Raw genomic sequence first — 57,671 nt, forward strand, 5'->3', positions numbered from 1 at the left:
GTCCTGGACGCGGCAGCCACGCTGGCAGGCCCATCACGTCCATCAGCGACAGCTTGGCTGTTTTCGCGATATAGGCATCGAGTGCCTGATGCACCGCGTTGCGGTCGAACATCCCACCCCCCAGAAAGGTGGTGTTCGAGATCACCTCAAAGGTCGCGGCGACCGTCTCTTGGAACAAGTCCACGGGCGCATGCGCGGCTGCGAGACGGCGGCAGGAGGCCTCGGCGGCGGCAGTCATCACCGGGCCAAGTGCCTCGACATGGCGCTGCGCAAAGGCCGGCGCGGCGGCACGACGCTGCCAGCGCCAGTGCGCACCTTCAGCCAGGAGCAGGCTGTCGCCGATGGCCGGACTCAGGATCAGCTTGGTGTTGACGGATTTCGGGTAATCCTCGACCCGCTCCTTGAGGATGTGCCGCAGGGCGGCCGGGTCCATGACCATGTGCCAGCGTAGTCCGGAGGTGCCGGAGATGATCGGCTCTCGGGTGGCGATTGCCGGGATCACTTCCAGCACATTGCGCCGCACGGTCATGGCAGTGCCCCACAGGCCCAAGGACTTTGGGGCCAGCGGCACCTTCACGGGATCGGACTGCGGCCGGTCAATCATGATGGCGCTCCTTGGCGGAGGCACTTATGGAGAGGTGGAGGTGATAGAGTGTCGGGTCAAGCGTAACGCACGGATGGCGATGGAGCGGAGTGGCGAATGTCACCCTAGGGCCGGCCGACGGCCACTCTCACCATCCGACGGCATAATACATCTAGAAGTTGAAGCGATTGAACCTTAAGAGTTGCTTAAAATCTTCTGGACCGCTGACCCATCCAGAGATCGGTATTCGAAGAGATAAGTGCGCGCCAATGGACCAGTATGACGAGCTACGCCTTCTGCGGGGAGCATGCGCAGCCAGTCAGACAGGGGCTTGGCATTATCGTGTTGGCGAGGATGTCGTCGAATGGACCCCTCTCCTTTATGATCTGTTCGCCGTTGCCCAGCGAGCAGAGCTGACACTGGAGTTTGCCCTTTCTTTCTATCTCGGCGAGAGCAGGCAAAAGGTCGTGGAGGCCGTCAAAAGCTGCCTGAGCGAAGGCAAGCCATGGAAGCTCGACGTGCAGTGCCAATCGACAGAGGGGCGCGTCTTCTGGGCTCGGACGATCGGAGAGGCCATTCACGAGAACGGCCGCATTGTTGCCCTGCAAGGCGCGTTTCAAGACATCACGCGGGAACGTGCGGCCATTGATGAGCGGGTGCGTGCACAGGCGGAACTGTCCTTTGTCCTGCGCACGATGTCTGACGGCTTTTTTCTGCTGGACACCAACTGGCGCTTTACCTTTGTGAACGCAGCCGCCGAAGAAATGCTCCGCCGTGATCCAACAGAACTCGTCGGCGAAAACATCTGGGAGGAATTCCCGCAAGCACGCAGCACGATCTTCGAGCACACCTATAAAGCTGTCAGGGAAACAGGAATTTCCCAGTCCTTCCAAGCCTACTTCGCGCCCTTGGAAGCATGGTTCGACGTGACTGTGCACCCTGCTCAGACCGGTATTGCCGTGCACTTCCGCAACGTGACGCGTGAGGTAGGCGAACAGCGTGATCTTCGCCTGTTTCGAGCCGCCATTGACGCCATGACCTCCGGTGCAATCATGCTCGAAAGGAGCCCTTGCGACATCAACTCCTGGCCCATCGTGTATGCGAATGCGGCTGCTTGCCAACTTTGGAGTTCGGAGGAGAGAGTTCTGAAAGGAAGGACCCTCAGCGACTTGTTTGCTCAAGCAGTGTGCTCGCCTGATCTGGAGCAGATCGGGGAGTCTCTTGTCACTTCTGAGTTGTGCAAGTTCGAGGCGCAACGCCCTTCACCAGGACGCCAGAAGATCTTGGACTGCGTGGCAGTGCCTTTAGCGGGTCAGGGCACCGAATATGGCCATGCGGTGGTTCTCATGGACGACGTTACGGAGCAAAGGCGCGCATACGAAGAGCGTCACCGCAGTGAACGGCTGGCACTCGTAGGTCAGATGGCAGGAGGCGTGAGCCACGACTTCAACAATCTTCTCGCCGTTATCCTGGGCAATGTAGAGCTTCTGGAGCTTACGACTGATGCCAGCGAGGCCAGGATCTTGATCTCGGAGGCACGCGACGCGGTCATGCGGGGCAAATCCCTGAACGACAGCCTGCTTGCCTTCGCAGGAAAGTCGAAACTGACGCCGCAGACAGCCGACCTGGGAGCGTTCTTGCAGTCAGTGGCACCATTTGTCCGCCGTGCCATCCCGTCTCGCATCAAGCTCGAACTGGATGTGGAGGCAGAGCTGCCACCGGTTCTGATAGACACTGCCATGGCAGAAAGCTGTCTTCTGAATGTTGCCATCAACGCGCGCGAATCCATCAACGATACGGGCACGATCCGCATCACGCTGGATGCGGTGGAATGTCCGCATCAAAACGGGGAGAAACCTCAAACCTGGGTCCGGCTCTCGGTGCAGGATACAGGCTGCGGCATCCCGCAGCAGGTGCAGGAGCAGGTATTCGAGCCTTTCTTCACGACCCGTTCGGTGGGTCAGGGTTCAGGGCTGGGCCTCTCGCGTGTACGTGGCTACCTTGAGCAGATTGGTGGTTTCGTGACTCTCTCAAGCGCGGTGGAACAAGGCACCACAGTCGACATGTATTTCCCTGTCGCGCCGGTTGACACGCGGGTGGCAGAACCCACTAATCAGGCGCTCGCAGCCTTTCCTGAAAAGAGATTGAAGGCTCTTGTCGTCGATGACACGCTGGCTGTGGCACGGGTCGTCGCACGAATGCTGACCTCCTTGGGATGCGATACTCTGATCGCGTCCAACGGCAAGGAAGCCCGTGAGATCATCGACCGCGAAAGTGGCTTGGACTTGTTAGTCAGCGACGTAGTCATGCCCGGGGAGTCCGGACTTGATCTTGCCCGAACAATATCCCGCACATACCCGTGCATTCGCATTGCCCTTATGTCCGGCTACACTCAGGATGAGATCCGGACGGAAGGAGGCTCGGAGGCAATTGCCTTTCTGGCCAAGCCCGTCAGTCGGGTACAGCTGCAGGCATTTCTGGAGTCGGCTCGAAAATCCGCCTGAGACGAGAATGGCAAGTGGATTGTACGGAAAACTCTGTCAGATCCCGGCAGGGCACAAATCGTTAACTTCCTAAAATTATTGAAAAATTCAGTTAATGGCATCCGTCAGTCTCGGGATCATCCGGCCCTATGGAAGAGCCTTCCCTACGAGACTGCACAGCCAGTTCTGTTGCTCAGATGGCACGATACTGATTATAGGCCGACTTCGTAGTACCAAATGGAACTTGCGTAAAAACGTAAGTAACGTTCACCTCTAATACGACTATCTGTTGCGCAAAATATCTAGTTTCAAAATTTTGGTATACCGGGCTATTTCAGAAAGCTCATAACTTCATGAACGACCACAACCTGTTCACGAACCCCGGTGACTTCAACGCGCTCCTTGTGTCTGTGTCGGTTGTTATCGCCATAGCCGGCGCTCATGCTGCTCTCGATCTCGCGGCTAGGGCGCACAGAGAACCACAGGATCGGCTTTTTTGGCTCAGTGCGGCCGCGCTCGCGTTTGGGGCGGGGGTATGGAGCATGCACTTTGTAGGCATGCTCGCCTATCGTGCTCCAGTACCAATGGCCTACGATGTAACACTTACCGGGATTTCGCTTGTCGCGGTCTTGGCTGCCTCCTGGTGCGGGTTCAATTTGGCAGCACGCCGCAACACCCGATGGTGGACGATCCCGGCGGCGGGAGTTGTCACGGGTGCTGGCGTTTGTGCCATGCATTATATCGGCATGGCTGGGATGCAGATACCGGCAGATCTGTCCTACGATCCGAGCCTCTTCGCCATCTCAATCCTCTACGCACTGGCTGCCTCGACGCTCGCGCTTTGGCTGGCCTTCCGACAATTAAGCATGATGCAAGGCGTGATCGGCGCGATTATTCTGGGTGCCGGCGTTTCAGGGCTACACTATATCGGCATGGCCGCTGTTCATATCGGCGCAATGCATGAGGTGCCGGCTAGGGCGGTCTCCCCTGTGGCAAGGCCATGGATCGCGGTATCGGCAACCCTGGGCGCATTCGGCATCTTTCTTTGGATCATTGTGGGTTCGCTGCTGGAGCGATGGCGGGCTCTGCAGGCTGTTGCTAAAGAGCAGGCGCGGTATCAATCGATCGTCGATACTGCAGTAGACCCGATCATCGTGACCGATCAGGCTGGAGGCATCGTTTCCTTCAACGCTGCGGCGGAACGCGTCTTTGGCTACACGCTGAGCGAAGCGATCGGTGCAAACGTCGGCATGTTGATGCCTGATGTGCATGGGGATGTTTCTGACGGTGACGTGGAGCGCGCGCCCCGCGCCGGCGAGCGCCGCGTCATGGGAAACGGAGGCGAAGTCGAAGCGCGTCGAAAGGACGGCACGACCTTTCCCGTCGAACTGGCCGTCGCAGAATGGGGGGCAGGTAATCAGCGGTACTACACCGGAATTCTTCGCGACCGTACCGAGCAGCAGCAAGCCGAACATGCGCTTTTCCAAAGCGAACAACGCCTTTCCATGGCCATTGAGGCGACTGGGGGCGGTGTATTCGAATATCATCTTCCTCTCACAGAGGACGTGTATGTGGGGCCCCGTGCCTGCGAGATCCTTGGATATTCTGAACTTCCATTTGAACCTCACGACTTTGAGCTCTGGTTCAGCGCGCAGCTCCATCCAGAGGATCTGGCGGGATGGCAGCAATCCTATGAAGCCTTCCTGAGCGGACGCCAAACGCGTCACGAGCTAGACATGCGCCTGAAACACCGCAATGGACACTGGGTCTGGGTCCGCGTCATGGCTCAGGCCGTAGGACACGACACGTCTGGCGCGATCTGCCATGTTTCCGGGATGATCTTCGACATCACCTCCCGAAAGGAAGCACAGCAGGCAGTGCAGCATCTGGCTTTTCACGATCCGTTGACGGAGCTGCCCAACCGAACGCTCTTCAACACCCGTCTTTCCGAGGCGTTGGTGCACGCCCAGAAAGCCGGTGCGGGTGTTGCTGTTCTTATAATTGACCTGGATCATTTCAAGTATGTGAATGACACATTGGGACACACGGGCGGAGACGATCTCCTCAAAATCGTGAGCAGGCGCATCTCAGGTGCGATACGAGAATATGACACTGCCGCTCGGCTTGGTGGGGATGAGTTTGCAGTCATTCTCTCGGATGTTCGCTCACGCGATGGCATTGATGCATGTGTTCGCCGGCTTCGCACTGCGCTTGCCCATCCGACGCGCATTGAGGATCATCCTATCTCGATCACTGCAAGCTTTGGAATTGCTTGTTTCCCAGACGATGCTGATGACAGCGACGATCTTTTGCGGCGTGCTGACTTGGCGCTGTACAAAGCCAAGGAGCAGCCTTCCGACAACAATGTGTGCTTCTTCGAAGAAAAGCTTGCCCTTGTCGCGGCGCGACGTGCCCGGGTCGAGAGAGATCTTCGCCGGGCGATCGAGCAGCAAGAGTTTCGATTGTATTATCAGCCTCAGGTCGAGCTTAAGACTGGAAGGATCCGGGCTGTAGAGGCGCTCGTCCGCTGGGAGCACCCCACAAAGGGTCTGATGCTCCCAGGGGAGTTCATCGCCATCGCAGAAGGTTCAGGCATCATCCGGTCAATCGGTGCATGGGTCCTGCAAGAAGCTTGCCGCCAACAAGCACAATGGGAAGCTCAAGGTCATCCCACGAAGATCGCCGTGAATGTCTCGCCAGCGGAGGTCAACGTTGGTGATTTTACGGGCGTCCTCGATGCAGCGCTGCGAAGCCGTTCAGGAACCGAGAATTCACTTGAGCTTGAAATTACGGAAGGACTTTTGATGGATATCGACTCACCGTCTGTCCAGCAGTTCCTGAACGCAGTCGCGTCCCGCAACATCGACCTTGCCCTTGATGACTTTGGAAAGGGTTTTTCCTCCCTGAGCTACCTGGCGCGCCTGCCGATCTCAAAGGTCAAGATCGACAGATCATTTGTGTCTCGGATAGGCCACAACAATGATAATGCCTTAATCGAGGCCATCATCAATCTAGGCCATCGTCTGGGAAAGCGTGTCGTCGCTGAAGGCGTGGAAACGGAAGCGCAGCACAGATACCTCGAAGAGATCGGATGTGATGATGGTCAGGGATATCTGTATTGCCAGCCGGTGGACGAGACGACCATGACGTCGCTTCTCGCCCAAGGCACTTTGCTGCGCCAGGAACAAAGCACTTCTATAAGTGCTATGTGATCTGGCTTGATCAAGCCAATTTCTTCCAATCACCAGTAAATACTATTTTTTAATGGACGCATTAGCATTTTTGCGGATAGTACAATCATAACGTGTGTTTATGCATTCATCGAGTTCCAAGATTGTTATTCGTGGCCCTGACAAATCGAAAGAGGACCCGGCTATGCGCATTCTATTGGTTGAGGACGATCCGAGCACGGCACGTGCGATTGAGCTGATGCTGACCGCTGCCAGCTACAACGTCTTTCGAACGGACATGGGCGAGGAGGGGATCGACCTTGCCAAGCTGTATGACTATGACCTGATCTTGCTGGATCTTGACCTACCCGATATGCACGGGATGGAGGTTCTGCGCCATCTGCGGCTGGCGCGCGTCGACACGCCGATCCTGATCCTGACCGGGTCCGACGATACCGAAAGCAAGCTGCGCGGCTTCGGCTTCGGCGCCGACGATTACATGACCAAGCCCTTTAACCGCGAGGAATTGCAGGCCCGTATCCAGGCAATCATCCGCCGGTCTAAGGGCCATAGCCAGGCCTTGATCCGGATCGGAGATATAGTCGTCAATCTGGACACGCATTCTGTCGAGGTAAAAGGCAAGCCGATCCACCTAACAGGCAAAGAATACCAGATCCTTGAGCTGCTCAGCCTGCGCAAGGGCACGACGCTGACCAAGGAAATGTTCCTGAACCACATTTACGGCGGCATGGACGAACCCGAACTGAAGATCATCGACGTCTTCATTTGCAAGTTGCGCAAGAAACTGTCCGAGGCGCTCGGAGGAGATAACGTGATAGAAACGGTGTGGGGCAGGGGCTACGTCCTGCGCGAGCCTAGCCTCTCCGAGCACTTGTCTGCGCAGCCTCTCAGGCGCAAGCTGGGAAACCGACAAGGCTGACCCAGAGCTGCCTGCTCACGCCGCGAACCATGTTACTGCAGCCTTGCGACTCCGTTGGCGGCCTCGGATCAGGGTCTTGATGCCGAGTGTCCTGCAAAACGTGGCGCGCTGGCACAAAAGAAACGGGATGCAGGCGCACCAGACATCCGCCACAAGAGCAACGCCTCTGCTGGGAAATCTGCCCCGATTACCGGCTCTGTTGCACAAATCTCGTGAGGGATTCATGGTGTGAATCCAGCGTGGTAGCTGGGTTGCATGAGCAGACCCACACCCCCCGCCTACAAGACCAGGAACTGGCCAGCCTACAATGAAGCGCTGAAGCGCCGCGGCTCGCTTACGATCTGGTTCGATCCCACCATGACTTGGCATGCCGCGCACAAAGGAGTCTCTTCGACGCACTCGACATCAAAAAGCCCGCCTGAACCCTCGTGTTGTGGCAAATCCGCTAATCCGGGGTAGCAATATCAGGGGCTTAAGATTTTAACTGTCGAAGATGGGAGGCTTGGGATTCTGGCGAGATATAATCTGCGGTTGTTGATTAAGATGGGCAATCTTCTTGCAGATGTTTTTTGTCTGCCCAGTCTATTGGATTATGTCTGGATGATTCCCGAATCACGGCCAGTTTCAGACGAAAGTCGCCATTGCCACGGACCGAGGTCCGTATCGGCCTGAACTGTCGTTGGCGTACCCTGTGCGGATCGTCGGCTATCCCGGGACGGAAGCACGGCGACGTTCTTAAAATTTGCAGCAGGGGCTTGCACAGCCGCGGAAATGCCGTGGCCCGGTGCCGGGTTATGGCGCGTGGCGAAACCCTGACCAGTCCAGGGAGAGGACAAATGGCAACGAGTTTCCATGTTAACCAGCACGACCTCGAATTCATTCTGAAGCAGATCGAGGTGGCCGAACTTCACGCCGGGGGGGAATGACGACCGTTCAGGCCATCCAGGCGGTTTACGGGGTCAGTGCCGCCGATGCCGCGCTGATGCCGGCGGGCCTGCGGACCGTGGACGGCAGCGACAACAGCCTGTTGCCGGGAACCGAAACCAACGGGTCCACCAGCACCCCCTTTCCGCGCCTTGTGGACCCGATCTATTCGAACGAGAACGACGAGGGGCCGGGCGGTTTCCACGGTGTGACGAACACCAATTACGGCAATCCCGGCGATGTCGTGGACAGCGACCCCCGGACGATTTCCAACCTGATCGTGGACCAGACGCCCGCGAACCCGGCGGCGATCTATGCCGCGCTGAAGGCCATCGGGGTCACGGGAACCGCCGCCACTACGGCCGTCAATGCCATCACCCAGGCCTATCAGGGGACGCTGAACGCGAACGGCGCCAATGCTGCCGTGACGGCCAAGCAGGCTGTCGTGACCGCCGAGACCGTCCAGCACGCGGCGGCGGTGGACGCGGATGGGGCTGCGGACATCAAGCTGGGCCATTTCACGGCCGCCGAGCCTTTGGCGCAGGACGCGGCAGTCGCCGCCGATGCGGCGGCGCAGGCGCTTGCCGATCTGATCGACGAACTTCAGTCCCCGAGCGGAAACGGAGCCGCGCTGTACGCTGCGGCGGTGGATGCCGCTGTTGCCGCGCAGTCCGCGGCCAGCAACGTCCTGGGCGCTTTGGCCGGCGACACCACGTCCGCCGCGCAGGCGACCTTCGATGCAGCCGCGGCCCTGGTGGCCGCACTTGACGCATTGGACAGTGACTCGGTAATCGACGCGAACGACCTTGTCGCCGCGGAGGAGGCGGCCACTGCCTATGCGCCGACCGCCGGCGGCTCTGGCACGGCGGCAAGCAGCGCGGCCGCGATCGCCGTGGCGCAGGACGCGGCCCAGGCCGATGCCGCCGTGACGCAGGCTGCACTGGACACCGCAACGTCTGAACTGAATGTGGCCCAGTCGGCGCTTGACGCCGCCATTGCCGCGGCCAATACCGCAGGCACCCCCGCCCAAGCCGCGGCGGCGCTGCAAGCCGCACTTCAACAGTACGACCTTTCGGACGGGGCCAACGGCGGCTTGGTGATCAACCATGTGTCGCCCGATGTCGGGCTGACCGCGCCCTTCAACAGCTTCATGACCATCTTCGGGCAGTTCTTCGACCACGGCTTGGATTTGGTCAACAAGGGCGGCAATGGCACCGTCTATATCCCGCTTGCAGCCGACGACCCGCTGATCGCCGGGGCCGACAAGGTGTTCGGCACTGCCGATGATCTGCCTGCGCAGCTGCGCTTCATGGCGCTGACCCGCGCCACGCCGACGGTAGACGCCAATGGCGTCGAGCAGCACGTGAACGCCACCACGTCATTCGTGGACCAGAACCAGACCTATACCTCGCACGCCTCGCATCAGGTGTTCCTGCGCGAACAGGTGCGGATGGTGGTTGACGGCAAGATGCAGGCGGTTTCGACCGGACGCCTGCTCGACGGGTCGCCCGCGACCGGTTCGCTGGAAGGCGCGGTTGGCAACTGGGCCGATGTCAAGGCGCAGGCGCTGTCGGTGCTGGGGATCCGGCTGCAGGACAGCGATGTGGGCCGGGTGCCGCTGCTGGCGACAGATGCCTATGGCAACCTGAAGCTTGGACCAAACGGCTATGCCCAGATGGTCATGGCGGCGGATGCAGACCACGATGCGCCCTGGCTGAAGGAAGGCGAAGCTGCGGGCATCACCACGGCAGGCAGCATTGCGTCGGGCGTGGCCTTCCTGGCCGACATCGCCCACCACGCTGCCCCCGGCACTTATGACCTGAACCACGACGGCATCGCCGACGGGGTGATGACGCCGGACACCAATCCAGGCACCGGCGACGATGGCGACCCGACGACCTATGACGATGAGATGCTTAACCTGCACATCGCGTCGGGCGACGGGCGGGGCAATGAAAACATTGCCCTTCAGTCGATCCATTCGATCTTCCATTCCGAACACAACCGCGTGTTCGAGGAGAACAAGCACACCATCCTGGAATCAGGCGACCTGAACTTCATCAACAAATGGCTGCTGGAACCGCTGCCGGCGGGAACGAACATCGCTGCGCTGAACCCCGACGATCTTGTCTGGAACGGCGACCGGATGTTCCAGGCAGCCCGCTTCTCGACCGAGATGCAGTACCAGCACATGGTGTTCGAGGAATTCGCCCGCCGCATCTCGCCGGGGATTGACCCCTTCGTGTTCACGAACTCGGCCGATATCGACCCCTCGATCCTGGCGGAATTCGCCCATGCGGTGTACCGCTTTGGCCATTCGATGCTGACCGACACGGTGGATCGGCTGGGTGCCAACCTGCTGCCGGTCAACGGCGACCCGAAACAGATGTCCCTGATCGAGGCTTTCCTGAACCCCAAGGCCTTTACCGGCAGCGGTCCCAACCTGGCCGAGGCGCAGGCAGCCTTCATCCGCGGCCTGACATCCGATGTGGGCAGCGAGATCGACGAATTCGTCGTCCCTGCCCTGCGCAGCAACCTTCTGGGCCTGCCTCTGGATCTGGCCGCGCTGAACATCGCGCGGGCACGTGAAACGGGCGTGCCATCCCTGAACGAGACGCGGACCCAGCTTTACAACGATTTCGGCATCCCGGATCTGAAACCCTATGCCAGCTGGACCGAATTCACCCAGCACCTGAAGAACCCGTTCTCGATCGCGAACTTCATCGCGGCCTATGGCAACCATATCTCGATCACCTCGGCCACGACCCTGGCCGACAAGCGGGAAGCGGCAAGCCTGCTGCTGTTCGGGGATGGCAACAATGCTGACGGCGTGACCATTCGCGGCGTGACCTATACCAATCAGGAGCGGCTGGATTTCCTGAACGGACGCGGTGGCTATGGCGCCGGCAACGACCGAGGCGGGTTGGACAATGTCGACCTGTGGATCGGCGGGTTGGCCGAGAAGGTCACCGAATTCGGCGGGATGCTGGGCACGACCTTCGGCTTTGTCTTCGAATACCAGATGGAACTGCTGCAAAACGGCGACCGGTTCTATTACCTGTCGCGGGTCCAGGGCCTGAACATGCTTGACGGGCTGGAGGCGAATACCTTTGCCGACATCGTCATGCGCAACTCGGCACTGGGCGACAAATACGCCACCCATATCAACGGCAACCTGTTCCTGGCCCCGGACATGGTCCTGGAACTGGACCGGGCCATCGCGCAGCGCGACTATAACGACGAAGACGACAGCAATAGCCATGACGGGCGCGATCCGATCTGGGACGATCCGCTGATGCAGGCGCTTGATCCCAAGGTCAGGCGGGTGGATTCGGGCGTTACCGATGGCAACGGCCATCAGGTCGGCGGAGAGCTGCATTTCCGGGGCGGCGAACATGTCGTGCTGGGCGGCACCGAGGGCGATGACACCCTGACGGCCGACCTGGGCGACGACGCGCTGTGGGGCGACGGCGGCGACGATTACCTGAATGCAGGGGCCGGCAACGACCAGGTCTTCGGGGGCGACGGCGACGACATCATCGAGGATCCCTTCGGCGACAACTTCCTGCGCGGCGAACGGGGCAATGACGTGGTATCGTCCGCGCGCGGCATCAACCTGCTGTTCGGCGGCGAAGGCCACGACGCGCTGCTGATCGGCCAGGATGCAGGCGAGGGCTTCGGCGGCGAAGGCAACGACTTCATCCTGGGCGGATCCGGCGGCGACAACCTGATGGGCAACGAAGGCAACGACTGGATTGAGGGCGGCGAGGGCTTCGACGTCATTTCCGGCGACAACTCGGAACTGTTCTTCAACTCGACTATCATCGGCCACGATGTCGCCTGGGGCCAGGGCAACGACCAGGATTATGACCTGGAATCGGGCGACGACATCGCCTTGTCGGGGATCGGCGTCCAGCGGTTCGAAGGCATGTTCGGCTTCGACTGGGCCAGTTCCAAATACGACGTTGCGGGCGTGAACTGGGATTTCAACATCCCGATCTTCACATCCGTTCCCGCCGACATCCTGCGCGACCGCTTCGACCTGATGGAGGGGATGTCGGGCTGGATCCACAACGACGTGATGCTGGGCGACAACCGCGGCAGCAACGAAGTCGAGGTGGACGCGGGGGCCAGCTTTGACGATCACGTCCTGAACGGGGCGGGCATCGACCGGATCGCCGGGCTGCGCGCTTGGTTCGGCGGCGCCCTGACCACCCTGTTCGGCCAAGGCGCGAACAGCTATCGCGACGGCAACCTGATCATGGGCGGCGCCGGATCCGACCAGATCATGGGCCGGGGCGGGTTCGACGTGATCGACGGCGATTCCTGGCTGAACGTCCGCATCCGCATGGAGGTTGACGGCAAGGTATATTCGGCGGAATCGCTGAACAGTTCCCAGGCTGCTGCCGGACAATATGCGGGCAAGGTCTTCAATGTGGATGGCAGCGGAAAACCGAACTTCTCGTCGCCTGCCTTCGGGGGCCGGTCGCTGACATCCTTGCTGCTGGACGGCACGATCAATCCGGGCGACCTGTCCATCGTCCGCGAAATCCTGACATCCGCGCCGGGCACGGCGCGCGACACGGCGATCTTTGTCGGAAACCTTGAAGACTATGAGATCGAGGGGCGCGGCATCCAGGTGGGCAACAGCCCGATCATCCAGGCTGCCTATGACGTGAACGGCGACGGCTTCATCTCGGTCCGAGACCTGGGCGGGGACGGGCGCCTTGCCAACGCCTTTGACGACACCGACCTGATCCGCAACATCGAGGATTTGAAGTTCGCCGACCAGACGATCGACATCAAGACGCCGATCGGCATCAACGTGAACCTCGCGCTCGAGGCGAATGCGGCCCCTGCCGCCCTTCCGGCAAGCGGGTCGATCATCGGCATCATGACGGCCCAGGGTCTTGACGGCACATACTCCATGGCCCCCAACAGCGCCTTTGCCATGGCACCCGACGGCACCCTGACAGTGAGCCAACCCCTTGCGATGGGGCAGACCTATCTTCTGAACACCACCTTTACGACCCTGGGTGTCAGCCGCACGGAACAGTTGCGGGTGACGACCGGCACCAATGCCGGCAATGCGATGCTTGGGGTGGCCGGTGACGACCTGTTCTATGGCCTGAACGGCAACGACACCATCACGGGCAACGGCGGCAACGACCTGCTGTTCGGGCAGGCGGGCACCGACCTGCTGATCGGCGGCGATGGGCGCGACATCCTGGTGGGCGGGGCTGGCAACGACACGATCCAGGGGGGCGGTGGCGATGACGTGATCCTGTTCGGCTGGGGACACGGCAACGACAGCGTTGATGGCGGCGACGGCGAGGACCGTCTCCAGATCACCGGCACCGCGGCAAACGAGACCCTGGGCGCGACCTGGAACGGCACCACCCTGACCACGCTGACTGGGTTCACATCCCGAACCTCGGTCGAGGAAATCCGGGTTGATCTGTTGGGCAGCGCCGATACCCTGACCTATGCGGCAGGCTCTGCCGGGGTATCGGTGAACCTGGCGACGGGAACGGCCTCGGGCTTTACGTCCGTGGCCAATATCGCGAACGTGACGGGAGGGAGCGGCAACGATGTCCTGTTGGGGGACAACGGGGCCAATACCCTGAACGGGGGTAACGGCGACGACCTGGTCATCGCCCAGGCCGACAATGCCGGCGACCTGTATATCGGCGGCGGTGGCGTCGACACGCTGGATCTGACGGCCTATTCGACGGATCTGTCGCTGGACATGTCGATTGCCACGGCTACGGTGCTAGGCGGCGGCAGCACGGCCGACCGGGTCCAGTCGGTCGAGATCGTCTTCTTTGGCGCAGGCAACGACACGGCTGCCGGCACCACAGGGGCCAACAGGCTGGACGGGGGTGACGGCAACGACACGCTCAGCGGCATGAACGGCAATGACACGCTGATCGGCGGGGCCGGCGACGATGTGATGATCGGCGGGGCGGGGACCGACCTGATGATTGGCGGGGCAGGAGAGGATCGGTTCATCTTCGCCTTGGTCTCTAACACGACCGTGGCGGCGTCCGATGTCATCGAGGGCTTCGATCTGGCGGGCTCGGCGGGCGGCGACATCATCGACATCGGGGACGCGGCGGGCCTGCCCTTCCTGTTCCGCGGATCGGATCTCTTCCTTGCTGGGGCCACGAACCAGGTCCGGGTCTTCCATAATGACACCGACACCTTCGTGCAGCTGGACACCGACACCGACAGCGGGGCCGAAGCGCAGATCCGCATCCTCGGGATACACAACCTGAGCGCGTCGGACTTCCTGCTGTAAGGCCTGCCTTGAAAACCGCGCCCCCGCGACATTGCGGGGGCGCTTTTTCGTGGCCTTCGGTCAGGACAGCCCGCGCAGGATGTCTGCGCTGTCGGGCATCCGCTTCAGGCTTGCGTCGATGCGTTCCCGCCAGCGGGGGCCGCGCGACCGGGCGTCTTGCAGGGCATCCAGCAGGTCGTCGGGACGGTCCTGGGACAGAACCTCGATCAGGAATGCCGCTTGGCCGCGATCCTTGCGCGATTTTGCCTGGTCGGGACCGCCCTGGCGGCGGTCGGCCACGATCAGCTTGTGGATGGCGAACCGTTCCGGGCGCGGGATCTGGACCAGCACGCCCGATCGGTAAAGCGCAATGGCTGGGATCGGTTCGGCGATCAGGAAATTCAGGTAATTCAACGCCTGCGCGCTGACCCCCAAGGCCGGAAGGGGCTTGACCCGTTCGTCGCCAAAGGCGGGCGTCAGAAACTCGACCATGGCCTGTCCCCGGTTCTGGCGCCATTTCCAGACCTGCCGGTCGCCCACCCCCGGCACCGGGTCGAATTTCAGCGCCTGGAGGATGTCGCCGGGATTCTCCCGAACCTGATCGCCAAGCGCCACGGACAGCCGCTGAAAGCTGGCAAAGTCGATGTCGCCGGTCTGCGCCAGATCCTCGGATCCCATGCGAACGCCCAGTTCCCCCTGGTAAAGGCCATAGGCGGCGGTGCCCACAAGGGTGCCGCCCAGCCGAAAGACCCCGGCCCGGGCAAAAGCCGACAACAGCGATCCGGTATCGCGGTCCGCGGCGATAAAGCCTTCGGCGCGCAGCACCCGGGCCAGCCGTGCCATCGTTCCAGCCCGGTCCCCGGCCTGCGCCTTCAGGTCGGCGGCGCGTGCCAGGCGTTCCTGCAGCGCCGGGGTGCCTTCGCCCAGATACCGGCTTTTCATCTGGGTGCCGATGCGGAACTTGTCGTACAGATAGACGCGGCCGTTCCGCACCCGCTCCTCGACGCTGCCGATCAGGCCGGAGACCGTTTCGTCAAGGTGCAGGCGCAGCAGATCCTGATAGGCGACCTGTGCGGCACGTGATTGGGACAGGATGGTCATCGGATGCCATGGCTCATGTGCATCAAATATATTCTTGCTGCACATGACGCAAGGGCGGCATCAGCCAAGGGCCACGATCGGCCGAAGGTTTCGGCGCGCATCGGAAACACGAATGGCTTCACCCGTTCACCCTGCCGGGATGAAGCATTCGTCCACGGCACCGTCGATTTCTCGGGCAACCTGATGCTGCAACGTCCAGATGTAATCGTCGTGGATGCCATGTTCGGCCAGGCCGCGCACCGTGCGCAGCAGGTATTCGGCCCCCGATCCGGCGGCACCCGCCGCGCGGGCCAGCCTGTGCGCCTGTTCCCCGATCGTCAGCCGCGCGGTCGGTATGCCCACGGGATCGGCATAGAAGGTCAGGGCTTCCTCGCGGCCGCGATCCGTATCGACGGCAATCCAGCAGGCATTGTTCGCCAGTTCATGGGCGACCAGTTCACGCCGCAGGATATCGCGCAGGGACTGCGCCTCGGTGCCCGGCATGATGTCCAGGACCAGCCCGTCGCATTGTCCGCCGGATGCCAGGGCCAGCATCAGCCCCGGCCGTTCGGGCGTGCCCCGAAAATGATCCAGCGGGATCGAAAAGCTGCGATGCCATCCCACCGCCGTGGCGCGGCGGCGTGCCTGGACTGCAAAGCCCGGGTTCCAGATCAGCGATCCATAGGCAAAGATCGGGATCGGCCGGGGCCGTCCCCGCGTCAGCCGTTCCGCCAGCAGATCCAGATCCGGGTCTTCCAGCATCCGCCAGCGGGGATCGTGCAACAGCCCTTCGGCAGGGGCGATCCGGGTCAGGTGATGGTCGGACAGCAGGATCGGGTGGGGACTGGTCATCGGCTTCCTTCACGGGCGAGGTTCCCGTCTTTTGCACGGTTCCGGCAGGCAAGCCAAGGTGCTGACCCCCGTTCGCGGGCCTGCACGACGGCACTGCCAAGACAGGACTGCCCAACGGCCAGTCGAGTTCCGAAAGAAAATGATTGACGTATGTCATTTCCTGTCTGATGCTGTGGGAGGGGAGAACAATCGTCCAATGGGAAATCCGACGCTGCATGACGTGGCGCGGGCTGCTGGGGTCAGCTATTCGACCGCCGACCGCGTTCTGAACGGACGCGGCGGGGTGGCGGGCAAGTCGATCGAGCGGGTCCGCCAGGCCATCGAGGATCTGGGCTATCGCCGCGACATGACCGCCGCGAACCTGTCGCGCCGGCGCAGTTACCGCTTTGCCGCCTGCGTGCCGCAGGGCGACCACGGCTTCTTCTCGTCGATCCGCCGCGCCTTTCTGGCCGAGGCCGAGGCCCGGGCGGGACAGCGCGTCACCATCGACCTTTTCGACAGCCCCGGTGCGTTCCTGCCACACGATTGCGACTGCGCCGTCGTGGTGGGCGCGGGGATGGACAGGCTGGCCCCGATGATGTCCAGGCTGGCCGCGGGAAACGTGCCGGTCGTCGCGCTTGTGTCCGACATCCCCGGCCCCCGCCGCGCCTATATCGGCATCGACAATATCGTGGCGGGGCGCACCGCGGGGCGGCTGCACCGGATCGCGCACCGGGGACGGGCGGCGCGCGTGCTGCCGGTCCTGGGATCGGCGGCCTTGCGCGATCACAGCGACCGGCTGGCCGGCGTTGCCGAGACCCTGGGACCGGGCGGCCTGCTGCCGCCGGTCGAGGTCGAGGACAGCGCCGAACGGATGCGCGACCTGCTGGGCCGGGCGCTGCGGGACGATCCGCAGATCACCGGCATCTATTCAATCGGCGCAGGCAATCGCGGGCTGATCCCCCTGATGCGCGGCCTGGGAAGCAACCGCCCCTTTGTCGTCATGCACGAACTGACCCCGCATTCGCGCGCGGCCCTGCAGGACGACCTGATCGACGTGGTGATCGACCAGAAGCCGGCCGAAGAGGTCGCTTCGGCGCTCGACGCGATGAAGGCCATCGCCGATGGCGAAACGCCGGCCGGGGTGACGATCACCCCCGCCATCTTTTTCAAAGAAAACCTGCCCGGAGACCCTGCATGACCGGCTATTTCGACGCGATCCCGCGCCTTGCCTTCGACCCTGACGCGGAAGGCCCGGCCTTTCGCCACTATGACCCGGACGAAACCGTCATGGGCAAGCGGCTGGAGGATCACCTGCGCTTTGCCGTGGCCTATTGGCACAGCTTCGGCTGGGAGGGGGGCGATCCCTTTGGCGGGCGCACCTTCGACCGGCCCTGGTTTCCCGCCGACACGATGGATCTGGCCGAGCGCCGCGTCGATGCCGCCGTTGATTTCTTCCGCATCCTCGGCGCGCCGTTCTTCTGTTTCCACGACCATGACGTGCGCCCCGAAGGCGACAGCCTGGGGGAAAGCCGCGACCGTTTGAACCGTATCGCCGACCTGATGGCGGAAAGAATGGCGGATGGCGGGCCGCGCCTGTTGTGGGGCACCGCGAACCTGTTCACCAACCGCCGCTATATGTCGGGGGCGGCGACCAACCCCGACCCCGACGTTTTCGCCTATTCCGCCGCGACCGTGCGCGACTGCCTGGACGTGACGCACCGGCTGGGCGGAGAGAACTATGTCCTCTGGGGCGGGCGCGAAGGCTATGAAACGCTGCTGAACACCGACCTGGGGCGCGAACTGGACCAGATGGGCCGCTTCCTGTCGATGGTCGTCGATTACAAGCACAAGATCGGCTTCAAGGGCACCATCCTGATCGAGCCGAAGCCGCAGGAACCGACCAAGCACCAGTACGATTACGACGTGGCGACGGTCTATGGCTTCCTGTCGCGCCATGGGCTTGAGAAAGAGGTCAAGGTCAATATCGAGCAGGGCCACGCGATTCTGGCGGGTCATTCCTTCGAACACGAGATCGCCCTGGCCAATGCGCTTGGCATCTTCGGCTCCATCGACATGAACCGCAACGACCAGCAATCGGGCTGGGACACCGACCAGTTCCCGAACAGCGTCCCCGAGGTGGCCCTCGCCTATTACGAGATCCTCAGGGGCGGCGGCTTCACCACCGGCGGCACCAATTTCGACTCCAAGGTCCGTCGCCAGTCGCTGGACCCCGAGGATCTGGTGATGGCCCATGCGGGCGCGATGGATGTCTGCGCACGCGGGCTGAAGGCCGCGGCCCGGATGCTGGAGGAGGATCGGCTGGAGGCCGCGCGCCGCGAGCGATATTCAGGCTGGCAGCGGCCCGATGCGCAGGCCATGCTGGCACCTGACGCGACGCTTGACGGGATTGCCGACGGGGCGGTGGCAAAGGGTCTTGATCCGCAGCCCGTGTCGGGGCGGCAGGAAATTCTGGAGAACCTGGTCAACCGGTATGTCTGAGGGGGGAAGACCATGAAGACCATCAAGGGTCCGGCGCTGTTCCTGGCGCAATTCGCGGGCGATGGGGCGCCGTTCGACACCTGGGACGGCATCACGAAATGGGCGGCCGATTGCGGTTATGTGGGCGTGCAGGTGCCAAGCTGGGACGGGCGGCTGTTCGATCTGGCCAAGGCCGCTGACAGCAAGGGTTACTGTGAGGATATCGCCGGGGTGGCCCAGTCCAACGGCGTGCAGATCACCGAACTGTCCACCCATCTGCAAGGCCAGCTGGTCGCCGTCCACCCGGCTTATGACGATGCCTTTGACGGCTTCACCGTGCCGGAAATGCGCGGCAACCCCAAGGCGCGGCAGGAATGGGCGGTCGATCAGGTCAGGATGGCCCTGACCGCAAGCCGCAACCTGGGCCTGACCGCCATGGCCAGCTTTTCCGGCGCGCTAGCCTGGCCCTTCGTCTATCCCTGGCCGCAGCGTCCGGCGGGCCTGGTGGAAACCGCCTTTGACGAGCTTGCCCGCCGCTGGCGCCCGATCCTGGATCACGCCGAGGAGTGCGGCGTCGATATCTGCTATGAGATCCACCCGGGCGAGGATCTGCACGACGGCGACACGTTCGAGATGTTCCTGGACCGCGTGAACAACCATGCGCGGGCCAACATGCTGTACGATCCGTCGCATTATGTCCTGCAATGCCTGGATTACCTGGACAATATCGACATCTACAAGGACCGCATCCGAATGTTCCACGTCAAGGATGCCGAGTTCAACCCGACCGGGCGCAAGGGCGTCTATGGCGGGTTCCAGCCCTGGGTGGACCGCGCGGGCAGGTTCCGGTCCTTGGGCGACGGGCAGGTCGATTTCGGCGCGATCTTTTCCAAGATGGCGGCCAATGATTTCGACGGCTGGGCCGTGGTCGAATGGGAATGCTGCCTCAAGCACCCCGAGGATGGGGCGCGGGAAGGTGCCGAGTTCGTCCGCAGCCACATCATCCGCGTGACCGAAAAGGCCTTTGACGATTTTGCGGACGGCGGCACGGACGATGCCGCGAACCGCCGGATGCTGGGGATTTCGGAATGACGCGCATCAGGCTGGGCATGGTGGGCGGCGGCAAGGATGCCTTTATCGGCGCGGTCCACCGCATCGCCGCGCGCATTGACGGGGAATTCGATCTGGTGGCGGGGGCGCTGTCCTCGACGCCGGAAAAGTCGCGCGACAGCGGCGTGGCGTTGGGGCTGGATGCCGACCGCTGCTATGGCAGTTTCGAGGAGATGGCCGAGGCCGAGGCTGGCCGCGAGGACGGGATCGAGGCCGTGGCGATCGTCACCCCGAACCACGTCCACGGCCCTGCCGCCGCAGCCTTTTTGCGGCGCGGCATCCACGTGATCTGCGACAAGCCGCTGACCGCCACGATGGCGCAGGCAGCGGAACTGGAGGCTGCGATCCGCGCGTCCGACGCGCTGTTCATCCTGACCCACAACTATACCGGCTATCCCATGATCCGGCAGGCTCGTGCCATGATCGAGGCAGGCGATCTGGGTGCCATCCGCGTGGTTCAGGTCGAATACGCGCAGGACTGGCTGACCGAGGCTTCGGAAACCACCGGCACCAACAAGCAGGCCGAATGGCGCACCGATCCCGAACGCAGCGGGGCTGGCGGGTCCATCGGCGACATCGGCACGCACGCCTATAACCTCGCCTGCTTTGTCACGGGCCTGACGGTGGAACGCCTGTCGGCCGACCTGCAAAGCTTCGTGCCGGGGCGGCGGGTCGATGACAACGCCCATGTCATGCTGCGCTTCGGCGGCGGCGCGCGCGGAATGCTGTGGTGTTCGCAGGTCGCGCCGGGGAACGAGAACGGGTTGCGCCTGCGCGTCTATGGCGAAAAGGGCGGGTTGGAATGGGCGCAGGAGGATCCGAATTACCTGTGGTTCACGCCTTTTGGCGAGGCCAAGCGCCTGCTGACGCGGCGGGGCGCGGGGGCGACGGATGCCGCCAATGCCGTCAGCCGCACGCCGGGCGGGCATCCCGAAGGCTATCTTGAAGGCTTCGCCAACATCTACACCGGTGCCGCGCAGGCGATCCGGGCGGCGCAAGCCGGACAACGCGACCCGGTGCTGGACATCCTGCCGGGGTTGGAGGAGGGGCTGGCGGGGATGCGCTTCATCGACGCCTGCATCCGGTCCGCCCGCGACGACGCGGCCTGGGTGACGCCGTGACCGTGCTTGCCCTGCGCAATGTCAGCCGCAGCTTCGGCCCGATCGAGGTGTTGCATGGCGTGGACATCGCCCTGCGCCCTGGCCGGGTTCATGCGCTGATCGGCGAAAACGGCGCGGGCAAGTCCACGACCATGAAGATCATGGCGGGATATCAGCCGCCGTCGTCCGGTCAGGTTCTGCTGGACGGCCAGCCCGTGACCTTCGCCAACATGGGCCAGGCCGAGGACCGGGGGATCTCGATGATCCACCAGGAATTCAACCTGGCCGAACAGTTGACGGTGGAACAGAACATCTTCCTGGGCCGGGAATTGAAGCGCGGCCTCTTTCTTGACAAGCCTGCGATGCGCACGCGGACCCGCGAATTGCTGGACCGGCTGGAATGCCGCGTCTCGCCCGACCGGGTCGTGTCCTCGCTGTCCAACAGCGACAAGCAGATGGTGGAGATCGCCAAGGCGCTGCTGCGCGATACCCGCGTGCTGGTGATGGACGAACCCACCGCCGTGCTGACCCGGTCGGAAACCGCGATCCTGTTGCGCCAGGTCCGCGCGCTGCGCGAGGCGGGGACGGCGGTGCTGTTCACGTCCCACAAGCTGGATGAGGTCGAGGAAATCGCCGACGACCTGACCATCATGCGCGACGGCCGCGTCGTCTGGACCGGAGAGGCATCGCAGATGGACCAGCACGCGATGGCCAATGCCATGGTGGGCCGCGAGATGTCGGATCTGTTCCCCGACAAGCTGTCCACGCCGGGCGAGGTCGCGTTGGAGGTCCGGGGTCTGTCCGTGCCGGGCTTTTCCCAGGATGTTAGCTTCACCCTGCGCCGGGGCGAGGTTCTGGGCGTCGCGGGCCTGATCGGATCGGGCCGGACCGAGACCTTCGAGGGGCTGTGCGGCCTTCGCCCCGCCACGGGCGAGGTGCGCCTCTTCGGCCAACCCGTCCGCATCGACCATCCCTGGCAGGCCCAGGACCTTGGCCTGTGCTACCTGACCGAGGATCGCAAGACGCGCGGCCTGCTGCTGGGCAAGGGGCTGCGGGACAACCTGACCCTTCAGGCGCTGTCGAAATTCGACCGCGGCTTGATAGATACAGCGGCCGAGGAACGCGCCCTGGGCCAAGCCATCGTCGATTTCGACATTCGCGGCAGCCGCGCCGCCCTGGTCGGCAACCTGTCGGGCGGCAACCAGCAAAAGCTGCTGTTCGCCAAGACAATGCTGGCCGATCCGCAGATCATCATCATTGATGAGCCCACGCGCGGCATCGACATCGGCACCAAGCAGCAGATGTATGTCCTGATCCGCCGCCTTGCCGCCGAAGGCCGGGCCATTGTCGTCATCTCATCCGAGATGCAAGAGGTGATCGGGCTTGCCGACCGCATCCTGGTCATGCGCCACGGCCGCGTCACCGGCGAACTGGACGCCGACGCCACCGAGGACGCCATCGTCAAACTGGCCATGGGCGTGGCCCCGACCCCCTCGAAGGAACCCGCATGAGCGACGCAACTGTCCCCGTCTCCCGCCGCATCCGCATGACCGTGATCGGGCCGATCCTGGCCTTGGTCCTGCTGGTCGTTGCAGGCGCGCTGATGAACCCCAATTTCCTGGGCTGGGACAACGTGACAAACGTGCTGGCCCGGTCCGCCTTTATCGGCATCATCGCCGTGGGTATGACATTCGTCATCACCGCCGGGGGTCTGGACCTGTCGGTCGGATCAATGGCGGCCTTCATCGCGGGGCTGATGATCCTGGTGATGAACAGCCTGGTGCCGACGATGGGCGTTGGCATCCCGGTGATCCTGGTGGGCATGGCGGTGGCGCTGCTGGCGGGGCTTGCGGCGGGGCTGCTGAACGGCATCCTCATCACTCGCCTGGGGATCGAGGCCTTCATCGTCACCCTTGGATCCATGGGCATCTATCGCAGCCTGGTCACATGGCTGGCCGACGGCGGCACGCTGTCCCTGGATTTCAACCTGCGCAGCCTTTACCAGCCGGTCTATTACGGCGGCGTCTTCGGCATCACCTGGCCGATCATCGTCTTTGCCGGGGTGGTCCTGATCGGAGAGGTGGTGATGCGATCCACCGCCTTTGGCCGATACTGCGCGGCTATCGGATCGAACGAGCAGGTCGCTAAGTATTCATCGGTCCGCGTGGACCGGGTGCGGCTGATGACCTATGCCGCGCTTGGCCTGCTGGTGGGCATCGCCACGATCATGTACGTGCCGCGCCTCGGCTCGGCATCCTCGGCCACGGGGATGCTGTGGGAGCTTGAGGCGATTGCCGCCGTGATCATAGGCGGCACCGTGCTGAAGGGCGGCTTCGGGCGCGTCTGGGGCACGGTGATCGGCGTGCTGATCCTGACGCTGATCGGCAACCTGCTGAACCTGACGGATTTCGTATCGCCCTATCTGAACGGTGCCATTCAGGGGGCCATCATCGTTCTCGCTGTGGTGTTGCAGCGTGAAGGCAAAGCCCGTGGCTAGCGGGTTCACATGGGAGGGAAGACATGAAGCATTTCGTATCGGGGCTGGCAATCGCCGCCGCATTGGCCGCGCCGGCCTGGGCGCAGGACGGGGAAACCAAGGTGATCGGCGTGTCGATCCCCGCGGCGACCCATGGTTGGGCGGGCGGCATGAACTATTTCGCGCAGGCCGCCGTGGACCGGCTGGAGGAAACCTATCCCCAGCTTGACTTCGTGCTGGCGACGGCCTCGGACCCCGCCAAGCAGGTCAACGACATCGAGGACATGGTCGCCACCCGCAACATCGACGCGCTTGTGGTGCTGCCGTTTGAATCCGAGCCGCTGACCGGCCCCGTCCAGAACGTCAAGGCATCCGGCGCATGGATCACGGTCGTGGACCGCGGCCTGTCGCAAGAAGGGATCGAGGATCTGTATGTCGCGGGCGACAATTCCGGCTTTGGCCGCGTGTCGGGCGAATACATGGCAAGCGCCCTGCCCGAAGGCGGCAAGATCGTCGTGCTGCGCGGCATCCCGACCACCATCGACAACGAGCGCGTCGAGGGTTTCCAGGCCGCGATCGAGGGCAAGAACATCGAAGTCCTGGGGATGGAACACGGTGACTGGAACCGCGACAAGTCCTTCACGGTGATGCAGGACTTCCTGTCCAAGCATCCGCAGATCGACGCGGTCTGGGCGTCCGACGACGACATGGCCGTTGGCGTCCTGGGTGCCATCGAGGCGGCGGGCCGCAGCGACATCAAGTTCGTCCTGGGCGGCGCGGGCATGAAGGAGATGATCAAGCGCACCATGGATGGCGACGCGATGATCCCCGCCAACGTCACCTATCCGCCGTCGATGATCGCCACCGCGATCGAGATCACGGCGGTGGGCCTTGTGTCCCCGGCGCCGGTGTCGGGCGATTTCATCATCGGGTCGGTGCTGGTCACGCCGGAAAACGCCGAAACCTATTATTATCCCGACAGCCCGTTCTGATACGCAGCAGGCTGCGGTCCCTTACGGGGCCGTAGCCGACTTGCGCCGTTCAACCATCACCGCCTGGAAGTTCGACAACAGGATGATGCCGCCGCCCAGGAACACCCACAGGTCGATGGCCTCGGAATAGAAGTAATATCCGACCACTGCCGCCATCGGCACGCGCAGGAAGTCGATGGGGATCAGGATCGAGGCGTCCAGCCGCCTCAGGGCCTGCGCCTGGCAATAATGCGCCGCAAGCGCGCCCACCCCCGCGACAACCATCCAGGGAATGTCCGTGACCGCTACCGGCCGCCAGTCGGTCAGGGCGGCGATCAGGCCCAGCGGCAATTGGATCAGGATCATCCAGACAACGATGGCGCCGGGTGTCGCGTGTCCCGTCAGGCGCTTGACCAGGATCAGCGACAAGCCGTATCCCGCCGCAGCGATCAGCACCAGGATGGCAGCCGGATCGACCATGCCAATGCCGGGCCGCACGATCACCATGACGCCGATGAACCCGCCCACCGTCGCCAGCAGGCGCGGCCCGGTCAGCCTTTCGCGCAGCAACAGCCAGGCGAACAGCGTCACCCAGATCGGCATGGTGAATTCCAGGGCAAAGACCGATGCCAGGGGCAGCATGACAATGCCGATGGTCCAGAAATACTGTGCGGTGAAATGGATCACGTTGCGCGCCAGATGCAGGCGCAGTTTGGCTGCGCGGCGCACTTCGGGGAGCAGGGATCGGCCCACCGCCAGGATCACGAACAGGCCCACAAGCGCGCGAAAGAACAGCACCTGCCGGATCGACAGCGTTTCCGCCATCTCGCGCGACCCGACCGACATTCCAATAAAGGCGGTCATGGACAGGGCCATCCAGATCAGCCCCTGGGCAAAGTCGGATCGCCCTGCCGGAATCGTCGTGCTGCTGGTCATTGGGTCCCCCGGATTTCAAACCGCCGGACCATAGGCCGGATCGCTGGCCGGTTGGAAGGCCAGAAAGACAAAAGGCCCGCCAGTGGCGGGCCGGGTCATCGGAATGTCGCGGGGTTCAGGCGCGCGACATGGCGGCCATGGTGGCGCGGGTCGGCTCGATCCCCAGGCGGCGCAGGTCGGCCATGGCGGGTGCGTGATGCGAACGCACGGCGGCCGATGCGGTAATCGCGGCATCCATCACGTCCAGGAACGCGCGAAAGCGGCTCAGGGCGGTGCGGAGGGCGGTCATGGTCAAACTCTCTTTCTGTCCTTGGTTGACATGATGAACATGGGCCTTCCGACCCTGTGCCGCAACGCAGCAAATGCGCAGGTCCGTCATGCAGGCGCTGCATGGATCAGGCGGCGCGGGCCAGGTCGTCCCCGGTCGCGACAACGGCGGCTATCGCCATGTCGATGTCGTCATCCGTCGTGCGGTGATTGCAGATCGCCGCCCGCAGCCCATGTTCGCCATGGATCGTGGTGTCGGAAAAGGCGACGATGCCCTGTTCCTGCAGGCGCATCATGATCTCTGCGTTCAGCGCGGCAAGGGCGGCGGGGTCTAGCCCGCCGGGGTCGTGGCGGAAGCAGACGATGTCCAGGGTGACGGGCGCCAGGCGGGTCAGCCGGGGATGGGCGTCGATCAACGCGGCCATCCGGCGGGCCTGGTCGATGTTGCGTCCGATGATCCGGCCGAACCGGGCGGTGCCGTGTTCGCGCAGCATCATCCACACCTTCAATGCCCGGAACCCGCGCGTGGTCTGGATCCCCCAGTCCAGCAGCCATCCCGCTGCAGCGATCCCCCGCAGCGCAGGGTCCAGATATTCGGAATGCAGCGCAAAGCTGCCGAAATGCGCCGCCTGGTCGCGGACCAGCACGCATCCCGCCTCGAACGGGACGTGCAGGCTTTTGTGGGGATCAAGCGCCAGGCTGTCGGCCTGGTCGATCCCGTCCAGCAGATGCCCATGGGCGGGCGACATCCGGGTCAGCGCGCCGATGCAGCCATCGACATGGAACCACAGCCCCTCGTCGCGGCACAGCCGGGCCAGGGCGGGCAGTGGGTCGATGGCGCCCGTGTTCACCGTTCCGGCGGTCGCAATGACGCAGGCGGGCTGCCAGCCGTCGTCCCAATCCTGAGCGATGGCCCGCGCCAATGCCGCCACGTCCATGCGGCAGTCAGGCCCGGTGGGGATGCGGCGCAGGGCGCGGTTGCCCATCCCCAGCAGCTCGACTGCTTTCTGGTGGCAGCCATGCACCTGGTCCGAGGCATAAAAGCGCAACGGCCGGGGCAGGGCCGCCAGGCCTTGTTCGCGCAGGTCGATGCCCGCGGCGCCGTTGCGGGCGACCGTCAGCCCGATCAGGTTCGCCACCGATCCGCCGCTGGTCAGCGTGCCGCTGGCGCCATCGGGCATTCCTACGATCTGACGCAGCCAGTCGATCACCTGGCGTTCGCATTCCGCCGCCGCATGATCGCCGCCGCCCAGGTTCGACCCGTCAAACCCCGCCAGGAAATCCGCCAGGGCACCCGTCAGGCAGGACGCGCCCATGTACCACATCCAGAACCGGGGATGCGTGTTGCCCATCGGATAATCCAGGATCCCGTCCCAGGCCTGTTCGACCACCCTGTCCAGCGGCGTGGGGTCCACAGGCAGCGGCTGGCGCAGCCCGTCACGCGCGGCTTGCGGCATCGGCTGCCATACCGGCCGGTCGCGCAGGGCGGCCGTTCGCGCAATGGCCCGGTCCACGGCCCGGTGGGCAGTCCGTGCAAAGGCGCCCCAGTCCGGCGGGTCCAGCGTTTCCATCGCCTACCCCATCTGGTATCCGGGGGTGGATTCCGACAAGGCGCGTTCCTCGTCGTCCATGTCCTCGCCGATATGTTCGAACAACGGCGTGGACAGATAGCGTTCGCCGGTGTCGGGCATCATGGACAGGATGACGGTGCCGGGTTCCGCGCGTTCCGCGATGCTCATGGCGACGGCAAAGGTGGATCCGCCCGAAACGCCGGTCAGGATGCCTTCCCGTGCCGCCAGCTTTTTCGCCCAGGCCATGCCGTCGGCACCGGAAACGGGGATCAATTCGTCATAGCCGTTCTTGTCCAGGGCTTCCTGCAGCACCCAGGGGATGAAGTCGGGGGTCCAGCCCTGGATCGGATGCGGCTCGAACGCGGGGTGGCTGCTGGCCGGGGCGTGGTCGGGGCCACGGTCCTGCGGGGTGCCGCTGCTGACCAGGGCGGCGTTGGCCGGTTCGGTCAGGATGATCTTCACGTCGGGGCGTTCGCGGCGCAAGACGCGCGACAGGCCGCTGACGGTGCCGCCCGTGCCGTAACCTGTGACGATGTAATCCAGCCGCGCATCCGCGAAATCGCCCAGGATTTCCTGCGCCGTGGTGGATTCGTGGATATCGGCATTGGCCTCGGTCTCGAACTGCCGGGCCAGGAACCAGCCGTGCTGTTGGGCCAGTTCGGCCGCCTTGGCATACATCCCGGTGCCCTTCTGCGCCTTGGGCGTCAGGATCACCTTGGCGCCCAGCATCCGCATCAGCCTCCGCCGTTCGACCGAAAAGCTTTCGGCCATGGTCACGACAAGGGGATAGCCCTTTTGCGCGCAGACCATGGCCAGGCCGATGCCGGTATTGCCGCTGGTCGCCTCGACCACGGTTTGTCCCGGCTTCAGCGCGCCGGACCGCTCGGCGGCCTCGATGATGTTCAGGGCCAGCCGGTCCTTGACGGATGCGGCGGGGTTGAAGAACTCGGCCTTGACATAGATCGTCACGCCCTTTGGCGCCAGGTTGTTGACGCGGATCACCGGCGTGTCGCCCACGGTGTCCAGAATGCTGTCGTAAAGCCTGCCGCGCCCTTTTGTCGTCCTGATGGTTCCTGACATTCCGCCCCCCTGTAGTGATGTCCACAGGGCCATCATAGCACCGAAAGGCGCAAGGTCGCTACATCACCGCGCCGATCTGCCAGGGAACGAATTCGTTGCGGCCATAGCCCAGATCCTCGGATTTCGTCTTTTGCCCGGATGCCGTGGCCAGGATCGTGTCAAAGATCTGCGCGCCCTTGTCCTCCAGCGACACGCCGTCCACGATGTCGCCGCAGTTGATGTCCATATCGTCCCCCATCCGCTGGAACAAGGGCGTGTTGGTCGCCAGCTTGATCGAGGGCACCGGTTTGCAACCATAGGCCGATCCGCGCCCGGTGGTGAAGCACAGGACGTTTGCGCCCCCCGCCACCTGTCCCGTCGCCGCCACCGGGTCGTATCCCGGCGTGTCCATGTACACGAACCCCTTGCGGTCGATCCGTTCGGCGTATTTGTAAACGCCGCGCAGGGTGGATGTGCCGCCCTTGGCGACCGCGCCTAAGGATTTTTCCAGGATCGTGGTCAGCCCGCCCGCCTTGTTGCCGGGCGAGGGGTTGTTGTTCATCTCACCCCCGTTGCGGGTGGTATAGTCGGTCCACCAGTCGATCAGATCGACGATCTGCTGGCCGATGGCGGGCGTTTCGGCCCGGCGGGTCAGCAGGTGTTCGGCGCCGAAGATTTCGGGCGTTTCCGACAGGATCGCGGTGCCGCCGTGGCGGACCAGGGTGTCCGCCGCAACCCCGAGCGCGGGATTGGCCGTCAGGCTGGAATAGCCGTCCGACCCCCCGCATTGCAGGGCCAGGGTCAGTTCGGATGCCGGCACCGCCTCGCGCCGGGCACGCGCCGCCACGGGCAGGAGATCGCGCAGGCGCTCCACGCCCGCGTCGATGGCCTTGCGGGTGCCGCCGGTGTCCTGGATGGTCAGCGACTGGAAATGGTCGCCCTCGGCGATGCCATAGATGTCCTTCAACCGGGCGATCTGGAACACTTCGCATCCCAGGCCCACCAGCAGGACGGCGGCGAAATTCGGGTGGCTGGCATAGCCCCATTGCGTGCGCGCCAGCAGGTCATAGCTTTCGCCCTTGGATGCCATGCCGCAGCCCTGGCCGTGGGGCAGGGCGACGATGCCGTCGATATGGGGGTGGTCGTCCAGCATCCCCGACCGCATGGCCTGGTCGGCGATGTAATCGACCACGGTCGCCGAACAGTTCACCGACGACAGGATGCCGATGTAATTGCGCGTCCCCACCCGCCCGTCGGGGCGGCGGAAGCCCGCGAAATGGGCCGGAGCCTCGCCCTGGCGCAGGCCCTCGGGCGGGCGGGCATCAGAGGAAAAGGCATAGTCGCGTTCGAAATCGCCGCCCATGGTGACGTTTTGTTCATGGACCCAGTCCCCTGGCGCGATGTCGGTGCTGGCAAAGCCGATGATCTGGCCGAACTTGCGGATGGGCGTGCCCTGCGCGATGGCCCCTGCCGCGAGCTTGTGGCCGCGCGGGATGCGGCGGGTGGCGCGGATGCCCCCTTCGACCGGGGTTCCGGCAGGCAGGTCTGCAATCGCCACGACAATGTTGTCGGCGTCGTTCAGTCGCAGGATATGCGGTTTGTCCATGGATCCCCCCCCGGCCAGGTGCCTGATTAAGGACCGACCCGCCAAAAGGTCAACTGCCGATCAGCCCTGGGGCGTCATTGCCTTGCGCTGACGGTTGCGTTCCAGCCCCAGTTGCCGTTCGCGCCAGATGATCATGACCCCCGCCCCGATCACCAGGGCCGCGCCGGTCAGGACCACGGGGGTCGGCGCCTCGGAAAACACGTACCAGCCGATCGCGATCGCCAGAAGCATGGAAACATATTCGAAAGGCGCCACCAGCGACGCATCCGCAAAGCGATAGGCGGAGGTCAGCAGGATCTGCGCCACGCCGCCCAGGATGCCGCTGCCGACCAGCAGCGCGGCCGTGGTGGCATCCGGCATGATCCAGCCGAACGGCAGCGTGGCCAGGCCCAGCACGGTGGCCGTGAAGGAAAACCAGAACACGATGGCCGAGGTGCGTTCGTCCTGGACCAGCTTGCGGATGAAAAGCTGCGCCAATGCCGCCATCAGCGCGCCGCCAAAGGCCACGACCGCGCCCAGCATCCGATACGGGTCGGGATCCCCGTCCAGCCGCAATTGCGGGGACAGCACGATCAGCACCCCGGTCAGCCCCACGCCCACCATCGACAGGCGGAACAGGCGCACATCCTCGCCCAGAAACATCGCGGCAAAGATCACCACCAGCAGGGGCGAGGCATAGCCGATGGCCGTCACCTCGGGGAAGGGCAGCAGCGCCAGGGCCCAGAAGTTCAGCGCCATGGCGACGGTGCCGATGACGCCGCGATAGAAATGGCCGATGGGGCGCACGGTGCGCAGGCCCACCGACAATTCGCCGCGCATCGCAAGCCAGGCCAGGATCACCGGGATCGCGAACAGCGAGCGAAAGAAAACCTGCTGGCCGGCCGGCACGTCGGCGGTTTCCGACGTGGCCTTGACCATGGCTGCCATGACCGTGAACACCGCCACGCTGGCGCATTTCAGCAGGATGCCCTGCATCGGGTTCTGGTGGGGCATGGCGGCGGGACCGTCTGGTATCGGACGCGCCATGGTTAGGACAGGGGGTGGCGGGTCACAAGGGGCGATTGCAGTTCATGCAGATCTGGCCATGGGAAGGGGGGCCGAAGGACGCGCAACCGGGCACAAATCCCAGGCGGAAAAATCGACCGGCGGCGCGGGTTGCGACAGCCCGGCAATGGCGGCGGCATATTCGGCTTCGTAATCCGCGATCATCCGGTCTTGGGTGAAATGGCGCAGCACCCGGTCGCGGGGAACGGGGCGCGGGATGTCCAGGGCAGCGACCGTGGCGTCCGCAAGATCCTGCGGCGTGGCGTCGGGGGCAAAGCGCCCTGCCTCGCCTATCACCTCGCGCGCGGCGCCCATGTCCAGGGCCGCGACGGGCAGGCCGCAGCACATCGCCTCGACGGAAGTCAGGCCAAAGGGTTCGTCCCACAAGGGCGTGAACATCAGGACCGAGGCACGGCCGAATTCCGCCGCCAGATCCGCCCCGGGCAGATGCCCGCCATAGCGGATGTCGCCTTGCAGAAAGGGGACGATCTCGGCGTTGAAATAACCCCGGTTCTCGATGGCGCCGAACAGGGTCAGCGGGATCCCCGCAAGGGCCGCTGCGCGGACGGCCAGATGCGCCCCCTTGTTGGGCGTGATGCGCCCGGCCCAGACCGCGCTACCGTCGCCGGCGGGGGAAAAGGGCCACAGCGTGGCATCGATGCCGTTGTGAACGATCCTTGCCTGAGGCGGGGGGGTGCCGTCCCACCAGCTTTCCACCTGCCGGGCCGAGGTGACGGTGAACCGCGACCAGGGCGCGGGGCTGTCCCGCACCGCCCGGTGCAGGGCATCAAAGGGCGGGATATGCAGCGAGGTCACGCAAGCCAGCCGTTCCTGCCGGGCCAGCCGGGGCGGATAGCGGTGCAGGCAATTGTTGTGGATCACGTCGAAACCGCCATCCAGCAGCGCCTCGGCCACCTTGGCGAAACGGGAGTCGAGCCAGGTGTTCAGTTCCGGTTCGTCCGGCTGGTAGTCGCCGCCATAGGACCGGGGCAGGATCGGCCACAGGGTTCCCGCCGCATCGCTGTCGCCCGGCGCGAACAGCGTCACGTCATGGCCGCGCGCGACCAGCCCGCGCGCCAGGTGCCACGAATGCGCCTCCATCCCGCCCATGAAGGGGGGCGCGATGGGATGGCGGACATGGGCCAGCAGGGCAATGCGCATCATTCGGCAGCAGGCAGCGGCATGGATTTTTGCGTCTTGCTGGTGGCGGGCGCATCGGCCAGGCCGAAATGGGCCAACCCCTCCAGCACGCCGGCCGCATGGGGGGCGCTTGCGCGGTAAAGGCCGGTCCGGTCGGCCAGCCGCAACTCTGCCCAGGCATTGCCCACGACGATGGCGCGCCCTGCGGCGGCCAGCATGCAGGTGTCGTTGCCGCTGTCGCCCGCGGCCACGCAGTCGGCCAGGGTCAGGCCCAGGCGCCGCGCCTCGAACGCCAGGGCGCCGGCCTTGCCCGCACGCTGGGGCAGGATGTCGATGAAGCGTCCGTGCGACGGGATCACCCGCGCCGCAAGGCCCGCGCCGACCAGGGCGTCCTGGATGGCCCAGGCCTGATCCTCGGGACCGGCCAGGCTGATCTTCCAGCGGCGCTGATCGTGGCGGGGCTGCCAGGTGACGGGCATGGGGACCAGCACGTCCCGGATCGCCTGCGCATCCCAGTCCTGCCCGATCCAGGCGGCATAATCGGGACACATCGCCAGCGACCCGCGCCGGTCGGCCCGCCAGATCTCCGACCCGACCGAGGTGACCATGACCGCCGGTTCCGGCAGCGACCAGTCCGCCAGGATGCGCCGCGCCTCGGGCAGGGACCGGCCAGTGGCGATCATGAACTGTTGCCGTCGATCCGTCGCACCGCCCGCCCAGCGGCCAAAGACCGGGGCGGACCGCGAACAGCCGGTCAGCGTGCCGTCGATGTCGAAGGCCAGCAGCGCCCGAGGCAGCGGCGTGGGACGAAGGGGGGCCGACTTGCGCGTCAGGCGGCGCATGACCAGCGACACCCGTTCGGCCCAGGCCGCCCAGTCGAACTGGCGATGCCGGTCGGCGGCATTCCGCGACATCCGCGCCCAGGCCTCGCGGTCGCGCAGCAGATGCAGGCAGGCGTCGGAAATCGCATCCGGGGAATGCGGGTCGATCAGCAGCCCATGGCCGAGCGTGTCCACGATATCGACCGGCCCGCCGTTGCGCGTGGCGACCACTGGCAGGCCGGACCGCGCGGCCTCAATCAGGGTCAGGCCAAAGGACTCGTGCAACGCGGGATTGACGAAAACCCCGCCCTGCGCCGCCGCACGCCGGTAAAGCTGCGGCACAAGGGACGCGTCGTGGCGCGGGGGCAACAGCACCTTGCCGGGCAAGGTCGCGGCCATGCGGGCCAGATCGGCGCGAATGGCGTGTTGTTCGGGTTCCGGCCCATCCTGGCCCGCCAGGATCACCAGGTTCGCGGCGTCCTGCAGGGCAGGCGAGGCAAGATAGGCCCGCATCAGCCCGGCCAGGTTCTTCTTTTCCACCGGACGGGCGATCGCCAGCAGGAAGGGCAGGTCGGGCCGGTCCAGGCCGTTCCGCAGCAGCCGGGCCGCGCCGCCGTCGTCCCTCGCGGCAGGCAGGCTGATGCCGGGATTGATCCGCCACACGCGGCCGCCGCCGGCCGGGTCATAGGCGGCGACCTGGCGTTCCGCCTCGTCCCGCGACGAGGCGATGATGGCATCGGCGCCAGTGATCGCCGCGCGTTCGCGCCGCAGCAGGTCGCGGCACGCGGAGCCACCGTCATCCGCCGCGCAGCCCAGCCTATCGAGGGAAAGCGAATGCGGGGTGTACAGCATCGGGATGCGGAAACGCGCCCGCGCCGCAAGGCCCAGTTCGGCGGCATCGGCGAAATGGCAATGCAGGATGTCGGGCCGTTTGGGCAGATGCGACAGCAGGTCCAGGAACGCTTCTGTCAGGGCGGGCAGTTCGGCGTCCGGGGCTTCCCTGGTCAGATAGGCCGAGGACGGGCCTTTCAGCCGCAGGATGCGCAGCCTGGGTCCGATCTGCTGGACCGGTTCCCTGTGATCGGCGCCAAGCGCGGGATCGTCGAACAGGCGGGTCAGGATATCGACGCGCGTGACCTCGGGCAGGTGCGACTGCGCGGTGGCGGCGCCCAGGATATAGGCGATGTGCCCGCCCGTGTCCTGGGTCAGGCCATAGCTGATCGGCGGCTGCTTGATGCAACCCCCGAGGGCGATGTGCATCACATACATCGGGGCCTCGTTCTGACGTGTTGGGGGCAGGATGCCGGGCAGCGTCGTTATGCGACGACAACGTGATCCGCCGGGCCGGGTTCCTTGCCGCCGCGACGTGGTGGAAAGTTAATCCGCCGCCGCCATAGCCTGTGCCTGCATATCCTTAAAATGCCTGCGCAACCGGTCCAGGCCCGCCTCGTTCCAGCCGGGGGGCTGCGTGACCGCCATCCAGGGCGCCACATGATCGTCATAGGCATACAGATGCCCGTGCCCCATCGGCACGTTCAGCGATACGGCCATGTCAAAGGCCAGTTGCAGAAAGCTGACGATCGGATACCACCGCAATTCGGGCGAGATGTCGGGCCCGCGCGGCGCGTTCATCCAGTCGGGGCGGCGCCAGGCCGATCCGGTGTTGAAGAACACGATGGGATCGCTGGCATATTGCAGATAGACGATGCGGATCCCGCCCCATGCGTCCCGTGGCGACAGGCCCTGGCCGCCGTTCGTGAACCGCACCGTCTGGCCCTGGCCCATGCGCGGCAGCCATTCCGGGGATGCCGGATCGCGTTCGCGCGTCAGCGTCTGCCACAAGGGGCTGACAAAGGGCGGCCCCACCCACAGCGCCCCCGCGAAAGGCTGGTCGATGATCTCGTGCAGGCGCAGCGACTGCTGGGAACTGTAAGCCCCGAGGCTGAGACCATAAAGATACAGCTCTGGCCGTTCCCCCTCGGGCAGGGTCAACCAATGGCGATACACGGCACTGAACAGGGCGCGCCCGGCCTCGGCTGAATATTCGGGTTCGACCAGCAGGGATATCCAGCTTTGCAGATAGGAATACTGGATCGCCACCGTCGCCACGTCGCCGTGATGCAGGTATTCCAGCGTGGTCGTCGCCGCAGGATCCAGCCAGCCGGTGCCCGTGGGCATGGCGACCACCAGGATGGACCGGCCAAAGCCGCCGATGCGGACCAGTTCCGCCACCGCCAGGGCGGCGCGATCCTCGGCCGTGTCGGCGGCGTTCAGGCCGACATAGGCGCGCAGCGGTTCCATCGCGGCCCCGCCGGCGACAGCCGCGATATCCTGCGCGCGCGGGGTGGTGGCGATGTAATTGCGTCCCTCGCGGCCCAGGTCGGACCAGGCAATCAGGGATGCGGCGCTGCCGGTCCGCAACGGGTCGGCGGGCGGCAGGCTGTCGGGCGGGATCACCGCGTCAAGCGCGCGCGCAGACGTGTCGGCGGTGCGGATGAAGCCGCTGAACAACACCCCGTTGGCCAGCGACCACAGCAGCACCCCGCCAATGATCAGTCCCAGCAGATGCGCGGCCCGGCGCGGCACGACGCGCGCGATCCGCCCGATCAGGCGGCGGACGAACAGCGCCGCCAGCTTGCCCAGGGTCAGCAGCACCGTGGCCACCACCAGGGCCATGGCGCCGATCATCAAGGGCAGTTCGGGGGGCGCAAGCTCCATCCCCATGGGCGCCCGGATCGAATTCTGCCAATCGGTCGCGCGCCACAGGAATGACCCGACGATCAGGGCCGCGACACCGGCGGATGCCCCCAGCAGATACCGCCCGGTGCGCCGCCCGATCAGCGGCAGATCCAGCGTCACCCAGATCCAGCGGACTAGGACGGCCAGCCCATAGCCCGCCGCAAAGCACATCCCGGCCAGCACGCCCTGCACGATTTCCGACCGGGGGATCAGGCTGGGCGTCAGGGATGCGGCCATGAACAGCGCGCCCAGCACCAGGCCCACGCCAGAAACCTTGCCCGCGATGCGGCGAAGGATCCCCGGCAGGCCGTGCGGCTGGTCTGTCATGCGCATTCCCCTGTGGCTTGCGCGGATCAGGACCGATCCCGGTCCGGGGCGTCAAGCCCCTGCATGGCCGTCCTGCGGACAGAACCCCGCGAAACCTTGTCCCGGCAACAAGGGTTGGTCGTCAAAGGAAGAAGGAGAATCGAATGTCCGCAACGCTGAACACCGTCGCCCGCGTCGAACTGGACCGCTATCTGGGCACCTGGTTCGAAATCTGCCGCCTGCCGCTGAAATGGGAACCCGAGGGGGCAAGCGACATCACCGCGACCTATGGCCTGAACGACGACAACAGCATCCGCGTGGACAACCGCTGCCTTGACGACAAGGGCAAGCCCACGCAGGCCTTGGGGCAGGCCCAGCCGGTCGATGACAGCAATGCGCGGCTGGTGGTCAGCTTTCTGCCGGAATACCTGCGGTGGATCCCCTTCACCAAGGGCGATTACTGGATCATCCGCCTGGCCGAGGATTACAGCGTCTCGCTGGTCGGCACGCCGGATCGCAAGAACCTGTGGCTGTTGGCCCGCCGCCACGACCTGCCCGAGATGCTGCGCGAGGATTACCTGGCGACGGCCCGCGCGGTAGGGTTCGACCTGTCCGCGCTGATCACCCCCGCGCAAAGCGGCAAGATGGTCGAGATCCCCCCGGCGTGATCCCGGGCAGGCTACAGCCCGGCCATCACCTCGTCCTGCACCTGCGCCAGCAGGGCGCGGACATGGGGCAGAAAGCTGCGCCACACGTCCATGCGGAAATCCGCCGGGCCGTCGCGCCACAAGATCACGGTGGCGCTGTCAAAGACCGTGCGCGCCGCACCGCCCAGGGGCATGGCCGCGACGTTGCGGGGGCAGCAGGCCGCCAGCACGTCCAGAACCGCAGGCCCGGACAGGCGCAGGGTGATTTCACGGTCGCTGATGTCCACAAGGCTATGCGGCGCCTCGGCATAGACTGCCCGGGCAGGCGTCGCCAGATCCGTGCCCTCGGGCGCGGTGATCAGCCATTCGTCCGGTCCCAGGCACAGCGCCTCGGCCCCGTTCGCGGCGGCACGAAGACCCACGCGCGTGGGCAGGTCCAGGCCAAGGGCGCGGCCCAGGGTTTCGCGGTGCGCAGGCTTGACGCGCAGGGACAGGCGCAGAGCAGGGGCCGCGTCCTCGATGCGGATGGCGGCTGCGGCAAAGTCGTGTTTCTGATTGGTCATCATCGCTCTCCTTACGCCTTCAGCCGCGCGTTGTCGGGGTCATAGAACACGGTCGAGGTGACGCGCGCCTTGCGTACCCCGTCGGGCATCGGGATGAAGACCGTCTCGCCCATCTTGTCGAAGCCGCCCTCGATCACCGCCATGGCGATGGGGTGGCCCATGGTGGACTGATAGGACGAGGTGACATGGCCCACCATCTTCATGGGCTTGGGCTGGTTCGGATCCAGCACGATCTGCGCGCCTTCCTGCAGCAGGCTGCCATCCTCGGTCAAAAGGCCCACAAGCTGCTTGCGGCCCTTGGCCACGATGTCGGGACGCGACAAGGAACGCTTGCCCACGAAGTCCTTCTTGGCCTTGCCGATGGCCCAATCGAGGCCCGCGTCCGCCGGCGTCACCGTGCCGTCGGTGTCCTGGCCCACGATGATATAGCCTTTCTCGGCCCGCAAGACGTGCATGGTTTCCGTGCCATAGGGGCAGATGTCATAGGGCTTGCCCGCCTCCATCAGCGCGGTCCACAGGGCCAGGCCGTGGCGGGCGGGGACGTTCACCTCGAAGCCGATCTCACCGGTGAAGGACAGGCGGAACAAGCGGGCGGGCAGGCCCGCGACCGTGCATTCCGTGCAGGACATATGCGGGAAGTCGTCCCAGTCCACGCCCTGGACCAGCGGCTTCAGCATGGTCAGCGCGTTCGGCCCGTTCAGCGCGACCGTTGCCCATTGTTCCGTGGTCGAGGTCAGCCAGACATCCAGTTCCGGCCATTCGGTCTGAAGGTAATCCTCCATCATGGTCAGCACGCGGGCCGCGCCTCCGGTGGTGGTGGTGACGTGGAACAGGTCGGGGGACAGCCGCCCGATGACGCCATCGTCGCGGATGAAGCCGTCCTCGCCCAACAGCAGCCCGTAACGGCAGCGGCCGGGGGCCAGCTTGGTCCAGGGGTTGGTGTACATACGGTTCATGAACTCGACCGCATCCGGCCCGGCGACCTCGATCTTGCCCAGGGTGGATGCGTCGAAAATCCCCAGCGACGCCCGCGTGGCCTTGCATTCGCGCAGCACGGCGGCGTGCATATCCTCTCCGGCCTGCGGGAAATACCAGGCGCGGCGCCATTGGGCGACGGGTTCGAACACCGCGCCGTTCGCCTCGGCCCAGGGGTCGATGGGTGTCTTGCGGGTCAGTTGGAACGTCTCGCCCCGCAGGTATCCGCAGAAGGCGCCGAAGCTGGTCGGCGTATAGGGCGGGCGGAAGGTCGTCAGGCCCACCTGCGGCGGCGCCTTGCCAAGCGCGTCGGCGGCGATCATCAACCCGTTGATGTTCGACATCTTGCCCTGGTCGGTCGCCATGCCGTTGGTGGTGTAACGCTTGACGTGCTCGATCGAGCGCATCCCTTCGCGCACGGCCAGGCGGATGTCCTTGGCGGTCACGTCGTTCTGGAAGTCGATAAAGGCACGCGCCTTGCCCGCGCTGCGGTCGGTCGGCAGTTCGGTGTGGCTGGTGCCGGTGCCGGGGCGGTCATTCGCCACGCGGAAGCCCGCCGGATGACCCGCACGGCCCAACCCTTCAAGCGCCCGCAGCCCCGCCGCCGCGCCGTCGGCCAGGACGGGCTCGTAACCCCACAAACCGCGACCGGCGCCCGCGATCTCGCAGTCCTCGGTCTTGCGGTCGGGCAGAAAGGTGTTGCCATCCGCGTCCCAGGCCAGCGATCCCTTGGTGTGGGAAAACAGATGCAGCGAGGGCGTCCAGCCGCCGCACATCAGCAGGCAGTCGCAGGGAATGTCGCGGCCCGCGCCCACCTGTCCGCCGCGCACCGGGTTGGCGCGCACCGACTTGATGCGCAGGCGGCCGGCGGTGGTGGTGACCGTATGGCCGGCCAGCACCTCGATCCCGCGCTGACGGGCGCCATCCAGCAGGTCGGGGCGCACCGCGTCGCGCGTGTCGATGATCGCCGCGACACGGGCGCCGTTTTGGACCAGGTCGAAGGCCGCGTAATAGGCGCTGTCATGGCTGGTCACGACGGCGGGGGCATCGCCCACGCGCACGCCATATTTGTGCAGATAGGTCTGCGCCGCGCCTGCCAGCATCACGCCGGGGCGGTCGTTGCCGTCAAAGACCAGGGGCTTTTCCAGCGCACCCTGTGCCAGCACGACCTGGCCCGCGCGCACCCGCCACATCCGTTCGCGCGGGGCATTGGCGGTGGTGGTGTCCAGGTGATCCGTCAGCCGCTGGCAAAGACCCACCATGTTCTGGTGATAATAGCCGATGGCCGTGGTCCGCGTCATCAGCCGCACCCCGGCGGCGCGCAGGCGGCGCATCTGCGCCTCGATCCAGTCCCAGGCAGGCTGGCCGTCGATCTGCACGGCAGGATCGGACAGAAGCGATCCGCCCATTTCGGGGTTCTCGTCGACCAGGGTCACATCCGCGCCGGATTGCGCCGCAGCCAGGGCGGCGGCAATTCCCGCGGCACCCGCGCCGATGATCAGCACGTCGGTGTGCAGATAGCGGCTGGCATAGCGGTCAGGGTCAGCCTCGGTCGGCGACTTGCCCAGGCCGGCGGCGCCCCGGATCACGGGTTCATAGACCTTGTCCCAGAAGGACTTCGGCCACATGAAGGTCTTGTAGTAGAACCCGGCCGAGAACAGCATATAGGCCCGGTCGTTGATCGCGCCCAAGTCGAAGGACAGGTTCGGCCACTTGTTCTGGCTTTCCGTGACCAGGCCCGTGCGCAGTTCCTGGACAGTGGCACGCGTGTTGGGTTCAAACCGCCCCGGTCCGCGAGAGGTGCCGATCAGGGCATTCGGTTCCTCGGACCCAGCCGTCACCGCGCCGCGCGGGCGGTGATACTTGAAGGACCGGCCCATCAGGTGGACGCCGTTGGCCAGCAGGGCCGATGCCACCGTATCGCCGCGCAGGCCGGGATAGGTCTTGCCGTCGAAGGTAAAGGACAGGGGCGCGGAATGATCGACGCGGCCCTTGCCCGGAATGCGATAGCGGCTCATTCTGCGGCCTCGTTGGTCAGGGGACGACGGGCCTCGCCCGCCTTGTAGGTCATCAGGAAACGGTCGCTGACCGTGTCGCGCAGCGCGTTGAAGAAGCGCCCGCAGCCGATATGGCGCCAGCGTTCGTAATGCGGCCCGCGCGCGTTGGTGCGGATGAACAGGAAGTCGCGCCATTCCTCGTCGGACAGGACCGAGGGGTCGGCAGGGCGGGCGATATGCGCCTCTCCGGCATAGGTGAATTCCAGCTCGGGCAGGGTGTCTTCGCAATAAGGGCAGTGGATCAGCAGCATGGCATGGCTCCTTAATGCGCGACGGCGGCGGCGGCGGCTTCGTCGATCAGACGGCCGGTGGTAAAGCGTTCCAGCGTGAAGGGCGCGTTCAGCGGATGGGGTTCGTCGCGGGCCACGGTATGGGCCAGCAGATGCGCGGCCCCCGGCGTGGCCTTGAAGCCGCCGGTGCCCCAGCCGCAGTTGACATAAAGTCCCTTGATGGGCGTCTTGCCCAGGATCGCGGACCGATCAGGGGTCACGTCCACGATGCCGCCCCATTTGCGCAGCATCCGCATCCGGGTGAAGATCGGAAACACCTCGCAGATCGCGGCCACGGTGTGTTCTATCAGCGGCAACCCGCCACGCTGCGAATAGCTGGTGTATTGGTCGGTGCCCGATCCGATCACCAGTTCGCCCTTGTCGGACTGGCTGATATAGGCGTGGACGGTGTTCGACATGACCACGCAGGGGAAGATCGGCTTGACCGGCTCGCTGACAAGCGCCTGCAGAGGGAAGCTTTCCAGCGGCATCCGCAGCCCGGCGCTTTCCATGACGACGCTGGTGTTGCCCGCCGCCGACACCGCGACCTTTTTCGCGCGGATGAAGCCCTTGGCGGTATCGACGCCGATCACTGCCCCGTCCGGCCCGCGTCGGATCGCGTTGACCGCGCAGTTCTGGATGATGTCCACGCCCCGCGCCGCCGCCGCGCGGGCATAGCCCCAGGCCACCGCATCGTGGCGCGCTGTGCCCGCCCGCATCTGCAAGGCCGCCCCCACCACCGGATAGCGGGCATCGGGGGAAATGTTCAGCGGCGGGCAGAAGGCCTTGGCCTCTTCCTTGGAAAGCCAGCGGTTGTCCACGCCGTTCAGACGGTTCGAGTTCACGTGACGCTGGAAGGACTGCACGTCATGGACGTTATGCGCCAGCATCAGCACGCCGCGCTTGGAGTACATGACGTTGTAGTTCAGTTCCTGGGACAGGTTGTCCCACAGATCCAGCGCATGGTCGTACAGCTTCGCGCTTTCGTCATACAGATAGTTCGACCGGATGATCGTGGTGTTGCGGCCCGTGTTGCCGCCGCCCAGCCAGCCCTTGTCGATCACCGCGACATTGGTGATGCCGTGTTCCTTGGCCAGGTAATAGGCCGCGCCCAGGCCGTGCCCGCCGGCGCCGACGATCACCACGTCGTATTCGGCCTTGGGCTGGCTGTCGGGCCACTGCTCCCGCCAGCCCTTGTGGCCGTTGAGCGCCTGTTTCAGCAGCGAGAAGCCAGAGAAATGGGTCATGTGGGCGAACCTTTTGCGGCGATTCCGGTATTGCCTGGCAGGATGCCAGAAAGGCGTCCGACCCGACTGGATCCCTGCGCCAGTGCGGTGTTACATTTGCGTCATGCGCGACGGTCCCGCCCCCCATGATTCCCTGCGCCTGCGCGTCGGCTTTGTGCTGGCGCGGCGCTTTACCTTGTCGGCCTTCGCCAATTTCGTGGATGTGCTGCGGCTGGCGGCGGACGAAGGCGACCGGTCCCGCCCGATCCGCTGTTCCTGGCGGGTGCTGGCGACATCGGGCCAGCCGGTGCAGTCAAGCTGCGGCATCGCCGTGACGCCGGACGAAAAGCTGGGCGATCCGGCGCGCTTCGACTATATCGTCGTGGTCGGCGGGCTGATCGACGAGATCGAGCGGCTCGACCCGGAATACACCGCCTTCCTGCACCGCGCGGCCAAAGCCGGGGTGCCGCTGGTGGGCGTCTGTACGGGCGCCTTCATCCTGCACCGCGCAGGGCTGATGAATGGATACCGCTGCTGCGTCAGCTGGTTTCACCACGAGGATTTTCTGGAACAGTTCGACGGGCTGCGTCCCGTGTCCGACCGCATCTTCGTGGTGGACCGCGACCGGCTGACCTGTTCGGGCGGCGCCAGTTCCGCCCATCTGGCGGCCTTTCTGATCGACCGGCACATCGGCCGGGCCGCGGCCCAGAAAAGCCTGCACATCATGATCATAGACGAGGCCATGGCCGCCGACGAGCCGCAGCCCGGCCTGCCCTTGGATCTTGCGACCGATGACCCCCTGGTCCGCCGCGCCCTGCTGATGCTGCAACAGAACATGGACACGCCGCCCCCGGTGGCCGCGGTGGCCGCCCATCTTCAGGTCAGCCGGCGCAAGCTGGAACGCCATTTCGCGGCGTCCCTGTCCCTGTCCCCGTCCGAGGCCTTCATGCGCGTGCGCCTGTCCCAGGTGCGGATGCTGCTGGCCCGCCCCGACCGCACCGTCAGCCAGATCGCCGCCGAGACCGGGTTTTGCGACGCCTCGCACCTGATCCGGGTGTTCCGGGAAGGAATGGGGATGACGCCCGAGCAATGGCGCAAGGGCGCCCGGGAAGAAGCATCCTTGCAGGCCGCAGCGGGAGGCTCGGCCTAGCTCGCCAGGGCAAGCATTTCCCGTGGCTGCAAGGCCACCACCGTTGCGGCCTTCTGCACCCCCCGTTCGCGATAAGGCGAGGTGCCATACCGTTCCCGATAGCATTTCGAGAAATGCGAGGAACTGGCGAAACCGCAGGCAATGGCGATCTCGATCAAGGGCAGGTCGGTGTTCAGCAGCAACTGGCGCGCGCGGCCAAGGCGGGCCTCCAGATAGTATCGCTTGGGGCTGCGGTTCAGATACCGCATGAACAGCCGTTCAAGCTGGCGGGTGGACATGCCCGCGTCCTGGGCCAGTTCGGGCGGGCTGATGGGGTTTTCCAGGTTCGCCTCGATCCGCGCCACCACGGCGGCCAGGCGGGGGTGGCGGATGCCGATGCGGGTGGCGATGGACAGGCGCTGATGGTCGCGCCCGTTGCGGATGGCCGTATGCAGCATCTGGTCGGCGATCTTGGATGCCAGGTCGGGACCATGGGTCTGGCCTATGCGGTGCAGCATCATGTCGATCGACGACGTGCCGCCCCCCGCCGTCAGGCGCGTGCCGTCATCGACGAAGACCTGCCGGTGCAGATGCACCTCGGGGAAGATCTCGGCAAAGGAATCGTGGTTTTCCCAGTGGATCGTGGCGCGCCGCCCGTCCAGCAGCCCGGCCTTGGCCAGCACATGCGCGCCGGTGCAGACAGCAGCCAGCGTGACCCCCGTGCGTGCCTGCTTGCGCAACCAGGCCAGCACGGGCCGCGTCGCCTGCGTCGTGATGTCATCGCCCCCGCAGACGACCACCACGCCGTCGCGCGCCACCGCGACGATATCGTCGAGCCCGCCATCCAGCCGGATCTGTGCGCCGTTGGAACAGGTGGCAAAGCCGCCATCCGGCCCGATCAGGCGCCATTCATACAAGGGCGCCCCCGCCATCTTGTTGGCCAGCCGCAGCGAATCCAAAGCCGCGGCAAAGGGCAGCATGGTAAAGCGGTCCAGAAGCAGAAAGGTGAAACGCCGGGCGGTGGGGGAATGCGCCATATGTCCTCTCCGTGTTTGTGACCGGAGCGTGACAGAGAGCGCCGGTCCCGCGATGGAGATTCGCGGCAGAACGATATGAGGCTTGCGACACTTGTCACGCCTGCAGGCCGTTCTTGACGCATTCCGAGGCCGCGGCAGGTGGTCGCCAAGGATAGCTGACGGCCGGGCGGCGCCGCAGGCGTCGAGAGCGGCGCTCATCCCCTCGCGCTCGGCCACAGCGCTGGCGGTCTGCAGTCATGCTGGCAACCCATGGCCCGGTTGTCGCGGGCCTGGAACTGGATGCCGCCCGCAATGCCATCGAGGAGTCGGAGGCATCGCCCGACCGGCCCTGCTGCTGCGCGGCACCCCCTCCGATGCTGAGTCCTGGACGGGTGGCAAAGCTGGAGCGCATCCCCGACATCGACCTTGGGCGATTAGCGCAGCACGCGCCGCAGTCCATCCTGCACCTTCAGAAGCGGTTCCAGATACAGCCCGGGCAGATCGCCTGCATTCGCCTGCACCGCCGCCACGCCGGTATTGATCGCCGCCACCACCCGGCCATGCACGGACAAAAGCGGCACGGCGATGGACCTCAGGCCCAGTTCGACCTCTTGGTCGATGACGGCGTATCCGTCGCGGCGGGCGGCATCGACGCGGGCCATGATGTCCGCAGGGTCGGTCAGGCTGTACAGCGTCCGTGGTGTCAGGTCCGACGCCTCGACGATCGCGCGGGCCTGATCAGCGGGCAGGGCGGCCAGCAGCACCCGGCCCATGGACGTGCAATAGGCGGGCAGGCGCGATCCGGGCATCAACCCGATGGACATGACCCGGCGTTGCGCCGCACGGGCCAGATAGACGATCTCAGGTCCGTCCAGGATCGAAACCGAGGTGGACTGTCCGATCCGCTCCGACAGTTGGTCAAGCCAGGGCTGCACCATCTGCGCCAGGGGCATTGCTGCCAGTGCCCCCATGCCCAGCCGCAGCACGCGGGCGGTCAGCGTGAAGAACTTGCCGTCGTAATCGGCATAGCCCAGGTCATGCAGTGTGAGAAGACAGCGCCGCGCCGTGGCGCGGTCGAGGCCTGTGGCTTCGGCCACCTCGGAAATAGACATGCGGGGATGCTCGGCGCGGAAAGCCTCGATCACCCGCAGGCCCTTGCCCAATGACCCAATAATATCTGTTTTGTTCGTCATACGCACAGTTTTCTTCTCGGCACGAACAAACGTCAATATGCGAACATACTTCTTGTCTGATGTGATGAGCAGGGCTTAAGCAACCTCCAAACGCAGGAGGTTTCATGGACAAGCGCATTGCAAGTCTGGCCGAGGCGGTCGCGGAGATCCCCGACAGTGCTACGGTGATGATCGGCGGCTTTGGCGGATCGGGCGCGCCGATCGAACTGATCCACGCCCTGATCGACCGATACCGGGCGACCGGCAGCCCCCGGAACCTGACGGTCATCAACAACAATGCAGGCAACGGCCATGTCGGCATCGCGGCGATGATCGAACAGGGCATGGTCGCGAAGATGATCTGTTCCTTCCCCCGGTCCGCAGACCCGCGCGTCTTCACCGAAAGATACCTGGCCGGAGAGATTGCGCTGGACCTGGTCCCCCAGGGCACGCTGACCGAACGCATCCGCGCGGGCGGGGCGGGGATCCCGGCCTTCTATACGCCCACGGGCTTTGGCACGGATCTGGCCAAGGGCAAGCCGGTCGCTGATTTTGACGGCCGCCGCTATGTCCAGGAACGCTGGCTCAAGGCGGATTTCGCCCTGATCAAGGCGGAAACCGGCGACCACCTGGGCAACCTGACCTATCGCATGGCCGCGCGGAACTTCGCGCCCCTGATGGCGATGGCGGCGGCGCGGACCATTGTTCAGGTCAGCCGGGTTGTCGAACCCGGCGGCATCGACCCCGAAGCCGTCATCACCCCCGGCATCTTCGTCGATGGCATCGTGGCCGTCCCCAATCCCGCGCAGGAAGAAGACCTGAACCGCGCCGATGCGCATTACCCCGAGGTGACGGCATGACCGCCAAGCTGACGAACGCCCAGATCGCTTGGCGCGCCGCGCAGGACATCCAGGACGGCGCCTATGTGAACCTCGGGATCGGCTTTCCCGAAATGGTCGCCCGCTTTCAGCCGGAAGGGCGGCAGGCGGTCTTTCACACCGAGAACGGCATCCTGGGCTTCGGAGAAGCCCCCGCGCCCGGCGACGAGGACTGGGATCTGATCAACGCCGGCAAGAAGGCCGTGACGATCAAGCCCGGCACCGCCTTCTTCCACCACGCCGACAGCTTTGCCATGGTCCGGGGCGGGCATTTGGACGTGGCGATCCTGGGGGCCTATCAGGTAGCCCAGAACGGCGACCTGGCGAACTGGTCCACCGGGCCGACGGGCGTGCCTGCCGTGGGCGGCGCGATGGATCTGGTCCATGGCGCGAAACGCGTGGCGGTCATCACCGATCACGTCACCAAGGACGGCAAGCCGAAGCTGGTCCAGGCCTGCACCCTGCCGCTGACCGGGGTTGGCTGCGTCACCCGCGTCTATACCAGCCTGGCCGTGGTGGACATCGAGGGCGGGCGCTTCGTGCTGCGCGAAAAGCTGCCCACGCTGTCCCTCGACGACCTGCAATCCCTGACCGGCGCGCCCCTTCATCTGGATAGTGGCGTGGCCAACCTTATCGTGCCCGAGGTTTGACATGACCGACGCTTATCTTTGCGACTATATCCGCACGCCGATCGGGCGGTTTGGCGGGGCGCTGTCCATGGTCCGCGCCGACGATCTGGGTGCGATCCCCCTGCGGGCGCTGATGGCGCGCAACGCGGGCGTGGACTGGGGGGCGGTGGACGACGTGATCTTCGGCTGCGCCAACCAGGCGGGCGAGGACAACCGCAACGTGGCGCGCATGGCATCCTTGCTGGCGGGCCTGCCGGTCGAGGTGGGCGGCACCACTATCAACCGGCTCTGCGGGTCTGGCATGGACGCGGTGATCGCCGCCGCCCGCGCCATCAAGGCGGGCGAGGCGGATCTGATGATCGCGGGCGGGGTCGAGTCGATGTCGCGCGCGCCCTTCGTGATGCCCAAGGCCGAAAGCGCCTTCAGCCGCAGCACTGCCGTTTACGACACCACCATCGGCTGGCGCTTCGTCAACCCGCTGATGGCGGCGCAATACGGCGTGGACTCGATGCCCGAGACCGCCGAGAACGTGGCCGAGGATTTCGCCATTTCGCGCGCCGACCAGGACGCCTTCGCCCTGCGCTCCCAGCAGAAGGCCGCGGCCGCCCAGGCCAACGGGCGTCTGGCGCAGGAGATCGTCCCCGTCGAGATCGCGCAGCGCAAGGGCGACCCGAAGATCGTGGACCGCGACGAGCACCCGCGCGACACCACGCTGGAGGTTCTGGCAGGCCTGAAGGCGCCCTTCCGCAGGGGGGGGACGGTCACGGCGGGCAATGCGTCCGGGGTGAACGACGGGGCGGAGCCGACGCAAACTGTCGGCGCTCAGCGTCCCAAAGGTATCATCCGATGACAGGCCCATACGATTTTGAATCAGACCAAGATCACAAGCGCAATACCGTGCCCCGCAATCTGCCCCGGTTACCGCAGATAGCTTCGGCTGTTTCTGCCACAACCTTGCGAGCCTCCTCTGCAGACAGGTTTGCCACGTCGAACAGCGCGATCATGGCCTCTGCGCCTGTTGCCATGCCGAGTGCGGCGGCAAGGGAGCGTGCCTGTTCGGGGCGGATGTCTGTCTCTGCTTCCAGGGCGCGCATGAAGGCCTGGATACGCCGGGCGCCACGACGCGGGGTTCTGCCGCCCTGCGATTGCGCGCTCGCCTGCAGGTTCAGGCCAAGATAGATGCGGAAAGCCGTCTCGTTCGCCACCGCCAGGTCGAAGAAGTAAAGGCTGATGGCAACCAGCCGGTCACGCAGGGTGGCAGCATCTCCGACGATCTCCTCATAGGGCGCCGCCTTCAGGTGCAGTCCCGCCTCGGCGGCCAGCAGCACGGGATCCGAGAAGTAGCGGTAGGCGGAGGCCTTCGAGATGCCCGCCTCGCGCGCGGCTGCCGTGACCGTCAGGGCCTCGCCGCGCATCAGGAGGGTGCGTGCCGCGTCCAGCAAGGCCGCCCGTGTTCTGTTCTTCTGATCTTCCCGCTGCGTCACGACCACCTCACGAGACAAATGTCTTGCTAGAATCATCATCTAGTTATAAGACGCCTGTCTCATGATTGGCAATCAACAGAAGGAACAGGCCATGACCCCTCCGCGCACCTATGACGCAATGGGAATACTGTTCAGGTTTCATGCTTTTCCAGCCGAGACGATGGGCAAGTTCTGCCTGGTCGAGGCCATGGTGCCCCCTGGCCTGGGCGCGCCGCCCAATCACCATGCGGGCGAGACCGAAGCCTTTTATGTGCTGGACGGCGAGATCGCGTTCACGCTTGCGGGTGAAACGCAACGGGTCCCGGCAGGCGGCTTTGTCTCCGTCCCAGACGGAGCGGTGCATTCCTTCCAGGCTGTCGGCTCCAAGCCTGCGCGCATCCTGATCATCAATGCGCCGGGCCACATGCACGAGGCGTTCTTTACCCGGACCGGCCATCCGGTTGCTGACGCCACCACCGCCCCGCAACCCCAGGACAGGCCGCCGGACGTGACGCGCATTCTCTCCGTCGCCGCCGACGTCGGCATGGTCATCGTGCCGCCAACGGATGCGGTGCAGTAAGGGGGCCTTGGTGGAGAAGAAGAAGGGCAGGGGGCGCGGGAAAGGCGGTCTGGTGTAGGATCTATTGGATTACTGGAGCACGAACTGAGTCCTTGAGAGGCAAGGCGTCTAAGAACATGAGTTGGATGGGACCGTACTGAGAGAGGAGCTCTCAGCATTGCAGAGCAAGCCCACCGTGCGCTCTTGCTGCCGAAGTTGCCCAATAATATTCGTTATAGTCACAATATACAGCACCAAATAGGCGCGCATCCTCTCCATACTGTCTATTAAGCGACGGAGAGTTACCATGAGCGGCAAAAACGCGTGGACAGAGGAACGGCAGGAGTCTGGATCGAGGGTCGATCATCCGCGCGATCCTCCATCTGAAATTCGCATTGACGCTTATGACACCAGTGCGCAGCCTCTGGGACTTCAGCAGCGTCGTCTGCTGCACGAGTTGACCATCGGGGTCTTGTGGCCGCACCGGGCGCGAGACCTTGATGTCTTTTTGTCGCTCGGCAAGGGTTACCTGGCAACGGACGAAATCGGCAGGCCTATCGGATCGGCGATGTACTTCCCGATGGGTGACGATTTCGCGATGTTGGGAATGATGGTGACGGTACCCCGGTTGCAGGCGCGTGGCGCGGGCAAATGGCTTCTGCAGCGCGTCCTCGCCGACTGCGTGGGCCGCGACCTTCGCCTTAGCGCGACCCGCTCGGGGTACCGACTCTATGCAGCGGCAGGCTTTCAGCCCGTCTGCATTATCCGCCAGCAGCAAGGGATCGCACGTCAAATTGCCCAGGAAGACGTGCCGGGGCTTGCGATCCGGGTCCTGTCGCAATCCGACCGCGCGGCGGTGCATGAGCTTGATGCCAAGGCCTATGGTGTTCAGCGCACGCAGGTGCTGGACAAGCTCTTGTCGCTGTCCAAGGGTACCGTCGCGCTTCAGGATGGGGTGGTTCACGGCTTCGCCCTCCAAAGGCCCTTTGGAAAAGGAGTTATCGTGGGTCCTGTTGTGGCCGAGGATGACGTGATGGCGAAAGCCTTGGTTGCGCCACTGATCCGGGCCAGTGTAGGAACCTTTGTCCGCCTCGACACGCCTGTTGATAGTCCGGGCTTCGTAGCCTTTCTGACCGACGCGGGCCTTGGCTTATTCGACACAGTGACAGAAATGCGCCTAGGTTCGCATCGCCGCGCAAAGACGGGATCCGTAACCTATGGCCTCGCCTCACACTCGTTTGGCTAGCTTCAGGACAGCCGGTCCTTCAGCCCGAACCACAAGCCTACAAGCGGCAGGAACCAGGGCTTGCCGCTGTGCGCGGGGATCGGGGGCCAGTCCATGCCCTCAAGCGGATTGGTACCTCGCCATCCCATTGCCATATCCGCCAGCACCTGCCCGACAAGCGTAGACATCTGCGCGCCGTGCCCGGAATAGCCCATGCCATAGATCATGCCGTCCACCTCTCCGGCGCGCGGGAAGCGGTCTTGGGTCATGTCCACCAGCCCGCCCCAGCAATAGTCGATTGAAACATCCGCCAGATGCGGAAAGATTGCGGTCATCGACCGGCGCAGGATCGCCCCCGACTTCGCGTCCGAGGTCTGGTCCGACCGGGCCGAAAACCGCGCCCGCCCGCCAAAAATCAGCCGCCGGTCGGGCGACAGGCGGAAATAATTGCCAATGTTCATCGAGGTGACGCAGGTCCGGTCGCCGGGCAGGGTGGTCGCGACTTCCTCATCAGACAGCGGGCGGGTGGCGATAATGAACGACCCGACCGAGATGATGCGGCGCCGGAAATGCCGCAGCGGCGCTGTGGTGCCGTAGGCCCCGGTCGCCACGATCACCCGATCCGCCGTCAAGGCTCCGCGCGGGGTTTGCACCTGCCAGCCATCCGCCGCCTTTGTGCGGCCCGTGACCGGCGCTTTTTCCCAGATCCGCGCGCCATGGCGATGTGCCGCCCCTGCCAGCCCCTGGGCATAGCGGCCCATGTGAATCATCGCCGATTTTTCATAGAGCATCGCGCCGTGGAAGCTATTAGATCCCACCTCGGTCTGCAGCTGGTCGCGGTCCAGCCAGCGGGTATCGGGATCGACCTCGGCATGGATCAAGTGGTAATTTGCGCGCAAGCCCGCCACGTGGCTGGGCTTGGACGCCAGCTTCAGTTTGCCCGAGCGGCGGAAATTGCAGGCGATGCCTTCTTCCGCTACGACCCCTTCGATCAGGTCAATGGATCGATCATAGGCGCGATACAGAGCATGGGCACGGTCCGTCCCCAGATGCGCCTTGGCCTCGGCATAGCCATGGGCGATGCCGTTGTTCAGGTGCCCGCCGTTGCGCCCCGACGCACCCCAGCCGACGGTCTCGGCCTCCAGCAGCGCCACGCGAGCGCCCGCCTTTGCAAGGCTGCGGGCGGCGTTCAAACCGGTGAACCCGCCGCCGATCACGGCCACGTCGAAGCGGCCTTCGACAGGACCGGCCTCGCCCCCGGCAAAGGGGGTAACCCCGTCGTGCCAGTAGGATGCGTATTTTGTCAAAGCCCCACTACCTCAGCCAAGCCGGAGATGTCCCTGACCTCGGTGTATCCGTAATGGGGGTTGGCAGGTTCGTGGCCCCGGTTGACCCAGACCTTGTTGCGAATCCCCAGGTCATGCGCGGTCATCAGGTCATATCGGAACGACGACGACACATGCAGCACGTCCTCCGGCCCGCAGCCCAACTGATCGAACATGTATTCGAAGGCGCGCATCTGGGGTTTATAGGCGCCCGCGCTTTCGGCGGTGAAGACATGGTCGATGGGCGCGCCCAGTTTCGCGATGTTGTGCGGGATCTGGTCGTTCATGGAATTGGTCAGGGCAACAAGCGGGATCTTTCCGGCAATGCGCTGAAGACCCGCAGGCACGTCAAGGTTCGGTCCCCAGGTCGGGACGCGGTTATAGATGTCCTCGGCCACCGCCGGATTGAAGGCGATGCCGTTGCGCTTGCAGGTGCGTTCCAGCGAATTGTGGACGACCTCGGCATAGGGTTTCCAGGTGCCCAGTACCTCGTCAAGGCGGTAGGCTGCAAAATTGGCGATGAATTTTTCCATCTGCGGGCCGGAAAGCTGGGCGCCGTAATGGACGCGCGCGGCGCCGGCCATGTCGAAGAAGATCATCGTGCCGTGACAATCAAAGGTGATGAATTTCGGGCGCTGCGCCATTGGGGCCTCCTGCTGATCCGTTTCGTTCATCTTCGGTGCGGTTTGGCGGCGGCGTGTGCGGCAGACGTACCCCTGACGGCAGGACATTGCGAAATTCCAACAATGGACGGCAGGCCGTGCCGCCCATGTCCTGACAACGGTGCCACGCCGCGCGCCGGGCGCGCGATGCTGGGACCGATTATGAAAGGAACCGCCATGACTCTGCTGACCCCCATCGACATTGCCCCCGCCTTCACCCCGCGCGAGGACGTGGCCGCCCCCGAAAAGCTGATCGAGGGGGCGCCCGCCTTCAAGACTTGGGCCTTGGACGAAGTGCCTCTGGGCAACTGGACCAAGATCCGCACCGGCGTCTGGGAAGCGACGCCCGGCACCACGCGGTCCGTCAAGGGCGAGGCGCTGGAATTCTGCCACATCTTGTCCGGCGTGGTGGACCTAACCGAGGAAGGCGGTGAAACGCGCCGCTTCACCGCAGGCGACAGCTTCCTGATGAAGCCGGGCTTCAAGGGTACTTGGAAGACTATTGAGACTGTGCGCAAGATCTATGTCTTCGCCGACTGACCTGCTGGCCCGGCTGGTCGGCTTTCCCAGTGTCATGGGCAGCGCGAATGGCGCGATCATGGGTTTCGTACAGGAATACTTGCGCGGACATGGGGTCGCTTCGACCCTGATCGCGGGGCCGGAGGGCGACCGCTGGAACCTATTCGCGACCATTGGCGATGCCTCGCGCCCCGGTTACGTCCTGTCGGGCCATGTCGATGTGGTCCCGGCGGGCGAGCTCGAGTGGCAGGCCGATCCCTTCGTGCTGCGCCAAGACGGGGACCGGCTGATTGGGCGCGGCGCCTGCGACATGAAGGGCTTTGTCGCGGCCGCCCTGACCATGGTGCCGGAATTACTGGCAATGCCGCTGTCCGCACCAATCCATATCGCCCTGTCCTATGACGAGGAAGTGGGCTGCCGGGGCGTGCCGCATCTGCTGGCGGCGCTGCCGGATCTGTGCGCACCACCGCTGGGCGCGATTATTGGCGAACCCTCGGGCCTGGTGCCGGTGCTGGCCCACAAGGGCAAAGCAGCGCTGCGGCTGGTGGCAACCGGAGTGCCGGGCCACAGTTCGCGCCCCGACCTGGGGGCCAACGCCATTCACGCACTGCTTCCCGCGCTAATTGCCGCCGCCGCGCAGGCCGTGGCGCTGCAATCCGGCACGCAGGACGCACGCTTTGCGCCGCCCTGGTCCAGCCTGCAGATCGGCACCGTCGCGGGGGGGCAGGCCGTCAACATTATACCCGACCGTGCGACGGCGGAAATCGAAGCCCGCGCGATCCAGGGTGTCGATCCCAAGGCGATTCTGGATCCGGTGGTCGCTGCGGCAAAGGGATTGGCGGTGGACTGGCTGTCCTCCTATCCCGCGCTTGCGCTCGAGGCCAATCACCCACTGGCCCAGCTGATGGCTGACCTGACGGGCGCCTCCCCCCTGGGCGCCGTCAGCTTCGGGACCGAGGCCGGGCTTTACCAGCAAGCTGGGATCCCCGCAATCATCTGCGGACCGGGCGACATCGCCCGCGCGCATCGCCCCGAGGAATACCTGACCAAGGGCGAACTGCAGGACGCCTGCTCCATGATCCGCCGCTTGGGACAAGCTTTATGCAGGTGACGGCATTTTCTGCGGCGGCGCTGATGCGATCCGCAGGACATGCCGCCCGATAGCGCCAGATCGGTGATCCTGCCGCCCGGCCCGTGTCACGATAGGGTTAACAAGGACGAACCGCATGACAACCACGACCACCCCCGCGCTTGAAGCCTTTACCCCTGCGCATCTGCCGCAGGCGCTACGCCTGTCCGAGCAGGCGGGCTGGCCCCACCGGGCCGAGGATTGGGCGCTGACGCTTTCGGTCTCCCAAGGGGTCGTGGCCCTGGAAGGCGGCCGCGTCGTTGGCACGGCGCTGTGTTCGGCGTTCGGCCCGGTTGCCACGCTGAACATGATCATTGTCGAGGAGGCGATGCGCGGGCGTGGTCTGGGCCGCGCGCTGATGGAAGTGATCATCGCCTTGGCCGGGGACCGGGAGATGCGCCTTATCGCCACAACGGATGGGCTGCCGCTTTACGAAAAGCTGGGCTTCCGCGCCACCGGCCAGATCGCGCAGTACCAAGGGGTCGCTACGGGCGCCATGCCGGAGTTGCCCGTCGCCACCGGCACCCCCGCCGATATCGACCGCCTTGCCCCGACCGACCGTGCCGCCAGCGGCATGGACCGCGCGCCGCTGCTGCGCGACATCGCGGCAGGTGGAGAGGTTTTGCTGTGCAACGGGGGCTTCGCCCTGCTGCGCCCTTTTGGGCACGGCCGTGTGGTCGGCCCCATCATCGCCCCTGACACGGCCACAGCTCGTGCGCTGATGGCTGATGCGGCAAGCCGCTGCGCGGGCGGCTTTTTGCGCGTCGACCTGAGGGCGGGGCAGGGGCTGGAAGCCATTGCCACCGACCTGGGCCTCGCGCCGGTCGGCAGGGGCACGGCCATGGTCCGCAACCCGCAAACCTCTGTGCCCACGACCTTTGCCCTAATCTCGCAAGCCTTGGGCTGAACCGGAGACCCCTATGCTGAGCAATTCCCTTGTCGAGCTTGACCGCCGGCACCTGATCCACCCGGTTTCGTCCTTCCGGGGGCACGAACAGCGCGGCGTGCGCGTCCTGACCTCGGGGCAGGGCGCCACGGTCACGGATGCCGAGGGCCGGACCCTGATCGACGGCTTCGCGGGCCTGTGGTGCGTGAACGCAGGCTATGGCCAGGAGAGCATCGTCGAGGCTGCGGCCGACCAGATGCGCAAGCTGCCCTATGCCACCGGCTATTTCGACCTGGGCGCCGAGGCGCCGATCCGCCTGGCCGCGGCCCTTGCCGAACGGACGCCGGGCGACCTGAACCACATCTATTTCACGCTGGGCGGATCGGATGCGGTGGACAGCACAATCCGCTTCATCCGCTATTACTGGCATGCCAAGGGCCAGCCGGGCAGGGACCAGTTCATCTCAGTCGCCAACGGTTATCATGGCTCGACGACCATGGGCGCGGGTCTGACCGCGCTGCCGGGCTTTCACGACGGCTTCGGCGTGCCGTATGACTGGCAGCACAAGATTTCGTCGCATTATCTGTATCGCAATCCAGTGGGCAGCGACCCGCAGGCAGTGATCGACGCATCCACGGCGGAACTGCGCGCTAAGATCGAGGGGATTGGCCCCGACCGCGTCGCGGCCTTCTATGTCGAGCCGATCCAGGGGTCCGGCGGCGTTCTGGTGCCGCCGCCGGGCTGGATCAAGGCAATGCGCGATCTATGCGCCGAATACGGCGTGCTGTTCGTCGCCGACGAAGTCATCACCGGCTTTGGCCGCACCGGCCCGCTGTTCGCTTGCGAGGATGAAGGCATCGTTCCCGACCTGATGACCACGGCCAAGGGCCTGACCTCAGGCTATGTGCCGATGGGTGCCGTGTTCATGCGCGATCATGTCTACGAGACCATCGCCGACGGCGCGGGCGCCAAGTCCGTGGGTCACGGCTTCACCTATTCTGCGCATCCTGTCAGCGCCGCGGTCGCGCTGGAGGTGCTGGCGCTTTACGAAGGCGGCTTGCTGTACAACGGCCGCCGGGCGGGCGCGCGGCTGCAGGCGGGGCTGGAAAGCCTCCGCGATCACCCGCTGGTCGGCGATGTGCGGGGCCGGGGCATGCTGGGGGCGGTGGAACTGGTCGTGGACAAGGACGCGAAAACGCCGCTGCCGCCCGATGTGCAACCCGCCACACGTCTGTTCGACCGCGCGTGGGATCAGGGGCTGATCGTGCGGTCCTTCGCGCAAGGCATCTTCGGCTATGCCCCGCCGCTCTGCTGCACGGACGACCAAATTGACGCCATTGTGGACCGCACCCGCACCGTGCTGGACTTGACGCTGGAAGACCCTGAAATCCGGGCGGTCCTGCGCTGATGGCGCTGCTGCTGCATTCCACCCCAGAACGCGGGGCTATCTGGGGGCGCATCTTCGCCGAGGCGGGCGAAGGCTTCATTCCTGACGAGGCCAGCGTAACCGACCCCGCGCAGGTTATGCATCTGGCCTGCTGGGTGCCTCCTGCCGATCTGGCTCGTTATCCGAATCTGCGGACGGTGATCTGCGTGGGGGCTGGCACCGATCATTTTCCACCGCTGCCCGACGGTGTTGCGCTGTCGCGCACCATTGCTCCGGGGATCGAGGCGATGGTGCGCGATTGGGTGGTCATGGCGGTTCTTGCGTTGCATCGCGAGTTGCCAGTTTATCTGGATCAGGCCGCGCGCGGCCAATGGCACCCTCGCCCGGCCCAACTGGCCCGATCCCGCCGCGTCGGCATCATGGGCATGGGCCGGATCGGGCAGCTGGCGGCGGAAAGCCTAAAGGACTTGGGCTTCCCGGTAACGGGCTACAGCCGGTCGGGCGCGCCGGTCGAGGGGTTCGAGGTCTTTGGTGCGGATCGACTGGACAATTTTCTCACGGGGGCCGAAATCCTCGTCTGCCTGCTGCCCCTGACCGAGGAAACGCGCGGCATGATGGATGACGCCTTCTTCACCCGCCTGCCCGAAGGCGCGCAACTGGTCCAGGCAGGGCGCGGCGCGCAACTGGACATGGCGGCCCTGCGCCGGGCACTCGACAGCGGGCGCCTGTCCGCCTCCATGCTGGACGTGACCGACCCGGAACCTTTGCCGCCCGATCACTGGGCCTGGGCGGACCCTCGCGTCCTGATCACCCCGCACATCGCCGCTCATACCGATGCTGCCGAAGGCGCACGTCACGCGCTGTCCGTCATCCGCGCCCACCGCAACGGCCAGCCGGTGCCGGGCCTGGTTGACCGCAGCCGAGGATATTAGAGCGCGGCGGGGCACGCGAAATGCCGCGCCTCGTCTCAATACGAAAGAATCTGCTGCGCTGAGGCTGCCTTTCGGCGTTTTGCGGCCCTCGAATGACGCATGCTGGATGTGACGGGATAACGACGCCCGCGCTTCCGCCGACCTGACCGCCGCGCCCCAAGCGGCACCTGCGAAAGGAAGTTCCCATGGCCACCTTGACGGCGGCGAAACCCTTGGACCGTTTTTCCTATGTCACCTTTGACGTGGTCGGCACGCTGATCGACTTCGAGGGCGCGATCACTGGCGCCCTGCAGAAGATCGCGGCGGACGCGGGAACGACCGTCGATGGCGAGGCCGCGCTGGCCGTTTACCGCAACGCCCGCTACCAGCCCGACGCGCTGCGCTATCCCGACGACATGGGCCGCTGCTATGGGCAGATCGCCGTAGCCACCGGCCTGCCCGATACGCCCGAAAACCGCCAGTTCATGATTGACGCGGTAGGCAAGGCGCAGCCCTTTCCCGACAGCGTTGCGGCAATGGCCCGGCTGAAGGCCCGCTACAAGCTGATTGCCATGACCAACGCCCGCCGCTGGGCCTTCGAGAAATACCAGGAAAAGCTGGGCCATCCCTTTTGGGCCAGTTTCACCACCGACGACACAGGCACCGAAAAGCCCGATCCCGCCTTTTTCCAGCAGGTCTTTGACTTCATGGGCAGGGATGGTGGTAGCAAGCACGACATCCTGCATACCGCGCAAAGCCAGTATCATGACATTGGCATTTCGCGCAAACTGGGCATGACAAATGCCTGGATCCAGCGTCGCCACGCCCAAAAGGGCTATGGTGGGACCATCGAACCGGCGGAATTTACCGAACCAGACTACCATTTCCATTCGCTGATGGAGCTGGCTGAGGCCGCCGACAAGACCTTCGACAAGTAAGCTTCACCCCACCCGAGCGGACGAGAGAGACGCCGGGCCAGACAACAGGGAACATGGAATGAAAGACCTCAAACCGACCAACTGGACCGGCCGCGACGACGCAATGGTCGAAGCCGCGATCCGCCGGGGCGCCTCGCGCCGCGAATTGCTCAAGATGCTGATGGCATCGGGCGTGGCGCTGTCGGCAG

The 57,671-nt window shown here is 64.9% G+C and carries 45 protein-coding genes and 2 pseudogenes (2 of these 47 running past the window's edge); 26 read left to right on the forward strand and 21 right to left on the reverse strand.

The annotated features are described in order from the left end of the window. Positions 1-604: the start of a cytochrome P450 gene (locus Q5701_RS15635; protein WP_306751925.1), read on the reverse strand. Its footprint begins 752 nt before the window's first position; the window shows 604 of its 1,356 coding nt (coding positions 1-604); it begins with the start codon at positions 602-604; the stop codon falls past the left edge of the window. 248 nt (positions 605-852) lie between these two features. On the opposite strand from Q5701_RS15635, the gene Q5701_RS15640 reads away from it, so the two are divergent. The 5 genes and pseudogenes from Q5701_RS15640 to Q5701_RS15660 all read left to right on the forward strand — a co-directional run bounded on the left by Q5701_RS15640 (position 853) and on the right by Q5701_RS15660 (position 14,401). Further along, the gene (locus tag Q5701_RS15640; protein WP_306751926.1) at positions 853-3,087 is read left to right on the forward strand and encodes a PAS domain-containing protein; all 2,235 of its coding nucleotides are present in this window, start codon (positions 853-855) and stop codon (positions 3,085-3,087) included. Positions 3,088-3,419: 332 nt separating this feature from the next. After that, complete coding sequence (locus Q5701_RS15645) at positions 3,420-6,278, forward strand: bifunctional diguanylate cyclase/phosphodiesterase (protein WP_306751927.1); 2,859 nt, start codon at positions 3,420-3,422, stop codon at positions 6,276-6,278. A 163-nt stretch (positions 6,279-6,441) separates the two neighbouring features. Further along, positions 6,442-7,176 carry a response regulator transcription factor CtrA gene (gene ctrA, locus Q5701_RS15650; RefSeq protein ID WP_306751928.1) on the forward strand — a complete coding sequence of 245 codons (735 nt, stop codon included), beginning with the start codon at positions 6,442-6,444 and terminating at the stop codon, positions 7,174-7,176. A gap of 255 nt (positions 7,177-7,431) precedes the next feature. Then, positions 7,432-7,560, forward strand: a pseudogene (locus Q5701_RS15655) (IS5/IS1182 family transposase); the annotation flags it as partial. 538 nt (positions 7,561-8,098) lie between these two features. Next, on the forward strand, positions 8,099-14,401 hold the full coding sequence (locus Q5701_RS15660) for a peroxidase family protein (protein ID WP_306751930.1): 6,303 nt from the start codon (positions 8,099-8,101) through the stop codon (positions 14,399-14,401). 60 nt (positions 14,402-14,461) lie between these two features. Here the strand turns inward: Q5701_RS15660 and Q5701_RS15665 are convergent, their stop codons facing one another. Next, entirely contained in the window at positions 14,462-15,481 is a 1,020-nt protein-coding gene (locus Q5701_RS15665) for a nucleotidyltransferase family protein (protein ID WP_306751931.1), read from the reverse strand. A 126-nt stretch (positions 15,482-15,607) separates the two neighbouring features. Next, complete coding sequence (locus Q5701_RS15670; protein ID WP_306751932.1) at positions 15,608-16,312, reverse strand: gamma-glutamylcyclotransferase; 705 nt, start codon at positions 16,310-16,312, stop codon at positions 15,608-15,610. A 196-nt stretch (positions 16,313-16,508) separates the two neighbouring features. On the opposite strand from Q5701_RS15670, the gene Q5701_RS15675 reads away from it, so the two are divergent. The 7 genes from Q5701_RS15675 to Q5701_RS15705 are packed head-to-tail and all read left to right on the forward strand — an operon-like array spanning position 16,509 to position 24,450. Then, entirely contained in the window at positions 16,509-17,492 is a 984-nt protein-coding gene (locus tag Q5701_RS15675) for a LacI family DNA-binding transcriptional regulator (protein ID WP_306751933.1), read from the forward strand. Beyond that, positions 17,489-18,793: a xylose isomerase gene (gene xylA / locus Q5701_RS15680; protein ID WP_306751934.1), complete on the forward strand. Its 1,305-nt coding sequence runs from the start codon at positions 17,489-17,491 to the stop codon at positions 18,791-18,793. Before Q5701_RS15675 ends, xylA begins: the two co-directional genes overlap by 4 nt. Positions 18,794-18,805: 12 nt before the next feature. Then, positions 18,806-19,864, forward strand: coding sequence for a sugar phosphate isomerase/epimerase family protein (locus tag Q5701_RS15685; protein ID WP_306751935.1), 1,059 nt, complete (start codon positions 18,806-18,808; stop codon positions 19,862-19,864). Continuing rightward, on the forward strand, positions 19,861-21,003 hold the full coding sequence (locus Q5701_RS15690; RefSeq protein ID WP_306751937.1) for a Gfo/Idh/MocA family protein: 1,143 nt from the start codon (positions 19,861-19,863) through the stop codon (positions 21,001-21,003). Before Q5701_RS15685 ends, Q5701_RS15690 begins: the two co-directional genes overlap by 4 nt. Then, entirely contained in the window at positions 21,000-22,493 is a 1,494-nt protein-coding gene (locus Q5701_RS15695; RefSeq protein WP_306751938.1) for a sugar ABC transporter ATP-binding protein, read from the forward strand. Before Q5701_RS15690 ends, Q5701_RS15695 begins: the two co-directional genes overlap by 4 nt. Continuing rightward, positions 22,490-23,479, forward strand: a complete 990-nt coding sequence (locus Q5701_RS15700) for an ABC transporter permease (RefSeq protein ID WP_306751939.1) — start codon at positions 22,490-22,492, stop codon at positions 23,477-23,479. The genes Q5701_RS15695 and Q5701_RS15700 overlap by 4 nt, the downstream gene beginning before the upstream one ends. Positions 23,480-23,502: 23 nt before the next feature. Beyond that, positions 23,503-24,450 (forward strand): ABC transporter substrate-binding protein, encoded by a 948-nt coding sequence (locus tag Q5701_RS15705; protein ID WP_306751940.1) that lies wholly within the window; start codon positions 23,503-23,505, stop codon positions 24,448-24,450. Between the two features lie 21 nt (positions 24,451-24,471). On the opposite strand, the gene Q5701_RS15710 is transcribed toward Q5701_RS15705, so the two are convergent. The 9 genes from Q5701_RS15710 to Q5701_RS15750 form a co-directional block, all read right to left on the reverse strand. Further along, on the reverse strand, positions 24,472-25,365 hold the full coding sequence (locus tag Q5701_RS15710) for a DMT family transporter (protein ID WP_306751942.1): 894 nt from the start codon (positions 25,363-25,365) through the stop codon (positions 24,472-24,474). A 115-nt stretch (positions 25,366-25,480) separates the two neighbouring features. Next, positions 25,481-25,654, reverse strand: a complete 174-nt coding sequence (locus Q5701_RS15715) for a hypothetical protein (RefSeq protein WP_306751943.1) — start codon at positions 25,652-25,654, stop codon at positions 25,481-25,483. Positions 25,655-25,760: 106 nt separating this feature from the next. Continuing rightward, positions 25,761-27,203: a pyridoxal phosphate-dependent decarboxylase family protein gene (locus Q5701_RS15720; protein ID WP_306751944.1), complete on the reverse strand. Its 1,443-nt coding sequence runs from the start codon at positions 27,201-27,203 to the stop codon at positions 25,761-25,763. Between the two features lie 3 nt (positions 27,204-27,206). After that, positions 27,207-28,283, reverse strand: coding sequence for a PLP-dependent cysteine synthase family protein (locus Q5701_RS15725; RefSeq protein ID WP_306751945.1), 1,077 nt, complete (start codon positions 28,281-28,283; stop codon positions 27,207-27,209). 58 nt (positions 28,284-28,341) lie between these two features. Beyond that, the gene (locus Q5701_RS15730) at positions 28,342-29,868 is read right to left on the reverse strand and encodes a UxaA family hydrolase (RefSeq protein WP_306751946.1); all 1,527 of its coding nucleotides are present in this window, start codon (positions 29,866-29,868) and stop codon (positions 28,342-28,344) included. 60 nt (positions 29,869-29,928) lie between these two features. Beyond that, complete coding sequence (locus Q5701_RS15735) at positions 29,929-30,861, reverse strand: DMT family transporter (RefSeq protein ID WP_306751947.1); 933 nt, start codon at positions 30,859-30,861, stop codon at positions 29,929-29,931. Positions 30,862-30,936: 75 nt separating this feature from the next. After that, a complete protein-coding gene (locus Q5701_RS15740; protein ID WP_306751949.1) occupies positions 30,937-32,076 on the reverse strand; it encodes a glycosyltransferase in 1,140 nt (379 codons plus the stop codon). Then, on the reverse strand, positions 32,073-34,133 hold the full coding sequence (locus Q5701_RS15745) for an HAD-IIB family hydrolase (RefSeq protein ID WP_306751950.1): 2,061 nt from the start codon (positions 34,131-34,133) through the stop codon (positions 32,073-32,075). The genes Q5701_RS15740 and Q5701_RS15745 overlap by 4 nt, the downstream gene beginning before the upstream one ends. 117 nt (positions 34,134-34,250) lie before the next feature. After that, positions 34,251-35,939: an alpha/beta hydrolase gene (locus Q5701_RS15750; RefSeq protein ID WP_306751951.1), complete on the reverse strand. Its 1,689-nt coding sequence runs from the start codon at positions 35,937-35,939 to the stop codon at positions 34,251-34,253. Positions 35,940-36,082: 143 nt separating this feature from the next. Between Q5701_RS15750 and Q5701_RS15755 the strand changes: the two genes are divergently transcribed. After that, positions 36,083-36,586, forward strand: coding sequence for a lipocalin family protein (locus Q5701_RS15755; RefSeq protein WP_306751952.1), 504 nt, complete (start codon positions 36,083-36,085; stop codon positions 36,584-36,586). A gap of 11 nt (positions 36,587-36,597) precedes the next feature. Here the strand turns inward: Q5701_RS15755 and Q5701_RS15760 are convergent, their stop codons facing one another. The 4 genes from Q5701_RS15760 to Q5701_RS15775 are packed head-to-tail and all read right to left on the reverse strand — an operon-like array spanning position 36,598 to position 41,676. Then, positions 36,598-37,131 carry a sarcosine oxidase subunit gamma gene (locus Q5701_RS15760; protein ID WP_306751953.1) on the reverse strand — a complete coding sequence of 178 codons (534 nt, stop codon included), beginning with the start codon at positions 37,129-37,131 and terminating at the stop codon, positions 36,598-36,600. Between the two features lie 8 nt (positions 37,132-37,139). Then, positions 37,140-40,121, reverse strand: a complete 2,982-nt coding sequence (locus Q5701_RS15765; protein WP_306751954.1) for a sarcosine oxidase subunit alpha — start codon at positions 40,119-40,121, stop codon at positions 37,140-37,142. After that, on the reverse strand, positions 40,118-40,411 hold the full coding sequence (locus Q5701_RS15770) for a sarcosine oxidase subunit delta (RefSeq protein ID WP_306751955.1): 294 nt from the start codon (positions 40,409-40,411) through the stop codon (positions 40,118-40,120). The genes Q5701_RS15765 and Q5701_RS15770 overlap by 4 nt, the downstream gene beginning before the upstream one ends. Before the next feature lie 11 nt (positions 40,412-40,422). After that, positions 40,423-41,676 carry a sarcosine oxidase subunit beta family protein gene (locus Q5701_RS15775; protein ID WP_306751957.1) on the reverse strand — a complete coding sequence of 418 codons (1,254 nt, stop codon included), beginning with the start codon at positions 41,674-41,676 and terminating at the stop codon, positions 40,423-40,425. 103 nt (positions 41,677-41,779) lie between these two features. On the opposite strand from Q5701_RS15775, the gene Q5701_RS15780 reads away from it, so the two are divergent. Beyond that, entirely contained in the window at positions 41,780-42,805 is a 1,026-nt protein-coding gene (locus Q5701_RS15780) for a GlxA family transcriptional regulator (RefSeq protein ID WP_306751958.1), read from the forward strand. Here the strand turns inward: Q5701_RS15780 and Q5701_RS15785 are convergent. Continuing rightward, on the reverse strand, positions 42,802-43,821 hold the full coding sequence (locus tag Q5701_RS15785) for a GlxA family transcriptional regulator (RefSeq protein WP_306751959.1): 1,020 nt from the start codon (positions 43,819-43,821) through the stop codon (positions 42,802-42,804). The two genes, Q5701_RS15780 and Q5701_RS15785, sit on opposite strands and share 4 nt — an antisense overlap. A 413-nt stretch (positions 43,822-44,234) precedes the next feature. After that, positions 44,235-44,993, reverse strand: coding sequence for an IclR family transcriptional regulator domain-containing protein (locus Q5701_RS15795; protein WP_306751960.1), 759 nt, complete (start codon positions 44,991-44,993; stop codon positions 44,235-44,237). 104 nt (positions 44,994-45,097) lie between these two features. On the opposite strand from Q5701_RS15795, the gene Q5701_RS15800 reads away from it, so the two are divergent. The 3 genes and pseudogenes from Q5701_RS15800 to Q5701_RS15810 form a co-directional block, all read left to right on the forward strand. After that, the gene (locus Q5701_RS15800) at positions 45,098-45,832 is read left to right on the forward strand and encodes a 3-oxoacid CoA-transferase subunit A (protein ID WP_306751961.1); all 735 of its coding nucleotides are present in this window, start codon (positions 45,098-45,100) and stop codon (positions 45,830-45,832) included. Continuing rightward, entirely contained in the window at positions 45,829-46,500 is a 672-nt protein-coding gene (locus Q5701_RS15805) for a 3-oxoacid CoA-transferase subunit B (RefSeq protein ID WP_306751962.1), read from the forward strand. Before Q5701_RS15800 ends, Q5701_RS15805 begins: the two co-directional genes overlap by 4 nt. Position 46,501: 1 nt before the next feature. Then, positions 46,502-47,278: pseudogene (locus Q5701_RS15810) on the forward strand (acetyl-CoA C-acyltransferase); the annotation flags it as partial. A gap of 82 nt (positions 47,279-47,360) precedes the next feature. Here the strand turns inward: Q5701_RS15810 and Q5701_RS15815 are convergent. After that, on the reverse strand, positions 47,361-48,002 hold the full coding sequence (locus tag Q5701_RS15815; protein ID WP_306751963.1) for a TetR/AcrR family transcriptional regulator: 642 nt from the start codon (positions 48,000-48,002) through the stop codon (positions 47,361-47,363). Between the two features lie 52 nt (positions 48,003-48,054). On the opposite strand from Q5701_RS15815, the gene Q5701_RS15820 reads away from it, so the two are divergent. Both Q5701_RS15820 and Q5701_RS15825 read left to right on the forward strand, forming a co-directional pair. Next, a complete protein-coding gene (locus Q5701_RS15820) occupies positions 48,055-48,522 on the forward strand; it encodes a cupin domain-containing protein (RefSeq protein ID WP_306751964.1) in 468 nt (155 codons plus the stop codon). A gap of 286 nt (positions 48,523-48,808) precedes the next feature. Beyond that, complete coding sequence (locus tag Q5701_RS15825; RefSeq protein ID WP_306751965.1) at positions 48,809-49,747, forward strand: GNAT family N-acetyltransferase; 939 nt, start codon at positions 48,809-48,811, stop codon at positions 49,745-49,747. Positions 49,748-49,749: 2 nt separating this feature from the next. Here Q5701_RS15825 and Q5701_RS15830 read toward each other — a convergent pair whose 3' ends face one another. Both Q5701_RS15830 and Q5701_RS15835 read right to left on the reverse strand, forming a co-directional pair. Further along, a complete protein-coding gene (locus Q5701_RS15830; protein WP_306751966.1) occupies positions 49,750-51,033 on the reverse strand; it encodes an NAD(P)/FAD-dependent oxidoreductase in 1,284 nt (427 codons plus the stop codon). Beyond that, positions 51,030-51,725 carry a haloacid dehalogenase type II gene (locus Q5701_RS15835; protein ID WP_306751967.1) on the reverse strand — a complete coding sequence of 232 codons (696 nt, stop codon included), beginning with the start codon at positions 51,723-51,725 and terminating at the stop codon, positions 51,030-51,032. Before Q5701_RS15835 ends, Q5701_RS15830 begins: the two co-directional genes overlap by 4 nt. Before the next feature lie 165 nt (positions 51,726-51,890). Between Q5701_RS15835 and Q5701_RS15840 the strand changes: the two genes are divergently transcribed. The 7 genes from Q5701_RS15840 to Q5701_RS15870 all read left to right on the forward strand — a co-directional run. Then, positions 51,891-52,253: a cupin domain-containing protein gene (locus Q5701_RS15840; RefSeq protein WP_306751968.1), complete on the forward strand. Its 363-nt coding sequence runs from the start codon at positions 51,891-51,893 to the stop codon at positions 52,251-52,253. Then, positions 52,237-53,343: an acetylornithine deacetylase gene (gene argE, locus Q5701_RS15845; RefSeq protein ID WP_306751969.1), complete on the forward strand. Its 1,107-nt coding sequence runs from the start codon at positions 52,237-52,239 to the stop codon at positions 53,341-53,343. Before Q5701_RS15840 ends, argE begins: the two co-directional genes overlap by 17 nt. A gap of 115 nt (positions 53,344-53,458) precedes the next feature. After that, positions 53,459-54,268 (forward strand): GNAT family N-acetyltransferase, encoded by an 810-nt coding sequence (locus Q5701_RS15850; RefSeq protein WP_306751970.1) that lies wholly within the window; start codon positions 53,459-53,461, stop codon positions 54,266-54,268. A 13-nt stretch (positions 54,269-54,281) separates the two neighbouring features. After that, on the forward strand, positions 54,282-55,655 hold the full coding sequence (locus Q5701_RS15855; RefSeq protein WP_306751971.1) for an aspartate aminotransferase family protein: 1,374 nt from the start codon (positions 54,282-54,284) through the stop codon (positions 55,653-55,655). Then, positions 55,655-56,566, forward strand: a complete 912-nt coding sequence (locus Q5701_RS15860) for a 2-hydroxyacid dehydrogenase (RefSeq protein WP_306751972.1) — start codon at positions 55,655-55,657, stop codon at positions 56,564-56,566. The genes Q5701_RS15855 and Q5701_RS15860 overlap by 1 nt, the downstream gene beginning before the upstream one ends. A 185-nt stretch (positions 56,567-56,751) precedes the next feature. Then, positions 56,752-57,483 (forward strand): HAD-IA family hydrolase, encoded by a 732-nt coding sequence (locus tag Q5701_RS15865; protein ID WP_306751973.1) that lies wholly within the window; start codon positions 56,752-56,754, stop codon positions 57,481-57,483. A gap of 58 nt (positions 57,484-57,541) precedes the next feature. Then, on the forward strand, positions 57,542-57,671 hold the start of the coding sequence (locus tag Q5701_RS15870; protein ID WP_306751974.1) for an ABC transporter substrate-binding protein. The gene runs 1,484 nt beyond the window's last position; only the first 130 of its 1,614 coding nucleotides appear in the window; its start codon is at positions 57,542-57,544; its stop codon lies off the right edge, out of view.

Source organism: Paracoccus actinidiae, from assembly GCF_030863885.1.
GTDB classification, from domain to species: Bacteria; Pseudomonadota; Alphaproteobacteria; order Rhodobacterales; family Rhodobacteraceae; genus Paracoccus; species Paracoccus everestensis.

Bases quoted from the DNA above. Each gene is read 5' to 3' on its own strand.
- Q5701_RS15690 (WP_306751937.1), top strand. From the start codon at position 19,861: ATGACGCGCATCAGGCTGGGCATGGTGGGCGGCGGCAAGGATGCCTTT.
- Q5701_RS15685 (WP_306751935.1), top strand. From the start codon at position 18,806: ATGAAGACCATCAAGGGTCCGGCGCTGTTCCTGGCGCAATTCGCGGGC.
- Q5701_RS15765 (WP_306751954.1), bottom strand. From the start codon at position 40,121: ATGAGCCGCTATCGCATTCCGGGCAAGGGCCGCGTCGATCATTCCGCG.
- Q5701_RS15860 (WP_306751972.1), top strand. From the start codon at position 55,655: ATGGCGCTGCTGCTGCATTCCACCCCAGAACGCGGGGCTATCTGGGGG.
- Q5701_RS15840 (WP_306751968.1), top strand. From the start codon at position 51,891: ATGACTCTGCTGACCCCCATCGACATTGCCCCCGCCTTCACCCCGCGC.
- Q5701_RS15770 (WP_306751955.1), bottom strand. From the start codon at position 40,411: ATGCTGCTGATCCACTGCCCTTATTGCGAAGACACCCTGCCCGAGCTG.
- Q5701_RS15735 (WP_306751947.1), bottom strand. From the start codon at position 30,861: ATGCCCCACCAGAACCCGATGCAGGGCATCCTGCTGAAATGCGCCAGC.
- Q5701_RS15850 (WP_306751970.1), top strand. From the start codon at position 53,459: ATGACAACCACGACCACCCCCGCGCTTGAAGCCTTTACCCCTGCGCAT.
- Q5701_RS15760 (WP_306751953.1), bottom strand. From the start codon at position 37,131: ATGATGACCAATCAGAAACACGACTTTGCCGCAGCCGCCATCCGCATC.
- Q5701_RS15745 (WP_306751950.1), bottom strand. From the start codon at position 34,133: ATGCACATCGCCCTCGGGGGTTGCATCAAGCAGCCGCCGATCAGCTAT.
- Q5701_RS15755 (WP_306751952.1), top strand. From the start codon at position 36,083: ATGTCCGCAACGCTGAACACCGTCGCCCGCGTCGAACTGGACCGCTAT.
- Q5701_RS15805 (WP_306751962.1), top strand. From the start codon at position 45,829: ATGACCGCCAAGCTGACGAACGCCCAGATCGCTTGGCGCGCCGCGCAG.
- Q5701_RS15785 (WP_306751959.1), bottom strand. From the start codon at position 43,821: ATGGCGCATTCCCCCACCGCCCGGCGTTTCACCTTTCTGCTTCTGGAC.
- argE (WP_306751969.1), top strand. From the start codon at position 52,237: ATGTCTTCGCCGACTGACCTGCTGGCCCGGCTGGTCGGCTTTCCCAGT.
- Q5701_RS15715 (WP_306751943.1), bottom strand. From the start codon at position 25,654: ATGACCGCCCTCCGCACCGCCCTGAGCCGCTTTCGCGCGTTCCTGGAC.
- xylA (WP_306751934.1), top strand. From the start codon at position 17,489: ATGACCGGCTATTTCGACGCGATCCCGCGCCTTGCCTTCGACCCTGAC.
- Q5701_RS15835 (WP_306751967.1), bottom strand. From the start codon at position 51,725: ATGAACGAAACGGATCAGCAGGAGGCCCCAATGGCGCAGCGCCCGAAA.
- Q5701_RS15750 (WP_306751951.1), bottom strand. From the start codon at position 35,939: ATGACAGACCAGCCGCACGGCCTGCCGGGGATCCTTCGCCGCATCGCG.
- Q5701_RS15710 (WP_306751942.1), bottom strand. From the start codon at position 25,365: ATGACCAGCAGCACGACGATTCCGGCAGGGCGATCCGACTTTGCCCAG.
- Q5701_RS15855 (WP_306751971.1), top strand. From the start codon at position 54,282: ATGCTGAGCAATTCCCTTGTCGAGCTTGACCGCCGGCACCTGATCCAC.
- Q5701_RS15700 (WP_306751939.1), top strand. From the start codon at position 22,490: ATGAGCGACGCAACTGTCCCCGTCTCCCGCCGCATCCGCATGACCGTG.
- Q5701_RS15665 (WP_306751931.1), bottom strand. From the start codon at position 15,481: ATGACCATCCTGTCCCAATCACGTGCCGCACAGGTCGCCTATCAGGAT.
- Q5701_RS15675 (WP_306751933.1), top strand. From the start codon at position 16,509: ATGGGAAATCCGACGCTGCATGACGTGGCGCGGGCTGCTGGGGTCAGC.
- Q5701_RS15795 (WP_306751960.1), bottom strand. From the start codon at position 44,993: ATGACGAACAAAACAGATATTATTGGGTCATTGGGCAAGGGCCTGCGG.
- Q5701_RS15800 (WP_306751961.1), top strand. From the start codon at position 45,098: ATGGACAAGCGCATTGCAAGTCTGGCCGAGGCGGTCGCGGAGATCCCC.
- Q5701_RS15705 (WP_306751940.1), top strand. From the start codon at position 23,503: ATGAAGCATTTCGTATCGGGGCTGGCAATCGCCGCCGCATTGGCCGCG.
- Q5701_RS15660 (WP_306751930.1), top strand. From the start codon at position 8,099: ATGACGACCGTTCAGGCCATCCAGGCGGTTTACGGGGTCAGTGCCGCC.
- Q5701_RS15825 (WP_306751965.1), top strand. From the start codon at position 48,809: ATGAGCGGCAAAAACGCGTGGACAGAGGAACGGCAGGAGTCTGGATCG.
- Q5701_RS15865 (WP_306751973.1), top strand. From the start codon at position 56,752: ATGGCCACCTTGACGGCGGCGAAACCCTTGGACCGTTTTTCCTATGTC.
- Q5701_RS15720 (WP_306751944.1), bottom strand. From the start codon at position 27,203: ATGGAAACGCTGGACCCGCCGGACTGGGGCGCCTTTGCACGGACTGCC.
- Q5701_RS15730 (WP_306751946.1), bottom strand. From the start codon at position 29,868: ATGGACAAACCGCATATCCTGCGACTGAACGACGCCGACAACATTGTC.
- Q5701_RS15645 (WP_306751927.1), top strand. From the start codon at position 3,420: ATGAACGACCACAACCTGTTCACGAACCCCGGTGACTTCAACGCGCTC.
- Q5701_RS15775 (WP_306751957.1), bottom strand. From the start codon at position 41,676: ATGACCCATTTCTCTGGCTTCTCGCTGCTGAAACAGGCGCTCAACGGC.
- Q5701_RS15815 (WP_306751963.1), bottom strand. From the start codon at position 48,002: ATGATGATTCTAGCAAGACATTTGTCTCGTGAGGTGGTCGTGACGCAG.
- Q5701_RS15820 (WP_306751964.1), top strand. From the start codon at position 48,055: ATGACCCCTCCGCGCACCTATGACGCAATGGGAATACTGTTCAGGTTT.
- Q5701_RS15740 (WP_306751949.1), bottom strand. From the start codon at position 32,076: ATGATGCGCATTGCCCTGCTGGCCCATGTCCGCCATCCCATCGCGCCC.
- Q5701_RS15725 (WP_306751945.1), bottom strand. From the start codon at position 28,283: ATGTCAGGAACCATCAGGACGACAAAAGGGCGCGGCAGGCTTTACGAC.
- ctrA (WP_306751928.1), top strand. From the start codon at position 6,442: ATGCGCATTCTATTGGTTGAGGACGATCCGAGCACGGCACGTGCGATT.
- Q5701_RS15670 (WP_306751932.1), bottom strand. From the start codon at position 16,312: ATGACCAGTCCCCACCCGATCCTGCTGTCCGACCATCACCTGACCCGG.
- Q5701_RS15780 (WP_306751958.1), top strand. From the start codon at position 41,780: ATGCGCGACGGTCCCGCCCCCCATGATTCCCTGCGCCTGCGCGTCGGC.
- Q5701_RS15640 (WP_306751926.1), top strand. From the start codon at position 853: ATGGACCAGTATGACGAGCTACGCCTTCTGCGGGGAGCATGCGCAGCC.